Origin of the sequence: Sphingobium sp. EM0848, from assembly GCF_013375555.1 — a bacterium.
Lineage (GTDB): Bacteria > Pseudomonadota > Alphaproteobacteria > Sphingomonadales > Sphingomonadaceae > Sphingobium.
Map to the genome: position 1 here is coordinate 2,144,598 of NZ_JABXWB010000001.1, position 54,650 is coordinate 2,199,247.

Consider the following 54,650-nt stretch of genomic DNA (forward strand, 5'->3'; position numbering starts at 1 on the left):
GGACCGTCGCCTGGAATGGCAACAGCCTCTTTCCGCAGCAGAGCGTGTCGAAGCTCTGGGTGTCGATGACCTTCCTCGACGCGGTCGACCGGGGCAAGATCCGCCTCAGCGACAGCACCACCATCACGAAGAAGGACCTGACCCTCTTCCACCAGCCGAGCGCGGCGATGGTCGGCGCCAATGGCTGGACCACCACCTATTCCGACCTGATGCGCCGCGCCATGACGCAAAGCGACAATACCGCCAACGACACGCTGCTCCGCGCGGTCGGTGGGCCGGATGCGGTGCGCGGCTATCTGGCGCGACGCTATATCAAGGACATCCGCTTCGGTCCGGGCGAACGCCTGCTGCAATCGGCGACGGCGGGCCTCGACTGGCGGCAGGATTATTCGATCGGCCGCAATTTCTACGCCGCCCGGGCCAAGCTGCCCATGTCGGTGCGGGAAAAGGCGCTCGACAATTATCTCGCCAGCCCGCCGGACGGCGCCGCGCCCTCCTCCATCGTGGAGGCGCTGGCCAAGCTCAAGCAGAACGACATGCTGTCGCCCGCGTCGAGCCAACTCCTGATGTCGATCATGAGCGAGGCCAAGACCGGACCGCAGCGGATCAAGGGTGGCGTCCCGGCGGGATGGCACTATCTGCACAAGACCGGCACCGGGCAGGAACTTGGCGGGCGGTCGACCGGCTTCAACGACATCGGCATCATGACGGCCCCGGACGGCACCAGCTACGCAGTCGCGGTGATGATCGGCAGCACGACCGAGCCGATCCCGACACGGTGGCAGCTGATGCAGGCGGTGGCGAAGGCGGTCGCGGCGAACCACGAGGAACGGTAAGATTCCATTCGTCATTCCCGCGCAGGCGGGAATGACGAGGCTCAATCCAGATTCGGCCGCAACCAGCGCTCCGCCGTGTCCAGATCGACCCCGCGCCGCCCGGCATAATCTTCCAGCTGATCGCGACCCACCCGCGCCACGCCGAAATATTCGGCCTGCGGATGCCCGAAATAGAATCCGCTGACCGCCGCCGTCGGCAGCATCGCAAAGCTCTCCGTCAGCGTGATCCCGGTCGCATGATGCGCGTCCAGCATATCGAACAGCAGCGGCTTCAGGCTATGCTCCGGGCAAGCCGGATAGCCCGGCGCCGGGCGGATGCCGCGATATTGCTCCTTGATCAGCGCCTCGTTGGTGAGCTGCTCGCCTTCGGCATAGCCCCAGAGCGCGGTGCGGACATAATGGTGCAGCCGCTCGGCAAAGGCTTCCGCCAGACGGTCCGCCAATGCCTTCAGAAGAATGTCCGAATAGTCATCGATCGCATTTTTGAACCGCGCCAGATGCGGCTCGATGCCGTGGATCGACACCGCAAAGCCGCCCATCCAATCGCCGTCATGGCTGATGAAGTCGGCAAGGCACATATTCGCCCGGCCCTCACGCTTCGCGATCTGCTGGCGCAACATCGGCAGGGTGATGTGTTTTTCGTCCTCTACATGGACGATGATGTCGTCGCCCTCGCGGCGGCAAGGCCACAGACCGCACACGCCGCGCGCCGTCAGCCATTTCTCGTTGACGATGCGGTCGAGCATCTTCTGCGCGTCGTTGAACAGGCTGGTCGCGCTTTCCCCGACCACCTCGTCTTCGAGGATCGCGGGATAATTACCCGCCAGCTCCCAGGCGCGGAAAAATGGCGTCCAGTCGATATAGTTGCGCAGGTCCTTGAGGTCCCAGTCCGGGAAGCGATGCACGCCGGGCAGGCGCGGCTTGCCGGGCTTCAGGCTCTCATCGATCTCGAAGGCATTGTCGCGCGCTTCCTCGATGGACAGCAGCTTGCTCTGCCCCTTGCCCTCGCGGGCGGCACGGACATGGGCGTAATCATCCTTGGTCTTGGCGACGAAATCGTCCTTCTGCGTTTCCGACACCAGAGCCGTCGCCACGCCGACCGCCCGGCTTGCGTCCAGCACATGCACCACCGGGCCGTCATAGGCTGGATCGATGCGCAGCGCCGTATGCACCTTGGAGGTCGTCGCGCCGCCGATCAGCAGCGGCATGGTCATGTCGGCGCGCTGCATCTCGACCGCCACCGTCACCATCTCGTCCAGCGAGGGGGTGATGAGGCCCGACAGCCCGATCATATCGGCGTCATGATCGTTAGCCGCCTTGATGATGTCCTGCCAGGGCACCATCACGCCCATGTCGATCACCTCGAAGCCGTTGCACTGAAGCACGACGCCGACGATATTCTTGCCGATATCATGGACGTCGCCCTTGACCGTCGCCATGATGATCTTGCCCTTGCCCTTGGCGCCGGGTTCCTTTGCCGCTTCGATGAAGGGCAGCAGATGCGCCACCGCCTTCTTCATGACGCGCGCAGATTTGACGACCTGCGGCAGGAACATCTTGCCCGCGCCGAACAGGTCGCCGACCACGTTCATGCCGTCCATCAGCGGTCCTTCGATCACCTCGATCGGCTTGGCGGCGGCAAGGCGGGCTTCCTCGGTATCCTCGACCACATACATGTCGATGCCCTTGACCAGCGCATGCTCCAGCCGCTTGGCGACGGGCCAGCCGCGCCATTCCTGCGAGGCCTTTTCGGCGGCGGCATCCTTGCCCTTGAAGCTCTCGGCCAGCGCGACCAGCCGCTCTCCGGCTTCGGGATCGCTGTTCAGCAGCACATCCTCGCATGCCTTGCGCAGCGCGGGGTCGATGGCGTCATAGACGTCAAGCTGACCCGCATTGACGATCGCCATGTCCAGCCCCGCCGGAATGGCGTGGTAGAGGAACACCGAGTGCATCGCCCGCCGCACTGGCTCATTGCCGCGGAAAGAGAAGGAGAAGTTCGACAGCCCGCCCGAAATATGGACATGCGGGCAGCGCGCCTTGATCTCCCGGCAGGCCTCGATGAAGTCGACGCCGTAGTTGTTGTGCTCCTCGATCCCGGTCGCGACGGCGAAGATATTGGGGTCGAAGATGATGTCCTCGGGCGGGAAGCCGATGGTCATCAGCAGCTTATAGGCGCGCTCGCAAATCTCGACCTTGCGGGCCTTGGTGTCGGCCTGCCCGGTTTCGTCAAAGGCCATGACGACCACCGCCGCGCCATAGGCCATGCAGAGCCGGGCGTGATGCAGGAAAGCCTCTTCGCCCTCCTTCATGCTGATGGAATTGACGACCGGCTTGCCGCTGACACACTTCAGGCCCGCCTCGATCACTTCCCACTTCGAACTGTCGATCATCACCGGAACGCGGCTGATATCCGGTTCCGAGGTCATGAGCTTGAGGAAAGTCGTCATCGCCTCGACCGCGTCGAGCAGGCCCTCGTCCATGTTGACGTCCACGATCTGCGCGCCGTTCTCCACCTGATCGCGGGCGATGTCGATCGCGGCGGCATAGTCGCCCGCCATGATCAGCTTCTTGAACTTGGCCGAACCGGTGACGTTGGTGCGCTCACCGATGTTGACGAAAGTGGCGGTGGAGGTCTGGGTCATTTCAATTCTCACTCCCCTCCCGCAAGCGGGAGGGGTTGGGGGTGGGCCTTCTTGGGGCAGCGCCTAGACCGGCCCACCCCCTAGCCCCCTCCCGCCTGCGGGAGGGGGAACAATCTTACGCCGCGATATGCATCGGTTCGAGGCCAGCCAAGCGCGTCACCACCGGTAGTTCCGGTACGACGCGAGGCTTATGCCCCGCCAGCGCCTTCGCCACCGCACCGATATGCGCAGGCGTCGTGCCACAGCAGCCGCCGACCATATTGACCAGCCCCTCATCCACCCACTGGCGGATCAGCGAAGCCGTCGTTTCCGGCAACTCATCATATTGCCCCAATTCATTGGGCAACCCCGCATTGGGATAAGCCAGGATCAGCGTATCGGCATTCTTCGCCAGTTCGGAGAGATAGGGCCGCAGCAAATCCGCCCCGAAGGCGCAGTTCACCCCGATGGTGAGCGGCTTCAAATGCCGCAGCGAATACCAGAAGGCATTGATCGTATGCCCCGACAGGTTCCGCCCCGACATATCGGTGATGGTGAAGCTCAGCATCAACGGCACAGGCCGTCCCGCCGCCGCCTCGGCCTCGCGCGCGGCCATGCCCGCCGCCTTGGCGTTCAGCGTATCAAAGCAGGTCTCGACCAGCAAAAAGTCCACCCCACCCTCGATCAGCGCATCGCACTGCTCGCGATAGTCCGCCTTCAGCGTATCATAATCGACCTCGCGATAAGCCGGATCGTTGACGTCCGGAGAGATCGACAAAGTCTTGTTCGTCGGCCCGATCGACCCCGCCACGAAACGCGGCCGCCCATCCTTCGCCGTCGCCGCCTCGCACGCCTTGCGCGCGATCTGGGCAGCGGCGACGTTGATCTCCCGCACCAGATGCTCGCAGCCATAGTCGGCCATGGCGATCTTGGTGGACGAGAAGGTGTTCGTCTCGATCATGTCCGCCCCGGCATTGAGATAGGCGGTGTGAATGCCCTCGACGATATCCGGCCGCGTCAGGCAGAGCAGGTCATTATTGCCCTTCTGATCCTTCGCCAGATCGAGCGACCCGCGATAATCCGCCTCGGTCAGCCCATGTTTCTGGATCGACGTGCCGTAGCCGCCGTCGAAAATCATGATCTTTTCCGCCGCCACGGCGCGGAAGCGTTCCTCGGCGGTCATGCCGTCTTCTCCAATGTCGCCGGCCGCAGCCCGAGCAGATGACAGATCGCATAGCTCAGTTCCGCCCGGTTGAGCGTATAGAAATGAAAGTCGCGGACCCCGCCCGCATAAAGCTTGCGGCACAGCTCCGCCGCCAGCGTCGCGGACACGAGCTGCCGCGCGGCGGGCAGGTCGTCCAGCCCCTCGAACAGCTTGCCCATCCAGCCGGGCACATCGGTGTTGCACATGGCGGACATGCGCTGGACCGCCGCGAAATTGCTGACCGGCATGATGCCCGGAATGATGTCCGCGTCGATCCCCGCCGCCGCCACCGTATCGCGGAAACGGAAGAAGGTATCCGGCTCGAAGAAGAATTGCGTGATCGCCCGCGTCGCGCCCGCATCCAGCTTGCGCTTCAAATTGTCGATATCGCTCTGCGCGCTCAAGGCATCCGGATGGGTCTCGGGATAAGCCGCCACCGAAATCTCGAACGGATGGCGCTTGACCAGCCCCGCGACCAGCTCCGCCGCGCCCTTGTAGCCCTCAGGATGTGGCTCGAACTTCGCGCCCATTTCCGGCGGATCGCCCCGCAGCGCCACGATATGCCGCACGCCCGCTTCCCAATAGGCGTCGACCACCTCGTCAATCTCGGCCTTGCTAGCCGCCACGCAGGTCAGATGCGCCGCCGCCGACAGCGGCGTTTCCTTCGCGATCCGCGCCACCGTATTGTGCGTCCGCTCCCGCGTCGAACCGCCCGCACCATAGGTCACCGACACGAATTTCGGCGCCAGCGGCGTCAGCGTCTGGATCGCGGACCAGAGCTGCTCCTCCATCTTTTCCGTCTTGGGCGGGAAGAATTCGAAGCTCACATTCAGGTCGCCCGCCAGATCGGCATAGAGCGGCGCATCCAGCGCGCGCCGGGCCTCTTCGACGGAGGGGAAGGAAAGAGTCATGCGGAAAGTCGTCCTTCGATTGGCAAGACACGGGCGCCCCGACGACGCCCCAGCCATAATTGTACCGTCAGTTCCTGGCCGGGCAGCACCTCCACCCGCTCCAGTTCCAGGCCCGCATCCGCGAACCAGCTTTCGATCTGCTCGTCGGAAAAGCCCAGACGCGCATGCTGGTCGCGCAATCTGAGTTCCTCCCGTTCATGCGCCGCGAAATCCGCGATCAGCACCCGGCCTCCGGATGCCGTGACCCGCGCTGCTTCGGCGATGACCGCCTCCGGCGCCTGCGCATAGTGCAATACCTGATGCAGCACCACCGTGTCGACGCTGCCCGGCTCCAGCGGCAGCGCGGCGAAATCGCCCAGCACCAGCGCATATTTGTCCCCCGCATCATGGGGCAGCTTGGCGCGGGCCAGCCGCAGCATATCGGGACTGCGGTCCAGCGCCGTCACCTGATCCGCCGCCGGACCGAACAGTTCGATCATCCGCCCCGTGCCGGTGCCGATATCCAGCAGATGCCCGATCGGTTCCTGCCCAAGCAGAGCCGTCATCGCGCTTTCCACATCGCCTTCCGGCACATGGAGCGACCGGATCGCGTCCCACAGCTCGGCATGTTCGGCAAAATAGCTTTCCGCCGCCTGCGCTCGATCCGCACGCACCGCCGCCAACCGGGCAAGGTCGGCCTTCTGCCACAAATCCTCGCTCTCGGACGGCGCGAGCTGATCGAAAAGCGCCCAGAAAGGAGCGATTTCCGCCCTTTTGCCGAGCCGCAGGAAAACCCAGTTGCCTTCCTTGCGCCGCTCGACCAGACCGGCTTCGGCGAGGATACGGACATGACGCGACACGCGCGGCTGGCTCTGCCCAACGACCTGGGCGATCTCGCCCACGGCCAATTCCATCGCGCGCAGAAGATAGATGATGCGCAGCCGCGTCGGGTCGCCCAATGCCCGGAAAATGTCGAGTGCCACGCTCATGAAAGGATCATATAAAGAAATCTTTATATACGTCAATGGCCGTCCCGATCAGAGGCTCAATGGCCCTTCCGTCCCCGAATCACGGGCTTAACGCATGATTGGGATTGCCATGAGTCGCCCAAAGCATTACGAATCGCGGCGCAGACGCAATGGGGGGTGAACTTTTCTCCGAGAGTGGTCTGCACGTTTTTTATTCTCAGAGAGGGGTTAACCCATGACCAAGTCGATTGCTCTTTCGCTCGTTCTCGCCGCCTCGCTCGGTCTGGCTGCTTGCTCGGGCCATGCCGACAACGCTGCCAATGCTGCTGCGAACGCTGCTGACAACGCTTCGAATGCTGCCGACAACGCCATGAACGCCGCGATGAATGCTGCCAGCAACGCCACCAACGCTGCTTCGAACGCCACCAACGCTGCTTCGAACGCCGCTTCGAACGCGATGTAATTCCCGCCTCAAGGGAATGTCTGGAATGGGCCGCGCCGGCAACGGTGCGGCCTTTTTCTTATGCACACGACAAAAAGGAAGGGCCGCCCCAGCGGAGCGACCCTCACCCTTCTGCCATCCGGTGAAACCGCCGGATCAGCAATCCCGGTCGATCGCGCGACCGGCCAGCGCACCTACACCCGCGCCAATGATGGCGCCCGTGGTGCCGTCGCCCCGACGGCCATAACGGCCGCTGCCCTTGCCGACTTCATTGCCCAACAGGCCACCGGCGATCGCACCGATGATGGTGCCGCCCGTACCATTGCTCCGGCAGCGATAGCCGCCGCGATAACCCCGATAGCCACGATAATAGCCATCGCGATAATAGCCGCCGCCCCGGTAATAACCGTCGCGATAACCCCGATAGCCCCGGTCGCCGCGATAATAATCGCCGCGCTCATAATGACGGCCCCAGCCGCCGTCCGCCATGGCCGGCGTCGTGGTGACGGCAAAGGATGCAGCACCCATGGCCAGCGCCGCCCCCAGATTGATCAAGAATTTGGTCTTCATGGCGTTGCTCCTCACTATGCCATCGATCCCCGGCGCACCTTCCAAAGAGGGACTCGCCATCGATTGAAGCCCTTTTGCCCGATTCGCGTTGAGCCGAGCCTGAATGGCGATGACAGCCATTGTTCAGCAAAGCCGGCCATGTCGCCAACGAGCCATTATCGCGCTTTCGAGACCTGAATCCAACCGTCGAAAAGGCTGCAACGGGGCGGATATTGCCCTATGGCCAGGGACGATGCGCCGAATCCTGATCGTCCTGCTGCTCGCGATCCTGCTCCTGCCAGCGCCGCACAAGAACAAGCCTGAACTGTTCGCTCCCGGCCCTCTGCTGGTGTCGGCGCGAGCCCTTCCGCTCAGTTCCGTCGATCCGGGGCTGCGCCAGCTGGGCCGCCTCACTTATCTGGGCGGCTGGCAGCTCAGCAGCCCCCAGCACGGCTTTGGAGGCATCTCCTCGCTGCTGGCCGAACCGGACGGACAGATATTGGCGCTCAGCGATTCCGGCACGCTGATGGGCTTCCACATCGGCCCAGGCAGACCCGCGCGCCATCCTTTCATCGCGCCGCTGCCCATTCGCCCGCAGGACCGCGACAAGCCCTGGTGGGCATGGGATTCGGAAAGCCTGACCCATGATCCGGCGACGGACCGCTATTGGGTCGGCTTCGAACTGCAACAGAAAATATGCCGCTATGCCCCCGGTTTCGCGCGGGTGGAGGCCTGCCGCGTCTGGCCGGAGATCGAGGCATGGCCCGAAACCGGCTCGATCGAATCGCTCGCCCGCCTGCCCGATGGACGCTTTCTGGCGATCGCTGAAATGGGCATGACCGCCGACGGCAGCCATGACACGCTGCTCTTCTCCGACGATCCGGCAGAGACCAATACGCCCGCCCCCCTACACCTGCGCTACGTGCCGCCGCGCGGCTACCGCCCGACCGACGCGGTGGCGCTGGACGACCGGCATCTGCTGGTGCTGAATCGGCGGCTGACGGTGCAGGACCTGTTCACCGCGACGCTGGCGGTCATCGAACTGCCGGAAAGGCCCCGCCCCGGCGACCGGCTGAAGGCGCAGACCCTCATCCGGCTCGCCCCGCCGCTATTGGCTGATAATTTCGAAGGGCTGGCGCTCAGCCGGGAAGGCAACCGCCGGATCGTCTGGATCGCATCCGACGACAATCACGAATTTTTCCAGCGCACCCTGCTGCTGAAGTTCGCGCTGGATTAACGCCGATGCGGTGCATTTAATCATCTATGACAAATACGCAAAAAAGCGGCCCGTCACCGGACCGCTCCTGTGCGAACGAATCGAAAGCAATCAGGCTGCGACGGCAGCCTTCTTCTTCACGATATCACGCTTCAGGCGGCGAGCCTTCAGCGAGAGCTTGTCGTCGCTGGTCTTCAGCAGCCAGTTGTCCAGGCCACCATTATGCTCGACCGAACGCAGACCATGGGTCGACACGCGCAGCTTCACGGTCGTTTCCAGCGCTTCGGAGATCAGCGACACGTTCTGCAGGTTGGGCAGGAACACACGCTTGGTCTTGTTATTGGCGTGGGAAACATTGTGACCCACCTGGCGGCCCTTGCCGGTCAGCTCGCAAATGCGCGACATAGTCAATCAACCTTGTAATTCGGGTTCGTTCGGAAAGCGGCGCCGATAACGGGATTTCCTCCCGCCGTCAACCCGCCGAGAGCCATTCCGGGCCACAACCCTTCCCGACTCATGAGTGTTGCTGTCCCATAACGGATAGGAAGCGGAAATGCGATTCATTGGTGGCCTGTTGCCGGTCGTGCCGCTGGTGCTGGCCGGCGGGCTTCATCGACCTGCAGAAAACGCAGGAAGGACGCCTGCCCGAAGTCGCGATCAAGGGCGGCCAACTGCCCAAATATGAGGCCAGCGTGGCCAGGGTCGAAGTCGGCAGGCGCAAGGAAACGGTGGAGGGGCCCACGGCAGAGGTGAAAAAGCCCTGATTTTCCCTTTCCGGGCCGATGCTGTAAGGGCGGACGCATGTCATCGCCCTTCCCCCTGCCCGATCCCATGCGACGCGCTCTGGACCTCGCCCGCGCCGCGCAGGATGCCGGTGAAGTGCCGATCGGGGCCGTCATCACGCTCGACGGCCGGATCATCGGCGAGGGAGAGAATCGCAACCGCCGCGACAACGACCCCACCGCCCATGCCGAAATGGTCGCGATTCGCGCTGCCGCCGCGCATATCGGCGATTTCCGCCTGACCGGCTGCGACCTTTGGGTAACGCTGGAGCCTTGTCCGATGTGCGCGGGCGCGATCTCGCACGCGCGTATCGCCCGGCTCTATTATGCCGCGTCTGACCCCAAGGGCGGCGCCATCGAACAGGGGCCACGGCTCTTCACCCAGCCGCAATGCCTGCACCGGCCCGAAGTCTATGGCGACCTTGCCGCTGCCGAGGCCTCAGCGTTGCTGCGGGACTTTTTCGTCGCCCGGCGCTGACCAGAGCGACGCGAAAAAGTGGGCGCGGGTTTTTGCCCAAAAGATGCTCGACAAAAATGACGGCATACCGCGATTAACGCGGCGTGCTGTAATCGATGCGGTACAGCGTATAGGGCAGCGTCAATCCGGTCTTCAGCGCCACCGGCTTCAGCCAGCCTGGCACGTCACCCCGCATCAGCCCGGCATAAAAGCCCTTGGGACTGCGCGCCTGATAGATGGTGCCTTCGGGAAAGCCGGGGCAGACCAGCAAATAGGTCGCATGATGCTTCGCCGCGATGGGCCGGAAATCTTCCGCCGAACCGTCATAGGCATGGTGCATGTCCAGAATCACCGCCCCGTTGCGATGATAGGGGCCGGCCACGGCGCTGTGATGCGTCACCGCGATCAGGCGCGGCCCCAGATCGACCATGGTGAAGATGGTGGCGGCAGGAAGCTGATCCAGCACCTGCAGCGCGGGAAGCGTCCGGCAACGGCCATTGGCCTTGTCGATCGCCGCCCGCCTTGTCTTGACCGCCGCTTTCTGCGGCTTGGGCTGGACGCCGGTCGCCTTGGCCCAAAGTTGGTTGATCTGCGGATAGAGGGGCGTGGCAAAGGCAACCACCCCCAGCAGCGCCACGCCGACCAACGCCAGCCCACGCACCAGAGGGCGCCCCGTGCCGACCATGCAGAGCAAGCGGTACGCAGCCCAGGCGGCAGGCGGAATCGCCAGTAATTGCGCCGCCGGCCCCGCCCGAAGCTGCCAGAACAGCAGAGCGGTCGAAAACAGCATCATCAGGCCTACAGTGGCCCATGCCCAGAGCCGGTCGGCATCGCGCCGCGAATCCCACAGCGCCCAGATCAGGCCGATCACCCCCGCCGCCGGGATCGCCATCAACGGTACGATCAGGCTCCAGGCCTGCACGGTGATCGGCTTGGCCTCGCGGATATTGGCGAGCCAGAGCTTCTGGAGTTCGGGCGAAATCTGATAGGCGCCGGACAGGCATTGCGGCCAGCTCAGCCAGGCAAAGGCCGCCACGCCCATTCCGACGACGATCCCCGCCCCCAGCCGCGCCGGCCAGCTTTTGAGCGGCAGCAGCGCCAGCAGCACCATCCCCGCCGAAGCCACCGCAAAAATCGCAACCCAGATGGGCGAGATCGCATCGCACACCATGTCCCGATTGGCATAGCTGGCGAACAACAGGAAGGAGAGCGACGTTGCCCCGGTCAGGCTGAGCGCATAGGGCAGCATCCGCCGCGCCGCGCCCTCCTTGAACACCCAGCGCAGGGCGATCAGCGCGCCGCCCGCCGCCAGATAGACGATCATCTCCATGCCGATGGCAATGGACAGCGCGCTGCTGACCCCCGCGACAATGCCGCCGCGCAGCCAGTTGCGATCGATCAGCCCCGCCAGCATCAGCACGGTGAAGGCAAGCTGCCAGCCATGATGGTCGATGCGCATCGGCATGAACATGCTGACGCCCATCTGCGCGGCGAAGGGCGCGATCGCCGCCAGGAACCAGCTATTCCCCCCGGCAAGCCGCCGGGCGATGAAGCCCAGCCCCAGCATCAACGGCAGCAACGGGATCATCGGCGCAATGGCGCAGGCCAGCCGATCCGCCAGTCCCTGATCGACAAAGGCGCGGAAGAACAGCATCAGGCCCGCAATCGGCAGGTCGACCAGCCGCGACCAATGGATGTTGAACCCGGCGGGCGGATCGAGCCGATATTGCCGCAGATCGTACCAGCCCTGCCCGGCCAGCCAATCCTTCACCTGCGCATAGCGGATATTGTCGTCGGTATCGCTGAGCGTCAGCCAGTGGATCTGCGGCCAGCGCGTCGCGATCAGCCCCGCCATGACCGAAATCCACAGCAGGACAGTGAGCCACTTCCAGTTACGCGATCCATAAACGGACATTTCGGTCGCGAAGGCAGCGACGCGGGCACGCAGGGCAGACCGGCTTTGCAAGTTCATGGCCCGTGGATTAGAGGCTCCGCAACAAAGCGCAACGGGGCGGCATGAAAATCCTCCAAATCCTCACACCGGAAAAGCAGGCGCTATTCTGGCAGATCGTCCGCTACGGCGTCACCGGGCTGTTCGTGACCGCCTGTCAGGCCGCAATTTACTGGACGCTGGCCGCCCCGGCCGGGCTGCACCCGCAGATCGCCAACGGCGTCGGCTATCTGGCGGCGGTGATGATCGGTTATGTCACGCATAGCAGCTTCACCTTTCGCGGCCATGGCAGCCGCGACAATCAAACGGCGCGCGGCGTCCGCTTCGTCGCGGTATCACTGATCAGCTATGCGTTGAACGCGCTCTGGGTGTGGCTCTGTGTCACCCATATGAAATGGCCGGAATGGTCGCCCATCCCGGCCATGATCTTCGTGACGCCGGCCGTGGTGTTCGGCCTCAACCGGCAATGGGTGTTTCGATAGGCGTCAGTGGACGAACCGCGCCACCACGTCGCGATAGGACCGGCTGACCTTCACCTGGGCGCCGGATTCCAGCACCAGGAAGCATTCGCCATTGGTATGCGGCTTGACCTGCCGCACCTGGCTCAGGTTCACGATGGTCGATCGATGCACCCGCTGGAAATTGCGCGGGTCCAGCCGCTTCTCCAGATCCTTCATCGTCTCGCGCAGGATGAGCGAATTGTCGGCGGTGTAGATGCACATATAGTCGCCCGCCGCGTCGATCCGCTCGATCGAATCCACATCCACGCGGAAAATCTGGCCGCGATCCTTGATGTTGATGAGCTTTTCGAAGCGATTGGCGGCCGGCGCCTCTTCATCCGCCGCCGCGAAATCGCTCATCGCGTCGGGTGCGACTTCCGCAAGCACTTCACGCAGCTTTTCCGCTTCCTGCACCTGCTTCTTTTCCGACAGACGCTGGCGCACGCGATCAAGCGCATCGGCCAGCCGCCCTTCCTCGACCGGCTTCATCAGATAATCCACCGCCTGCGCCTCGAAAGCGCGGATCGCGTGGTCGCTATAGGCGGTGCAGAAGATGAAAAGCGGCGGTTCGACCTCCATCAGCCCCTGCACGACGGAAAATCCGTCGAAACCGGGCATCTGAATGTCGAGGAACACAAGGTCGGGCTTATGCGTCTTGATGGCGCGGATCGCTTCACGGCCGTTGGAACAGGTTTCTACGATTTCGACATCCTCATGCGCTTCCAGACGCAGCTTAAGGCCCTGAATAGCCAGGCTTTCGTCGTCGACGAGGATTGTTCTGATGGTCATGCGGCCACTCTCGATGGTTCATCCAAATTCAGCGGCATTTCGATCACGACCGAAAAACCGCCTGGCGTGGAACGCGTCTCGAAGCTCTGTCGTTCCCCGAAGGCCTGAATCAGCCGGTCGCGGATGTTCGCCAGGCCAACGCCCGTTCCTTCGCTGACCAGATTGTTCGGGCGGGTGAACCCCTCATTCAATCCCGGACCCGTATCGGATACGATGATCCGGACGTTTTCACCGGCAGGCTGCGCCGTGACGGAGATTTCCGCCCCCTCCTCCTTGGGCGTGACCGCATATTTGATCGCATTCTCGACCAGCGGCTGAAGCAGCAGGGAAGGCAGGCGCGACTGCGCAACGGCCGGATCGATGTTGAAAATCGGCCGCAAACGGTCCTCAAACCGCATCTTTTCAATCTCGAGATAAAGTTTCAGTGTCTCGATCTCCTGCTCGATGGTCACCTGAGCGGTCGGTTCGTTGATCAGAGTATAGCGTAAAAAGGAGGACAGGCGCGAGAGCATTGCATTGGCCCGATCGGTCTGTTTCAGCAGCACCAGCGTCGAGATCGAGTTCAGCGTATTGAACAGGAAATGCGGATTGAGCTGGTAGCGCAGCATCGCCAACTGCGCGCTCGACGCCTGATTCTCCAACCGCAGCAGCTGGTCCGCCTGCTCCTCCACCGTCAGGTAGAAATTGATCGCGTAATAAAGTGCCGACCACGCCCCGAGCAGCGTCATCGACAGGTAGAAGGCGCCCAGGAACAGCTGCAACCCCGCCGTATCGCTACCCCGGTTCTGGGTCGAGAATACCCAGGCGTCGATAAACGCCACCAGCCCCGCTGCGGTCACCACCGTCAGGATCGACAGGCCCCAGGTGACGATCGGCCGCTGCTTCAGCAGAAAACGGAACACAACCGCGATCAGCAGCGTCACCGAATAGCCCGACACGGTCGAGATCATCACCGGGATCAGGCTGGAAAGCGGCTGTCCATTGGCGATGGTCGACGACCCGCGCAGCAGGAAGGCCCCCGCCCAGCCCACCGACTGGAGGTTCCAGAAAGCGCGGTTCTTGTCCGCGAAGAAGGGTTGGGGCTGGAAACGATGCACAGACATTGGGTTCAGCCTAATGCATCAGGCAAAAAAGTGGGAACCGGTTTTTTCAAAAAGCGACCCAACCAGAAGCGCAGCCGCATGCCGGCCTCACGATCAGGCGGCTGCGGCGGGTTCCTGCGTCACCGGCGTCACTTCATCGACGCACACCCAGACCATATCGCTCGGCTCCAGCGCACGGCCGTCATGCGCCTGCACCGTCATCTGGCGGATCGGCTGGCGGTCGCGCCGGTCGGCCAGCACCTGGCAGGAGATGGGACCGCAGCCCCATTTTTCGCCCCATTGCCGCAGCGCGATCATGGCCGGCGCCAGGTCCTGTCCCTTTTCGGTCAGCCGATATTCGACCTTGCGCCGGTCGCACTGCATCGGCTGGCGTATCATGATGCCGTTTTCCACCAGCCGCGCGAGCCGGTTGGCCAGGATGTTGCGGGCAATGCCCAGGGTCGACTGGAACTCCTCAAAATGCCGGATGCCCGACAGGGCGCCCCGCAAGATGAGGAACGACCAGCGTTCACCCATAGCCTCCAGCGCGCTAGGCAGCGCGCATTGTTCCAGATCCTGCGCCAGATTATGCTTCATCGTCTTCACTTGATAGCTCAAAGCCACCCGCGTTGCAAAAGTGCAGCGTTATTGTCTTTAAATGGGATTTTTTTGTTGCACAGCAAGGGGCATCGCGGACAATCGACAAACGATGTTACGCCAGTACGAACTTGTTGAACGGGTAAAGCGCTACGATCCGGATGCGGACGAAGCGATGATCAACCGCGCCTATGTGTTTTCGGTCCAGAAGCATGGCAGCCAGAAGCGCGCCAGCGGCGACCCCTATTTCAGCCATCCGATTGAAGTCGCCGGTATTTTGACCGATTTCAATCTGGACGACCAGACCATCGTGACCGCGCTGCTGCACGATACGATAGAAGATACGCTCGTCACCTATGAGGAGATTGAGCACGCCTTCGGCAAGGATGTCGCCAGGATGGTCGACGGCGTCACCAAGCTGTCGAAGATCGAGGCCATGTCCGAAAATGAGCGGGCGGCGGAGAATCTGCGCAAATTCCTGCTCGCCATGTCGGACGATATCCGGGTGCTGCTGGTGAAGCTGGCCGACCGGCTGCACAATATGCGCACGCTGCACTTCATCAAGAATGAGCAGAAGCGCCGCCGCATCGCCCGCGAGACGATGGACATCTATGCCCCGCTGGCCGAGCGGATCGGCATGTACGACTTCATGCGCGAGATGCAGCTGCTGGCCTTCCGCGAGCTGGAGCCGGAAGCCTATGACAGCATCACCAAGCGGCTGGAGCAGCTGAAGGAAGGCGGCCATGACAAGGTCGACCGGATCGGCGCGGAACTGCAACTGCTGCTGGGCGGCAAGGGGCTGTCGGTCACGGTGTCGGGCCGCGAAAAGCATCCTTACTCCATCTGGAAGAAAATGCAGGAGCGCCATATCAGCTTCGAACAGCTGACCGACGTCATGGCCTTCCGCGTGATCACCGAAACGACGGAGGATTGCTACCGCGCGCTGGGCGTCATCCACCAGACCTATAAAATGGTGCCGGGCCGCTTCAAGGACTATATCTCCACGCCCAAGCGCAACGGCTACCGATCGCTGCACACCACCGTCATCCATCAGGACAATGCCCGGATCGAGGTGCAGATCCGCAGCCGCGACATGCATCATGACGCCGAACTCGGCCTCGCGGCGCACTGGGCCTATAAGCAGAAGGGCGACGCCGGCGACCATCAGGCGGCGTGGCTGCGCGATCTGGTCGAAATCCTGGAACAAAGCCAGGACGCGGATGAGCTGCTCGAACATACCCGCATGGCGATGTATCAGGACCGCATCTTCGCCTTCTCTCCCAAGGGCGAGCTGCACCAGTTGCCCAAGGGGTCGACGCCGGTCGACTTCGCCTATGCGGTGCACACCTCGCTCGGCAACCAGACGGTCGGCGCCAAGGTCAACGGCCGAGTCGTGCCGCTGCGCACCACGCTCGAAAATGGCGATCAGGTCGAAATCCTGAAGTCGGAAGGGCAGGAGCCGCAGCCCGGCTGGCTGACCTTCGCCATCACCGGCAAGGCCCGCGCCGCCATCCGCCGCTATATCCGCCAGAAGCAGCGCGGCGAGGAAGTGGCGCTGGGCGAAAAGCTCTATGAGGAAATCATTGGCCGCTTCTCGCCTGAACTGGCGAGCGAACTAGGCGACAAGGCGCTGAAGGCAGCACTCAAGCGCCTGAAGCTGGACGATCGCGGTTCGCTGATGGTCGCCATCGCCACCCACCGGCTGCTCGATTCGGAAGTGATGGAGGCGCTGATCCCCGGCTCCACCAGCGCCGAAGGAATGGAGGAAGCCCACCCGCGCCAGCACGCCCCGGTGTCGATCCGTGGCCTGACGCCGGGCATTGCCTATAATCTGGGCGATTGCTGCCACCCCGTCCCCGGCGACCGCATCGTCGGCGTCCGCCGCACCGGCGAGCCGATCGAGGTCCACACCATCGACTGCCGCTCGCTGGAGGCGGGCCAAGATGACGACTGGGTGGATTTGAGCTGGGACAGCAAGTCCAAGGGGGGCACCGCGCGGCTTCAGGTCATCGTCAAGAATCAGCCAGGCGCTCTGGCCGCCGTCACCAATGTCTTCGGCGCGACCAAGGCGAACATCCTCAACCTGCAACTGGTGAACCGCGAAGGCCCCTTCCACACCGACATCATCGACCTGGAAGTGGCCGACGCCCAGCACCTGAACCGCATCCTCTCCGCCCTGCGCGGGCTGGACACGGTGGTGCAGGCGGATCGGGTATGAGGCGCGCCCTCCACGCCCTTCACATGTCCTCAGGGCGTTTTGGGAGGCGCCTTGACACCTGCTTCCGATGCCAAATCTCTCCATCTTTTCTCATCAAGATGTTCTGACAAGCCTGCCATATAAGCGCTGGTGCCCTCATCCCGCATCAGGTCTGACATGGCTATCTGTCCAAGGGTACTGAACGCCTGTTCGATAGCGCCCCCATTTTCATATTTGAGTGCGTCAACCGTTTGCTTTCGGCAGTCTTCCAATAGCAGCCTTTGCATCAGCCTTGCCGCGTTGCCGGTCAAATCTTTCGATTGTTCCGCTGAAACACGCGCCATGTCCTGAATCTTCGGATTGGTTGCCATGGCCGCGAATACCCAACGCACAAAAACGGTTCGATCCTCCGGCCTCGCCGCCGCAACGAGACAACGACTAAGATCGTCCTGATACAAGCCAGCCTGTGCGGCATCCAGTGAGAGCGCCGGAACAAATGCCGCCGATGCCGCAATAACGATACGCAAATGCCATAGCTTCATGTTATTCCCCGTTAAAGTTCGCACATCGATGCAACCCTCATGGGTGACTGACAAGGCCTAAACCTGTTCCCAATACCAATGCACTTCCATGAGTACAAAGATTCAACGTGACAGCCCGTCCCCATCTCTGTAAGGGGCCGGCAGCAGACCCCTTCGGGGGTCTTCCGTCCGAGACAGTTGGTGAAGGGAATTGGCCCTTCTTAATTTCCAGCCTAGACGGGGAAAAGTTCTTTACCGGCGGGGCTTTGGCCTGTCCGGGTCTGCCTGTTCCCATGAGGATACGGGCCAGTCGATCTCTCCCCTTCGGACTCAATGCCCCGCGATTCGTCGCGGGTTTTTGCCGTTCGTTCGGATTTTCCGGGCGGACATGAAGTGGAGAATGGCATGGATCGTAATCAGAAAGCTGAGGTCGTTTCCGCGCTGAACGCACATCTGGCAGAGGTCGGTGTGGTCGTCGTGACCCGCAACCTCGGCATGACGGTCGCCCAGTCGACCCAATTGCGTCAGAAGATGCGCGAAGCCGGTGGCACCTACAAGGTTACGAAGAACCGCCTCGCCAAGATCGCCCTTGAAGGCACCAGCTACACCGGCATCAGCGACCTGCTGACCGGCCCGGTTGGCCTCGCCTCCTCGGCCGATCCGGTTGCCGCCGCCAAGGTTGCAGTCGAATTCGCCAAGACCAACGACAAGCTTGAGATCGTTGGCGGCGCGATGGGCGATGTGATGCTGAACGCGGAGGGCGTCAAGGCGCTCGCCTCGATGCCGTCGCTGGATGAACTGCGTGCGAAGATCGTTGGGCTGCTCGTTGCACCCGCGACCAAGCTCGCAACCGTCACCCAGGCACCGGCTGCCCAGCTCGCGCGGGTCTTCAACGCCTATGCGGAAAAGAACGCGGCCTAAGGGCTGCGTTTTTTCCGAAAGTACGTTTTCAACTCAATTTTTAGGGAATGATTTAACATGGCAGATATCAATGCTCTGGTCGACCAGCTGTCGGCCCTGACCGTCCTCGAAGCCGCTGAGCTGTCGAAGGCTCTGGAAGAAAAGTGGGGCGTTTCGGCCGCTGCTGCTGTCGCTGTTGCTGGCCCCGCCGCTGGCGCCCCGGCTGCTGCCGCTGCTGAAGAGCAGACCGAATTCGACGTGATCCTGACCGGCGACGGCGGCAAGAAGATCAACGTCATCAAGGAAGTCCGCGCCATCACCGGCCTGGGCCTGACCGAAGCCAAGGCGCTCGTCGAAGGCGCGCCGAAGGCCGTCAAGGAAGGCGCCAGCAAGGACGAAGCCGAGAAGATCAAGAAGCAGCTGGAAGAAGCCGGCGCGACCGTCGAACTCAAGTAAGTTCGGGTCGGGCCTCGCGCAAGCGGGGCCTAGCTTCCCGGTTTCGACCGGAAGAAATCAGGGCGGCACCTTCGGGTACCGCCCTTTTTCTTTGGAAATATTGGATAGCCGCCGCGAAGCTGACGGCTCTGGGGAAGGCGTTTGTCCTATTCCGCCGCCAGCGCATAACCCGAGCGCGGCAATTCCTGCCCCAGCGCATCGACGATCGCCGCCACAACCCCCTGCATCCGGTCCAACCCCTCCCCCGGCTGCTCCAGCGCGGCATCGAGGTAGAGGCTGCGGTCGAACTCCAACTGCATGGCATAAAGGTCCTCATCCGGACGACCATGGCGCTCGATCATATGCCCTCCGGCATAGGGATGGTTCTGGGCTGCGACCACGCCATGAAGCGCGGCCACATCCGCCGCCAGCGTCATCAGCCGGGCCGATGCGCTGCGCCCGAAGCGATCACCCAGCACCAGTCCCGGCGGGTCCTGCCCCGCAGCCGGCGGCGGCAAGGGCGGCATGGAATGAAGATCGATCAGGATCGCATGGCCATGCGAATCTCGCGCTGCCCGCATCATCCGCGCCAGCGCAGCGTGATAGGGCCGGTGAACCGCCTCGATTCGCCGTTGCACTTCCGCCCAGGCCAGCGGACGCAACCACAATTCATGCGCGCCCGGCAAGCGCCGGGGGATCAGGCCCAATCCGCCGCGCAGTTTCGCGCTGCTATGCAGGGCCACGTCGCGCGGAAGTCCCATCACCATGCCGGGATCGACTTCCCGCTCATGACGATTGAGGTCGATCATCGCCCGCGGCGCCCGCGCGACCAACACGCGATGGCCGCGTTCGATCAACCTGTGGGCCAGCAGATCCGCCCAGCGATCCTCCAGCCGCCAAAGCATGTCGGGCCGGACCCGTGCCTGTGCCAGCAGGGACTCGTCATAATCGCGGCCGGCATGGGGAACCGAAATGACGACCGGGCTGATCGGCGTTTCCGGCCCGAAAAGATCATAAGCGGCGCAGGATTCGACCGGAACGGATGGCGCCCTGTGATTCAAACCATGCCCTTTCGCACGCGGCCGCCCAAAAATGGTTACTCGGCTGGATAATATTTACACCTTGTCGCATATAAGGAGCCTACATGCCATCCGCGAAGGGCGGCAATCATGGGGTCGGCCGTAACGGGCCAGGGGCGAGAAAAACGGGGCGATGGTTCGAATATTGCTAGCCGAAGATGATGACAGCATGCGCGCTTATCTGGCCCGCGCTCTGGAACGGTCCGGCTATGAGGTCATCTCTGTCGCCACCGGAGCGGAAGCGCTGCCGCATATCGCGAGCGACCGGTTCGACCTGCTGCTGACCGACATCGTCATGCCCGAAATGGACGGCATCGAACTGGCCCAGCATGCCGCCGCCGTAGCGCCCGACATGCGCATCATGTTCATCACCGGCTTTGCCGCCGTCACGCTGAAAGCCGGCAAGGCGGTGCCGCAGGCGAAGGTCCTGTCCAAGCCCTTCCACCTGCGCGAACTGGTGCTGGAGGTCGAACGGATGTTCGGCAGCGAAAGCCTGACCGGCCTCAACTAAACGGCTCTAACCAGCCGCGACTTCTTCCATATCCGGCAAGAGCGGCAACGGCTTGCCCGCCATGGCGGCCGCGAAACGCTCGCGGTCCAGTCCCTTTTCCCAGACCGACACCACGACCGTCGCCACCGCATTGCCGACGAAATTGGTGAGGCTGCGGCATTCGCTCATGAAACGATCGACGCCCAGGATCAGCGTCATGCCCGCCACGGGCACCGACGGCACGATGGACAGCGTCGCCGCCAGCGTGATGAAGCCCGCCCCCGTCACGCCCGCCGCCCCCTTGCTCGACAGCATGGCGACCAGCAGCAGCAGCAACTGCTCCTCCAGGCTCAGATGCACATTGGTCGCCTGCGCGATGAACAGGGCGGCCAGCGTCATGTAGATATTGGTGCCGTCCAGGTTGAAGCTGTAGCCGGTCGGCACCACCAGCCCGACCACCGACTTGCGGCATCCGGCCCGCTCCATCTTCTCGATCAGGCTCGGCAAGGCGGCCTCGGAGGAAGAGGTGCCGAGAACCAGAAGCAACTCCGCCTTCAGATAGCGGATCAGATGCAGGATGTTGAACCCCACCGCCCAGGCCACAATGCCCAGCACCCCCAGCACGAACAGCAACGACGTCAGATAGAAGGTCGCGACCAGCCCGACCAGATTGGCCAGCGTCCCCAGACCATATTTGCCGATGGTGAAGGCCATGGCGCCGAAGGCCCCCAACGGCGCGACCTTCATCAGCAGCGACACCAGTTTGAAAATGGCATGGCTGGCGGATTCGAGCACCGTTATCAGCGGCTCCGCCCTTTCCCCGATCATGGTCAGCGATATGCCGAACAGGATCGCGACGAACAGCACCTGCAGGATATTATGCCCATCCGCCACGGCGGAGATCAGCGTGCCGGGGATGATGTCCATCAGGAAACCCGTCAGGGTGCGATCATGCGCCTGCTGCTGATATTGGGCGACCTTGCCAGCATCCAGCGTCGCGGGATCGATGTTCAGCCCCGCGCCGGGATGCACAACATTGGCGACGATCAGGCCCACGACCAGCGCCAGAGTCGAGAAGGTGAGGAAATAGGCAAAGGCCTTTGCCGCGACGCGGCCGATCGCGCCCAGTTCCTTCATCCCCGCCACGCCGGTGACGATGGTCAGGAAGATGACCGGCGCGATGATCATCTTCACCAGCTTGATGAAGGCTTCGCCCAGCGGCTGCAACGCCACGCCGGTTTCGGGGAAAAAATGGCCGATCGCCACACCCAGGGCGATGGCGATCAACACCTGAACATAAAGCTGGCGCCAGATCGGCAGCCGCGCAGAGGTTTGATCGGACGGCATTGTCGATGGCAGCATGGTATCCGGCCCCCTTCTCGCACCGCAGCATATGGGCTGACAGCCGCCTGTCCAGAAGAATAGCAAAAAGGTGAATTTCCCGCTTGCGCTCCCTGCCGCCCCCCGCTATTGGCCGCCTCCACAGTGGGCGTGTAGCTCAGTGGTAGAGCACTGTGTTGACATCGCAGGGGTCGCAAGTTCAATCCTTGCCACGCCCACCATCGAAAACCCCGTAAAACCAACGGTTTTGCGGGGTTTTTGTTTGCCTGGGGCAGACCGCTGGTCGAGCCCGACCACCGGCATTTTCGGCAAATTTTGGGCAAATCACCCCCCTCATTTGGCAAATTCTGGGCATGCAAATGCCGGGCCGTCGCAGCCAATTCCCGAGTCGCACACGCTGCTGAAACCACTTCCGGCGAAGGCGAATCATCGCCCTTCGCCGATGCCGAACAGGGCCAGCGGGACAGCCTTTCAGAAGCGGTCGACGCTCAGCCTGCCAAGCACTCTCACTGGCAGGCCATGCGCTGGCGCGAAGCGGAACGCCTGTCGCTCAATCCAGGCTCGGGCACCACCGCACCCTCACGGACACCCCCGTCCTCTCCAACGGAACCCTAGGCGCACAACGCGCCAGGCCTTCAAGAAACAGGTCGCGCTCTCGTCACGCATGCCGAGCAAATCCGCTCGGCATAGGCGCGCGATCAAACGCTAAGGAAACCAAGATGCTCTCCATCCGTACCCGTGGGAAGCACGGCATCTATTACATTCGAGGCTCGGTCGGACTCGGCGAAAAGAAGATCATCGTCAAGGAGTTCAGCACAGGCACGAACGACCGTGATGCGGCAGCCCATCTGATGGCTGAACATGAAACGAAGCTGCGACACCAACTGATGTTCGGTCCGGCAGCCCTTGTTGCTCAAGGAACCATCGCTCAGGCTTTTGACACCTACCTGACAAAGGCGAGGACGCCTGGCGCGTCGGACGTCCTGCGCATTGGCAAGCTCAACGGTCTGATCGGAGACTTCAGCCTGCGCGAGCCGAAACAGGCCTGGGAACACTTCCGCCGCGCCTATCTAACCGGCCATGACCCGGCTGGTCAGGACCGCTACCGCGCCGTGTTTCAGGCGGCGATCAACGTCCATCACGACCTGCATGACCTTCCGCCCCTGCGGATCAAGGCCATTCCGTTCAACAATGAACGGGTGCGCTTTCTCAGCAAGGAAGATCGCGACCGGCTGATGGCCGCCTATGCGCCTCACATACAGCCGATCATCACCATGCTTGCTTTCCACGGCCCGCGCATCCAAACGGCACTGCAAATCCCCTGGGGCGTCGAGGGCGTCGACATGCACGAAGCGTCGATCCGGCTCAACCACAGCAAGAATGCCGTCATCCGATCCGTGCCGATGCACCCTCGCGTCATGGACGTGCTACGTCCGATCTGGGAGAAGCGGGGGCAGCCGACAAAGGGGCATGTCTTCCTCAACCGGTTCGGCCAACCTTATCAGGATACGCGCCAGGCCAAGATCCCCGGCGGCAATCCGATCAAGAACCAGCACGCCACCGCCTGCCAGCGCGCGGGAATAGAGGATTTCACTGTGCATGACTGGCGCCATCATTGGGCGTCGCACTGCGTGATGGCGGGGATCGACCTCATCACCATCATGAACATGGGCGGCTGGAAATCGCTACGCATGGTCCAGCGCTATTCCAGCGTCAGCGTGGATCATATGCGAGCGGCAATCAACAAGCTGGACTGAAGCGGCGGTCTGGCGTGCAATGTGGAGCAGGCAACGAAGACCGGCTCCACATATTTTTCCTGAAACCGGCCAAAACATCGGCCAAATGATCGGCCAAAAGGACACCTCCCAAGCCTTGAGGCCAAGAGATAGAGCCAATTGCTTTGATACCAAGAGCGGCCAGATGATTGCTGAGCAGCCTGATGAAAGCCCCATCCTGCGGAGATTGGCATTCTTTATCTCCGCGCAAAATGCGGAGATAAAATCTTTCACGTGCGGAAAAAGCATGTCATATTATCCGCATTAGGTGCGGAGAATATGGCGACATACATTTACCAACGGGACGGCTGGCCCCAGTTCCACTGGATACAAGATGAGCTTGTCGATCAGCTCGCCGCCGTCAGCCGTCACCAGGGACGGCTGATTGGTCGGATGGAAGCGCTCGGGCTGCATCTGCGGGCTGAAGCGGTGTTAGAAACGCTCACCGAGGAAGTCACCAAGTCGAGCGACATCGAGGGTGAGACGCTCGACCGCGAGCAGGTTCGCTCGTCGCTCGCCCGGCGGCTCGGTATGGATGCCGCTGGCCTCAAGACACCTGACCGGCACGTCGAAGGCGTTGTTGAGATGATGCTCGACGCCACGCAGAACTACGCGGCGCCGCTGACAGCTGAACGCCTATTTGGCTGGCATGCTGCGCTGTTCCCTACTGGACGCAGCGGTATGAGCCGCATTGTTGTCGGTACTTGGCGCATCGAGGAATCAGGTCCGATGCAGGTCATCTCCGGTCCCTTCGGTAGGGAAAAAGTGCATTACGAAGCGCCGACCTTCGACCGGCTCGACGGCGAGATGGCCGTCTTCCTCGAGTGGATTGAGAATGGACCGGCGATCGATCCCGTGTTGAAGGCCGCGATCGCGCATTTGTGGTTCGTCACCATCCACCCGTTCGACGACGGCAACGGCCGCATTGCACGTGCCATTGCCGACATGGCGCTGGCGCGGTCGGAAAACAGTCCGCAACGCTTTTACAGCATGTCGGCCCAAATCAGGACTGAGCGCAAAGCCTATTACGATATCCTGGAAAAGACTCAGAAGGGCGACATGGACATCACCGGCTGGCTGCGCTGGTTCCTGGCTTGCCTCGACCATGCTTTCGACGGCGCGGAAGTCGTCTTGGAGAACGTCATCAGGAAGGCGCGCTTCTGGGAAGCGCTTGCCGGCGAAAAGCTGAACCACCGCCAGCAGGCGATGCTCAATCGCTTGCTCGATGGCTTCGAAGGAAAGCTCACCTCCTCCAAATGGGCGGTCATCATGAAGACTTCACAGGATACTGCCTCACGCGACATCAATGATCTGGTTGCGCGCGACATCCTGCGGAAGGACGAAGCTGGCGGACGCAGTACAAGTTATTCGCTAGTCGAAATCGCCGCATGACCCGTTCGAGCGAAATTAAGCAGAAGAGGTAGCGATACAGGGATTTCTATAGATCATGACTTGCGTGATGTGTGATTTATAGAAGTATGGCTATCGATCACGGATCTGGTCGCGGCCGCCTTGCGGTGATGCCGACAGCCTGTCATCCGACCGTCGAGAGATAGGCCGACGGCGCGCATTGCGCAGCCTCGCTCTCCATCCGGCCTACCCGATAGAGCGTCAAGTCTATATTCTTAAACCGCAATCGGCTACGCAACTTCGATGGATAGGAAAGCGCCCGACATCGACAGGCCCTTGCTCATCCTTGATCTGGATGAAACACTGATCCATGCACGGGAGGAAGAGCTGAATCGGACGGCGGACTTCCAAATCTTCGGCTACCATGTCTATCGACGGCCATATCTCGCCGATTTCCTCAGAAGGGTTCGGGCGGATTTCGACCTCGCTGTCTGGTCGTCCGCCTCTGACGACTATGTCGCCGCCGTCGTCGGCCATATTTTCAGCGCCGACTGTCCTCTGCGTTTCGTATGGGGACGGAGCCGTGCGACGTTGATGCGGCTCGTCCGCGATGAATATGGCTACACCTATGATCCCTGGGACCACCGCCGTTATCTGAAACCACTCAAGAAGGTAAAGCGGATGGGATGGCGTCTGGAGCGGATGCTGATCGTCGACGATACACCAGAGAAATGCGTCAGGAACTATGGGAATGCGATCTATCCGCTTCCCTTCGAGGGCGACGAGGCCGATGCTGAACTCTTGTCGTTAGCGGCCTATCTCTCGTCTCTCAAAGACGAACCAGACATGCGTCGGATTGAAAAGCGGCGCTGGCGCGAGTTGATGGCCGCCTCTGAGGATTAAGAAAGCTGGGTTGGTGCCCAGCCAGTTAGATCTTGCGGATCGGACCCGGATATTGACCGACAAGGCTGTCCGCAGTGAGCAAGACGATCCCTTCGACCATCGACTGAGCGATCAGCAGCCGGTCAAAGGGATCCTTGTGAATGGGCGGCAGCCCGTCGATCGCGACAGCATGTTCGCTAGCCACAGACAGTTCGCCATAGCCATTGTCCAGTAGCCCGCGCCGCAACAACCGCGCATCGACAGCGAAATCCTCCCGCCCCAATGCGCTCTTGATCGCGACCTCCCACAAGCTGGCCGCGCTGAAGAAAAGGTCGTTGTTCTTGTCCTCGATCAGTTCGCGCGCTTCCACCGACAAGCGCTCCGGAAATCCCGCGGCCCAGATCAACAAATGCGTATCCAGCAACAGCTTCACGACTGTCCGCCAAACAGCGCCTCTATCTCCTGTTCGCCCATGCGGTCGAAGTCAGCGGGCACGCGCAACTGGCCCGCCATGAAGCCGAGCCTTTTCGCCTTGTCGCTATCGGGAGCGCTGAGCGGCACGATCTTGGCCACTGGCTTGCCAGCCTTGGCAATGATGAAGCCGCCACTGCTGGCGACCCGATCGATCAACCGGGACAAATGGGTCTTGGCTTCGTGGATGTTGACCGTATCCATAAATGCACTTCTCAAACTTAGTTTGCTAGACTTAGTCTAACCTTTGTCCTTCTGAGGCGCAATGGCCCTGAACAAGTCGCTTCATCATAGTTTCTAGCCCCGCTCGCCAATCGGGTAAGGTTTTCCCATGCGCCCGCACGACCCTTATATGTGTGATAATGTCCTTTATCACACATTATCGGAGATTCGTTGGAGCCGTTTAAACGGCTCCGAGAGTTACCGCGAAAGAGGGTGCCCCATGACCGACGACAAGCTGCCCGATGACAACCCCGCCGAGCGTGCCCAGGCCGAGGCCCTGCGCGACCAAGCCCGCACGAGCGGTCTGCGCTTCGAGGCGTATCTACCCCCAGCGCTGGCCGACTGGATACTTGAGCGCATCGAGCGCGGCATATTTGCCGATCCTTCCGAAGCGGTATTCGCGATCGTGCGAACCTATAGTGAACTGGAGCCACACCGCGATCTTCGCGACGAGCTGCTAAGCCGGATGCTGGACTCATCGGCAGCCGAACTGGAATCGGCCCGCCCCGCCGACGAGGTGTTCGCCGAGCTGCGTCGGAAACTGGCGCAGCCCCTTCCAGAGCCAGTCCGGTGGGAGAAGATGGCGCGATGAATTGCCCCCTACCCAGACCCTCCCAGCCTGGCGCTGCCCGCGCTGGTCGCGGCGGCCGACGATGCCACGCGGCAGCGCTTCCTTGAGTTCTTCGCGGTGATGGTCGGCCAACTTTAAAACCTCGTCGAGGCGGTGACATTGGCGGCGCTTAACGTCCGCTAATTATATCATGCCCAAAAGTGGGCGAAAATTGCTGGTTGATGATATGATGGGCAGCCGGACTCGATGGAGGTGGAACATGGATACCGGAACCGAGCTTGCGATCCGTGCCATCATCCGTGCCCTATATAATACGGAAGCGATCAATGCGCGGCAGGTCAGGGGCATTATGAGCGCCATCAAGGACGCCGCAGGCGCAGCGCTGGATCGCCGTGAGCCGGAGACAGCAAAAATGCTGGCCTCCCTTTGCAAAGGCGTTCATCTCGACACAGCTGTCACCCCGCCCGAAAATACGTAGCAGAAATTATGCGCTTCAGCTGGACTTGAGCCCATTTCTACGTTTGGCGAACATGCGATCTCCGTCGAGAAATGCCTCCAGCATCGCTGGTACAAGTTCAGTGACCGGTTCCTGCTTCCCATAAGTCTGGCTGTATAGCGTAGCATAGTCGAGGAGCGCTTGGTGGAGATTAGGAAGAACGGTAATCGTTATCTTCACCGGCGTTCGATCTGGGATACGCGGCAATTTCAGATCAGTCATGTTCCACTCCTATTCTTTCCATGGCGGAAGGACGAGATCGCGATGAACAAGCAATCGTACCGGCGTTCCCGGACGAATGATGATCGTCGGCTGCACCTGAAGATTGTGCGAGGTGATCTGATCGCCAGCCCGGGACACATTCTGCTGGGCCGCCTCGCGGACAGCCCGCACCAGATCGCTCTGCCCGGCAATGGAGAGATTGGCGCCAACACCCAGCAAGGTCGAGATCGCCACGCCCTGCAGCAATCGCAGACTATGATGATCGACCTTGTCCGCCAGCCCCGCATAGCCCGATGTGTCGGTCGCCGGCGCATTATCCAGCCGGATCGAACTGCCGTCGGGCATGATGATGCGCTGCCAGATGACCAGGGCGCGGTTCTGCCCATAGCTGATGGCGCTGTCGTATCGGCCGATCAGTCGTGCTCCCTGCGGAACGAGCAAGGTGCGACCGCTTGGGCTGTCGTAAACACGTTCCGAGACCTGGGCGGTTACTAGGCCGGGGAGGTCCGATCGCAGACCTGTGATCAGGCTTGCCGCGATCACGCTGCCTGCTGACAATATATTCGGTGCCACGGGCGGCTCCCGGCTGTGCAAATTGATGTCGCCCTCCCCCTGAGACGACATCATGAACCGCTGCTTCCTCTCCTGCCCGTTTGGATCGAAATCCTTATCGGGGGCTGCCCCCTCTGGCATGTTGGCCATCGGTGTGACCTGCGCCACCGATGCTATTCCGGTGCTGGCCGCTGTTCCACCCTTTTGCGCGGCGATGGCCAGCAAGGAAGACTGACGGGCGGCTTGCAGATCGGCCGCAGCTTTCTCGCGTGCAGCAGCCGCAGTTCGTGCATCAGCGTCATCTGGCCGTGCACCGGCCAAATCATCTCCTTCTCGTTGCCGCTTCAGGATCGGGCGTCCCAGATCACCCGGCAATGGCGGTCCCAGCTGTGGTACCGCATCATAGCTTTTGGGCAATCCAGCCAACTGATCCGATGGCAGGTGCGAAACCTCGGCATCATTTATCGACATACCGATAGCCACGGGTCGATGCGGCGCCAGCGCCCACCACATCGTGGCTGCGATGCCAATGGAGAAAATGGCGACACCGCCCACCAGAATATTGCGCTTAAACCTTAGGGCTCTCACCGGCTGAGCCCGCATCTGCAGCGTTGCCGGATTTTCCTTTGGTCGGACTTCTTCCGTCGGTGGGTGAGCAGTGCCGTTTTCCGGCAGTTCGCCGCTTGGTGGGGTTTCCGCCCGTGACTCCTGTCCGCTCATGAGGACCTCCGCCGGCGAGTTGCACCCATCCGTTTGACCCGCACGACCTGCTGCTTCCTGGTGCCAAAACGCAGCTCAGCCTGGTCAAAAATCCGGTCGACAATATAGAAGTGATCCTTCAGCCGATAATTGACGAGCTGCGCTGCACCCTTGCCATCGACCAGAAAGAGTGGCGGCGCATCGCCAACGACGATCGATGCCGGAAACTCGATATAGGTCTGCCGCCCGTCATCAAAAGCGCGGAGCGGACGCCATGCCGGCGCATCGCCTGAAATCTCATAATTGAAATGCAGTTGTTCGACCTGAATTCCTACCGCGATGGGTTCGGCGGCAAGGGCTGCGTCGCTCGCGCGGTGTAGAGCCAGCAAGGCATCTTCAGGATAGCTCCACGAAATGCCCGTCAGCGCAGTCCGACCGGTGCTGACCAGCGCCAGATGATAGGCACGGCGATCGGTCGTAATGAGCAGATTGGTCGACAGGCCCGCCAGGCTGGGTTTGATCAATATATGGGTCCGCTTCGCAGCTCCGCTTCCGCTGGACGTATCGCCTATGACCCAGCGAACGGTATCCCCGCTTGCGACGGAGACGAGCATTTCCCCCTGCTCCAGCGCGATGTCCGTTATCCGTTCGGGCGCGGTGATCAGCTTGTAGATCGTTCCCGCCGAATAGGGATAGACCTGCACTGCATTGAGGAACGCATCGGCTTTGGGCGCCAAGGTGGCATTGCGATTGGCAAGCTCGACATTCGCCGGGCCACGATTCTGCACGTGCGCTGACATGTTTCCTCCATCGGCGATAGCGGGCGATGCAATCATGGTCAGCATGGTGATCGACGTGGTTGATATACGGATCATGGCTGCGCCTCCATCCTGTCGGCCGATGGGTTGGAAATGGCTGTTGGCGCTGCCGCTGCCCGTTGCGCCTGGGAGGCGTCGCCCTCGATCTCCCGGCTCCAGTCAATCGCATCGACATAGATGCCGAGCGGATTGCGGCGGAGGTCATCGGCAGTTCGCGGAACCTTGGTGACGAAGGTCAATATGGCCGTCCAGCGCGACGAACCCGCCTGGCTCCCCCGCTCATATTCTGTCTCGGCCCATTTCACCTGAAAGGATTTATTCGACGCGCGCAGGACGCTCGTCACCTGCACCGAAGCCGTCTGTTCACCGATCCGGGCGAAGGGTTGCCGCACCCGCGCATATTCCCCGAGGAAAATGGCGCCCCGTTCACTGGCAAAATCATAAGCCTGCAACCAGTTGCGGCGCATGAGGACAGGATCGAGCGACACACCACGCACATTCTCGATGAACCGTGCCAGCTGATATGCGATCTGCGGATCGGTAGGCTGATAGTCGGCCTCGGCCTGCGACACCGCCCTCGCCTCACCCAGTCGATCCACCTCGACAACATAGGGCACGACGCGGCTTTGCAGCGATTGCCAGATCAGGCCCGATGCCATTGCGCTCGACAAGGCCAATGTGCCGAAAGCCATCAATCGCCAGTTCCGCGCCTGCACGCGCGCGCTCCCGATCCGTTCGTCCCAGAGCTGACCCGCACGCTGATAGGGCGTTTCGGGCGCTGGAGTCTGACCATAGCGCTGGACTGCTCGTCGAAAGATCATCTCAGTCGTCCTTTTCGTGAATGTCGGGGGTGACGGACGCGCCGCCACGATCGCCTTCCTTCAAGGTCTGCGCGGCAAGGTGACGGTGATGACGCCCCTCCTGACGGCGTTGCATCGCCTGCGCCCAGTCCGGTATATCGCCCCGCTGCGCCGCAGATGATTTTTCACCGCCAGTGCCCAGCGCCGACCAGGCCGCCTCCCGCCCCCGCTCGGCGGCGGCGGCGATACCCAAACTGCTTGCCGCCTTGTTGCGAACGGCATGGCCGGCTGCCTTGGCGACGCCGCCCAATCCGGCGGCCATGCCCGAAGAGCCAGACGTCTCCTGGCCTAGCTTGTAGGATGCCTGCGCTGCCGACCCCATCATGGTGCCGGCCCGGATCGCGGACAGTGCCCCACCGGCAAGCGCACGGCCACCACCGATCGCTGCGGCACCGCCGAGAGCCGCGACCCCGGCAGCACCAGCCACGCTCCCGACGGCGGCTCCAGCTCCCAATTGCGGCGCGCCGGCGGCGAGACCTGATGCCATGGCCGGCGCAAAGATACCCAGGCCGAACAGGGCAAGCGCTGCAAGCACCAGGCTCATGGCCACGCCGATGTCGGGGTCCTGGCCTTTGAGGGCGCCCACCATCTGGGCGAAGAAGCTGGAACCGATCCCGACAATCACGCCCAGCACCATGACCTTGATGCCGGAGCTCACGACATGACCCAGCACGCGTTCGGCCAGAAAACTCGTGCGGTTCCAGAGCGCGAAGGGAATGAGAATGAAGCCCGCCAGCGACACGAGCTTGAACTCGATCACGGTGACGAACATCTGCACCGCAAGGATGAAAAAGGCGAGAATGACGATCACCCAGGCGAACAGCAATATGGCGATCGTCAGGAAATTGTCGAAGAAGCTGGTAAACCCCATCAGATCGGATGCCTGGTCGAGCAGCGGCCACGCCGCCTCGAAACCGGCTCCGGCCAGCCGTCCGGGCTTCAGCAGATCGTCGGCGGACATGCCGCCGCCACCCGCCGTCAGCCCGGCCGCGGCAAAGGAACGGAAGATGATTTCGGAAAGAGAGGAGAAGCTGTTGATGATGAACGCAAAGGCGCCAACGAAGAGGATTTTCTTCAGAAACCGCCCGATCACATCCTGCTCGCCCCCCATTGCCCAGAACAGCCCCGCGAGGGTCATGTCGATGCCGATCAGTGTCGCCGTCAAAAACCGCACATCGCCGCCCAGCAGGCCGAAGCCGCTGTCGATATAGGCGATGAATGTCGCGAGAAATCGGTCGATGACATTGAGATCATTCATGAGACAGGGTCCTCATGGGCTTTGGTGTCGCGGAGCCCCGCTGCGAAAGGGGCTGTTGATGAGCGAGACTCCGCGACGAGGCAGCGTCCGGCCGTGGGGGAGCGGCGGGACCGGCGCTGCCTCATCTCAATTTCGGTTATAGGCAGAGCCGGACCCAAGAAATTGCCTGGTCGCGGCGCGCGCGTCAGCCTCGGCCTGGATCCGGCGCGCCTCTTCGACCGTCTGGGCACGGAAATGCGCGGCCATCATATTCTGGATCTGGAGCTGCTGCTTGGCAGCCAATGCCAACAACTGGTTGGTCGCCTGAGCTGCCTGCAACGCACCCTCGGCGCCCTGGCTCTTCCCTACCAGCGTTTCGATGGTGGCAGCATCCTGGGCAACATTGCCGACGACCTGTGACTGGATGCGCATGGACTGCTGATAGGCATCCTTGGCAGCGTCGAAACGTTCCCGTGCCGATGCCAGACGTTCATCGCTCCGCATCGCCATATCATAATTGTTTGGAAAGAGGTGCTTGAACTGACTGTCGAGCGTGTCGATCCGAAAATCGATGCCTTGGGCGCTGGCCATGAGCTGGTCGACGGCGCGCAGTTTTTCGGTCAGTTGCTGTAGCTCAGGAAAGCTGATGCGGCCGAGATTCTTCGCCATGTTGGTCAGCATTGACGCTTCATTCTGGAGCGACTGGATCTGCTGGAGGGTCCGGGCAGCGGTCAGCAGGTTCTGTGCATAATTGGCGCTGTCAAATACGGGGATGGCATGGGCTGGCCGGCTCTGGAGGATGAGACCCGTTGCCATGGCGCCGGCAGCACCCAGGGCAAGGGCAGAAGCGACAAGATATTTCTTTAGGGGAATGCGCGCTTTCATCTCATTTCTCCTTGGACCGGCAGGAAGCGGGGGACGCAAAAAGCGCAAGATCGTCCGCTGCGGCGGGGAGGCCCCATCCGCGCAGGAAGGGACCCGTAAATTCGTCCGGGCCGTGTTCGATGACGATCGCATCGATCCGGCTCTGGCTATCAGGGTCGGACGCACCGCACAGCGCCAGGGCGACCGGTCCCAGATCCAGTTCGAACAGGCGGTTGCCCCGCCGGGACTGGAGATAATAATGGCGCTTGGGGGTTGCGCGGCTGATGAGCTCGATCTGCCGTGCATTGAGGCCGAAGCGCTCATAGGCGGCCCTCGACTGCGGTTCGACCGCCCGATCGTTGGGGAGCAGGATGCGCTGCGGACAGCTTTCGATGATCGCGGGTGCGATGCTGCTTTCGCTGATATCGGCAAGGCTCTGGGTCGCGAACAGCACCGACACATTCTTCTTGCGGAGGGTCTTCAGCCATTCCCGGATGCGCGCGGCGAAGAGCGGATCGTCGAACAGGCTCCAGGCCTCGTCCAGGATCATCAGTGTCGGCCGGCCGTCAAAACGCTGCTCGATCCGATGGAAAAGATAGGTAAGGACCGGAGCGACCAGGCCCTTGCGCCCCATCAGCGCCTCGGTTTCGAAACATTGGACATCGCGCTGCGCGAGCCGCTCCTCCGCGGCGTCCAGATATCCGCCATGACTGCCATCCAGCATATAGGGCGCGAGCGCCAGCCGCAGCGCATTGGACTGGAGGAGAAGCGACAGGCCGGTCAGCGTCCGCTGTTCGACAGGCGCGGTCGCAAGGCTGGAGAGCGCGGACCAGAGTGCATCCTTGATTTCGGGGGTCAGCAGCACGCGTTCCTGGGCGAAGATATCACCCAGCCATTCGGCCGCCCAGCTACGCTCGTTTTCCCTGTCGATATCGCGTAATGGCTGGAAGGAAAGCGGATCGTCTTCCCCCTCGCCAACGCCCAGTGCATGGTGGCTTCCACCCATGGCAAGCACCGCCGCGCGAGCCGACCGTCCCATGTCGAACATGATGACGCGGGAACCGGCATAGCGGCGGAACTGGAGCGCGATGAAGGACAGGAGAACCGATTTTCCCGCGCCGGTTGGCCCCACGACCATCATATGCCCGACATCACCGACATGGGTCGACAGGCGGAACGGTGTCGATCCGCTGGTCTTTGCCTGGAGCAAGGGCGGCCCGGCGAGGTGGCGATTGCCATGAGGTCCGGCCCAGACGGCGGAAAGCGGCATCAGATGGGCGAGATTGAGGCTGTGCACCAGCGGCTGTCTCACATTGGCGTAGACTTGCCCCGGCAGGCCCGACAACCATGCTTCGACCGCATTGACGGTTTCGCGGATGCAGGTGAAGCCAAGGCCGTTCACAACCCGCTCGACGGCGCGGACCTTTGCGTCGACGGCGGCTATGTCGCGATCCATCACCGTGATCGTCGTGGTCAGATAGCCGAAGGCGACATGATCGCCGCCCAGCGCCTGCAAGGCGAGGTCCGCATCGACTACCTTGTTTTCGGCATCGCTGTCCAGCAGCTGGGCCGGTTGATTATACATCACCTCGCGCAACAGTGCCGTGACCGATTTGCGCTTGTTGAACCATTGCCGCCGGAGCTTCGTCAAAGCGCGGGTGGCATCGCTCTTGTCGAGCGCGATGTAGCGCGTGACCCAGCGATAACCGAAATTCTGGTTATTGAGGGCGTCGAGCAGGCCCGGCCTACTCATATTGGGGAAACCGAGCAACGTCAGCGTGCGGATATGCTGCTCGCCAAGGCGCGGTTCGAGCCCGCCGACAAGCGGCGTGTCCGCCAGCAGGCCGTCGAGATAGAAGGGCGTATCGAGGACATGCACGCCATGATCCCGGTCCGACACGGTCGCATGAAGAAATGTCAGGGTCGCGGCATCGTCCAGCGGCTGGATTTCAGGCATGAAAGTGCTGAACAGATCGATGATCCGCCCCGTCTCGGCCACAAAGCCGCCGAGCGCCTGACGCCAATCGCGCCGCAAATCCTTACCCTCGCGCTCGACAAGATGCCGCCCCGCCGCATCGCTGCTGTCAGCGGGCGGCAACCACAGGAGAGTTGCGTGATAAGCACTTTCGAAATGCTGCTCGTGAGACGCGAATTGCGCGCGCCGTTCCTGATCCACGAGCCAGGAAGCGGGATCGACAAAAGCGCCATCGGGATAACCCTGCGCTTCCCGTCTGTGCACGTCGAAGAAGATCGCCCAGCCTGAACCGAGCCGTTTCAATACATTATTGGTGCGCGCGCAGGTGGCAATCAGTTCCGCTTCCGTCGCGCTCTCGATGTCTGGACCCCGGAAACGGAATGTGCGCTGGAAACTGCCATCCTTGTTGAGGACCACGCCGGACGCCACGAGTGCGGCCCAGGGCAGATGGTCGGCAATGCGATCGGCCCGGGACCGATATTCGGAAAGGTTCAGCACGTCCAATATCCCTTCTGCCGGAGATGGCGAAGCAGGACCGGCGCGAAATCGGGATCGCGACGGGTCGCTATGACCGCGATGCTGTGCCCGATCGCCCATGCCGCAATGCCGACCAGCCATTGTTGAAGGCCAAGGCCAATCGCAGCGGCCAGCGTCCCGTTGACAATCGAAAGGCCACGAGGCGCCCCGCCCAGCAAGATGGGTGAGGCGAGGCTCGCATGGATGGGCACCTCGAAGCCTTCGATCGCGCTCATGCCACGAGCGCCCCGCCGCCGAAGCTGAAGAAGGAGAGGAAGAAGGACGATGCGGCAAAAGCGATGGAAAGGCCGAAGACGATCTGGATCAGGCGGCGAAAACCGCCCGATGTTTCGCCAAAGGCGAGCGTGAGGCCGGTCGAGATGATGATGATCACGGCGACGATCTTCGCCACCGGTCCCTGCACCGATTCCAGCACCTGTTCGAGCGGCTGTTCCCAGGGCATGCCGGAGCCGGCGGCATGCGCAGCGGCCGAAGCCATGGCAAAGCTGACGGCAAGCATGATGGCAACGGACCCGGCGCCGCGAAAGGCAGCTGGCTGGGACAATGATATTTTGATCATGGATGGTCTCCTGTGGGGAATGGGGGGACGAGGAGTTCGGTGAGCCGGTAGCCGCCCTGCGGGTCGAGACCATCGACGCGCGCGAGGCTGGTGACCCGCCGCGAGGCGCCTCGCCCGGAGAGAAAGACGATGAGGTCGATGGCCTCTGCGATGAGGGCGCGCGGAACCGTCGCCACGGCCTCCTGCACCAGGCTTTCGATACGGCCGAGCGCAGCGGCTGACCCATTGGCGTGGACGGTCGCAATCCCGCCGGGGTGACCTGTATTCCAGGCCTTGAGCATGTCGAGGGCTTCGGGTCCCCTTACCTCACCGACGATGATCCGGTCGGGCCGCAAGCGGAGCGTGGAACGCACAAGGTCGGTCATGGTGACGATGCCCGCCCGCGTGCGCAGCGCCACGGTATCGACCGATGGGCTTTGCAATTCGCGCGTGTCTTCGATGAGGATCAGGCGTTCCTCGGTCGCCCCAATCTCGCCCAGCAGGGCATTGGCAAGCGTCGTCTTGCCCGAGCTGGTGCCGCCGGCGACAAGGATGTTCCACCGCTCATGCACCGCGCGACGTAGGAGTGCTGCGGCGGTATCGCTGATGATGCCATCGCTGACATAATCGTCCATGCTATAGGGACGAGATGCCGGCTTGCGGATCGCGAAGCAGGGGCCGACCGCAACCGGCGGCAGGATCGCCTCAAAACGCTCGCCGGCCCTTCCTTCGGCCTGCGGCGGCAGTTCCGCTGATAATATGGGCGCGCCGGCATGGACCTCGGCACGGACATGCGAGGCAACCAGGCGGATAATCCGTTCGACTTCGCTGGGCCCAAGGACAATATCGGTGTCGACGCGTCCCTCGCCCAGCAGATCGAGCCGCAGGGCACCATCGGGATTGACCATGATCTCGATCACGCGGGGATCATCGAGCGCCGCAGCGATGGCCGGCCCCATCGCGCTGTGCAGCATGGCCTTGCGCCGTCCGGCTGCCGTTTCATCGCGCACGGTCGTCGTGGATGTCTCATGCCTGCTCACCCCTCGCCTCCCTCGGCCGATGGGACCGCGATCATCCGCTTGCCGGTCGCAAGCTGGCGGCCAACCTGGCTGATGAATGCCTCGAAGCGCTGGCGGCCCTGGGCACGTCCAACCTCGTCATTGTCCCCGAGCGGGGGCGTCACCATGAGCTGATAGCGGATGAAGAGAGCGAGGCTCTCGACCAATATGTCAATGTCGCGGCGGGCAGCTGTCAGTTCCTTCGACAGTTCATTGAGGCGCATGCGCAGCGCCGCTTCCGCCTCGCTCGCGCCGCGATGACGCAGCCATGTCCGCAACGCATCATTGACCAATCGGCTCTTATTCCCTGCATAGCCGGTAGCCATGGCATCGAGCGCATCGCCGATCTCGCGGTCGATGTAGAGATTCTGGCGGATCTTGGGTGCGCGCTTCATAGCCCCAGCACCTTTTCATGGGTTGACGCGACATCGATGGCATGGCCACGGATGACCGGCGCCATGCGCTGCGCCTGCTCCATGGCGCGCTTGTCGGAAACGACGTCCTCATCCTCGACGATGGAGCGATCCATCTCCGGCTCGGAATCCTGCCTATCCGGCTGAACCTCATTTTCAAGCGCCGGATGCCGATGCTGCTCGCGCCCACCTTCGTCGGCCGCCTGCCTAGTCTCGGCGGTGGCGGGGACCATTTTGCGTCCCGCATCGGCGGTCGCACCCCAATCATCCTTCCGGGACGGAGGAATGTCGGGATAGGCCTTGTCGCTTAGCAGCGGCGGCGCTCCGACACGATCTGCAAAATTGGGGTCGTTATAATAGCGCAGCTTCTTCGCGCGGATCGGCGCCATGCCGGCGACGAGGACCAGTTCCTCGTCGGCCGAAAGCTGCATGACTTCGCCGGGCGTCAGGAGCTGGCGTGCGGTCTCCTGACGGCTGACCATGACATGGGCGAGCCACGGGGCCAGACGGTGGCCGGCATAGTTGCGCATGGCGCGTTGTTCGGTCGCCGTTCCCAACGCGTCCGATATCCGCTTCGCGGTCCTCTCGTCATTGGTCGCAAAGGCGATACGGACATGGCAATTGTCGAGAATGGCATTGTGCTCGCCATAGGCCTTCTCGATCTGGTTGAGGCTCTGCGCAATCAGGAAGGCGCGGATGCCGTAACCGGCCATGAAGGCAAGGCTGGTTTCGAAGAAATCCAGGCGGCCAAGCGCGGGGAACTCATCCAGCATCATGAGGAGTTGGTGCCGGCTTGTCGTCCCGGCCTGCTGATCGAGCCGTTCGGTAAGGCGCCGTCCGATCTGGTTCAGGATGAGCCGGATCAGCGGCTTGGTGCGGCTGATATCGGACGGCGGCACCACCAGATAGAGGGAACAGGGCTCTGCACCCTCCATCAGATCGGCGATCCGCCAGTCGCAGCGCGACGTCACTTGCGCAAGGGTCGGGTCGCGATAGAGGCCAAGGAACGACATGGCGGTCGAGAGCACGCCCGAGCGTTCATTCTCGCTCTTGTTCAGCAATTCCCGGGCAGCGGATGCGACGACCGGATGGACCTGCGGATGCTCGTTCGTCCCCAGATGGTTGGCGGTCATCATGCGATGGAGCGTTGCCGCAAAGCTCTGCCGGGGATCGGACAAAAAGGTCGCCACATGGGCGAGCGTCTTTTCTTCCTCGGCATAGAGAATATGGAGAATGACGCCAACCAGCAGCGAATGGCTGGTCTTTTCCCAGTGATTCCGGGTGGTCAGCGCGCCCTCGGGGTCAACCAGGATATCGGCGATATTCTGGACGTCCCGGACCTCATCGGCGCCGCGGCGGACCTCAAGCAGGGGATTGTAGCGGGCCGAGCGCGCGTCCGTCGGATTGAACAGCAGGCAGTGCGAGAAGCGAGCGCGCCAGCCTGCCGTCAGGATCCAGTTTTCCCCCTTGATGTCGTGAATGACCGCGGACCCGGTCCAGGACAGCAGGGTCGGCACGACCAGCCCGACACCCTTACCCGAGCGCGTGGGCGCAAAGGCCATGACATGCTCAGGCCCCTCATGACGCGAATAATGGTGGCCATGGCGGCCGAGCATGACGCCGGCCGGCCGATACAGTCCCGCCCGCCGAACATCTCTGGAACTCGCCCAGCGCGCCGAGCCATAGGTCGTCACCTGCCGGGATTGGCGGGCGCGCCATAGCGAACCGAAGATCGCGGCGCCGCAGCCGACGAACCCGCTGGCCGCGGCCAGCGCGCCTGCCTTGTCGAAGACGATCGGCGCATAAGCGTCGAAATGATACCACCAGGGAAAGAGCGACCAGGGGCGATAGACCGGAATGTCGCCGAGCATGAACCAGGCGGGCCCGAGCTGGGACTGATAGGCGAGCATGGCTGCCGCCCATTGGGTGGCTGCCCATAGGCCTGCAAGGACGATAGCCAGCACAATGAGAATCTGGCCGATCAGCAATTTGGTCGGGGTCACGGTTTTGCTCCCGCCCGCCGGACTGGTCCGGTTCGAGCGGGTTCAAGAATCCGTCACAGCGCTTCAGAAGGACATGGTGCAGATCGGCGCAGATCGGCTCATTCCGGACGCCATCTGCGGGTCTACACAATCATCGCCCGATCGATCAGGCCCCGGCATCCACCCGCAGCTGTTCGATTCGCTCGCATGCCGATGTTTCGACAGCATCCCGCAACATGCAGACGGACCGGGCAATCGCCTCCAGATCCTCGATACTGATGTCGTACTGGGCCGAGTAACGCGACTCGACATAGGCGCGCTTCAACAGTTCGAACAGGCGACGCTCCACCCTTGTGCCCCGCGGCCAGGCTGAGATGAGACGTGCCTCGATGTTTTCGGCAAGGGATCGAAGAAATTTGATGTTATGAGAGCGTGGAAAATACAGTGTTCGAACGAGCAGAAAACAGGCATATGCAGTTTCAGCCGCCTGATGAAAGTTGAAAGCCGCTTTACGCTTCCAATCAAGATCCTCTTTCGCTTTCGATCCAGCATATCCAGCCAGATCGATCCAGTTATCGAGTGATTTTATCTGCTCCCTATAATATTTGTTTGCCATCTCGAAAGCGTCTCGAGGCGTCAGTGGCTGTGGTGCTACCAAACTCGATCCGGGGAGTTCGTACAGAACGATCCCGTCGCGAGCGATATCGACCCAGAAATATTCGCCTTTCCGCAGCCCCTGATTCACCTCATCCAGTGTGTGAACGATGATGTTGACCGGCCGGCCCACATCATCATCGTGCAGGATCTTGTCCTCGGCGACATACCAATAATCTGCAATGTCGGTGAGATCGGCATGGCTGACGATGATCAGCAGATCGAAATCGGACTGGTAGCCATTTTCAGGTTCGTCGACCCAATCCGTACGCGAATAGCTCCCGAAAAGGATGATCTTCAGGATTCGCCCGTTGCGCTTCCAGGACTGGCTTGCGCGCGACGTCGCCTCGACAAATTCCGCAAGCAGAATTTTCTGGACCAGCTCCAACTCGCCGCGCTGGACATCCGGCAGGTGATCAAGATCCGCTTTCATGGCCGGATTCTCGCGGGATTTCCTTCCCTTGGCAAGCGCCTATGAACTTGTCCTGTATGGAGGGGCGAAGCGTAACCCATCATGGCACGCAGGGGCGAGAGCAGCCCTCCAGGTCACGGGTGTTGCATTTGCTTGCCAAGCCAACAGCTTTTGATTAATTTTTAATCATATCGATTTGGAGTTATGAGGATGGCAACGGGAACCAGGGTTTTGACGGCCCATGTGCCGGAGGGGCTGGCCGATAAAGTCGATGCCTTGGCCGCTCGCATCGAACGTTCGCGAGGGTGGATCATGAAACAGGCTCTGGCGGCATGGATCGACCAGGAGGAAGAGCGGCACAAGATGACGCTTGAGGCCCTGGCGGATGTAGACGCGGGCCGGGTGATCGATCATCAGAGCATTCAGGCCTGGGCTGACAGCCTTTCGACCGACAGCCCGCTACCCTCGCCGACCGCATGAAGCTTCAGTGGACCAGCAAGGCGTCATCTGATCTTTTGCGCTTGCATGAGCATCTGCGGCCGGTCGCACCTGAGGCAGCCGCGCGCGTCGTGCAGCAGCTTGCGCATGCGCCTGACCGCCTGCTCGACTATCCGCGCCTTGGCGAAAAGCTGGAGGCCTTCGAACTGCGTGAGGTCCGGCGAATCATCGTGGGCAACTATGAGATGCGATACGAGATCGTAAGCGGCACCATCTTCATTCTCCGCCTTTGGCATTGCCGGGAGAACCGGAGCTTCGCAGCAGAGCAATGAACGACGAAGCCCGATCTTATGGACAGAATGGCGAAAATGATGCCCAGCCAGACGATGTGACAACCTCCGCATAACTGACGACCGTTTTTCCAAGCTCAACTGATCGTCGATCCGCCTCGGCCACGCCCGAAGGACCAGCTCACGCCATCTTCGCGCATCAGGCCGGACACGCTTTGCCCGACACGCCGCTCCAGCACCGGCCGCCAGGGCAAGAGCGCAAAATCCCGCGACCGTTCGAGCACCGCAAAGCGCCCGGAAATGAGGTCGACCCGGCGCCTGTATATACCCTCGAGCTTCTCGCCCTCGACGGTCTCAGCAAATGGCAAAGCCAGTTCGCGCGATAACTGGCCCGCCACGCGCAAAAGCTCACGTCGCCGCAGGACTGCGAGGAAATCCTTGCGATAGCGTATCTCGCCTTCGCCCTGCTCGGCCAGCCCTTCCTCCACCAGCCATTGCCGCCGACGCGCCAGCGCATCCGTCATATCTCGGCCGAACCCTGCATTGCGCAACTGGGGAGGATCACCGTCGACCAGCGTGCGATCGAGCCAGGTTGCCGCATGGGCGGTCGCCAGTTCTGCGACACCCACCGGCGAGAGCATCGCGATCATAACGGGCTCGGCCTTGAGTTGTCGCTGCTCGAACGCCGCGACGCGCTCAAGATGGTCGGGGGCAATGCTCCAGCTCCCATCGCCCAAGCGCACGGCAATATCCCCGGCACGCGCAAGCGCTTCGAGCCTGCGGGCATGTGCTTCCACATAGTCCGAACGCGCATCGGGGTCATGGAGGCGATGCGCTTCGCCATCATAGCGCCCGCCATTGCCTGCCGCGACGGCAGCGATCGTCCGATCGACCTCGCGGACGGCCGCTTCCCTTGGCCTGATGGCAACGACCGGGCCGCCCGGCTGAGGACTATCGCCCTCCACCTTCGATGGCGGGAACCAATCACCGGTCTCGCCCTTGCCGATCGGCACATAATGGGTGCGTCCGTCGACACCGTCGACCAGCAGAAAATGTCGATCCTCCAGCTCGTCGGCAAGCCCACGCATGAGCAGGCGCCCGATGAGCGGCTGTGCACCCGGCGCGGCCGGATCATAGATCAGCTGGTCAGCGCTCGCCCGCTCCAGCCGCAGCCGCGAAAATTCGCGCTGCATCGTGCGGATGATGTCCCCCCTTTCCCCCATGGTGTGAAGGACGGTTTCAAGATCGGGATCAAGCCGATAACGGCCGGTGGGCAAGGGCTCGGCCAGCCCCATGCGCGCAAGATGCCCAAGTCTGCTCGCCTGCAGGTCATGTTCAAGGGGATCGCGGGCCACGGGTTTGACGACATGGTCATCGGCCATGCGGAGCAGCGAACGGTCGATCGAAGTGAACCTGTCCTGCGTGATTTCGGCGCGGCGCGAGACGAGAATTTCGCGATCGCTTCTGGGGCCAAGATCAAGTTCAACCAACTCAGCCGCACGCTCGCGCAATCCCCTGCCGATATAGTCGCGCGCGATGACAAGATTGTCGCCATCCTCATCGACGCCCCGCAGCAGGATATGGCTGTGCGGATGGCCTGTATTATAGTGATCGACCGCGACCCATTCGAGTCGCGTGCCGAGATCTTCTTCCATCTGCCTCATGAGACGGCGAACAAGGGGTTCCAGATCCTCGTAGCGGTTCCCATCCTCCGGCGCGACGATGAACCGGAACTGATGCCTGTCTCTATTGCCCTTCTCCAGAAAGGCCTTGCCGTCGGCATGGTCTTCCCCGGGACCGTATAGCGTGCTGCGCTCACCCGCCCTATTGGTCCCGTCCCGCTGAAGATAACGCAGATGGGCGACCGCCTGGTTCCCACTCTTGCCACCCAGCCTGACGAGCCGCGCCTTGACGATGACGCGCCGGCGCCGGAAGAGCGTATTGCTCCCCCCAACGCTAAGCAACCGGCCGATGCCGGCACCACGCCCATAGCGATGGCCGGAAAAACCGGCACGTCCCTTTCGTCCAGGCCCTGCGCCCCGCGCCAGATTGGCCGCCGCGATCACTCTTCCAGCATAGCGCCGCGCCTTGGGTCCAGGCGACGCACGCTGCCGTCCAAGCCGGGGCGTCAAATCCTCATCATCGGCCATCGCATGGTTCCTGCTCTGGCCCCTCTCGTCGCCAGAGTGCGACATCTCTTGCGCCATGGAAAGCGGTGCCGCCAGAAAGCGCGGAAATCCGTGGCTTTCAGCGAGAAATGGCACTGGACGCGCGCTCATCCCGAACCATGGCACCACGAAAAAAGATGTGCAGACAAAGGGTTAGACGGCATAAGGTGCCGGCTCTTTTATCTTGCCTTACGCGCCCTATCCGCCCCCGTTGCCCCCTCCCTCCTGCTCGCCGCCCCTCGCCCACCTCCTTTCCGCCGCGCAAAAGCCGCAGCCGCCTCGAAGGAAATTCCCCGCCGCTCGTCGTTTCGCGACGCCCCGCCGGTGCCACTGATGGCGATGTCCGGTTCTGAAAAAGGGGACGCTTCCTGCACGGAAGCGTCCCCTTTGCCGATCAGGACAATAGCCCCATGCGATTGCTTGCCGTGCGAAAATGCCCGCTGTCCAATTCAACGCCGAGGAAGGCGCGTCCGCAACTTTGCGCTGCTTCCAGCGTCGATCCCGAACCGCAAAAAGGGTCGAGCACAATGTCGTCTGGCACGCTGAAAGTCTCGATCAGGGGGCGCAAAATCTCCACCGGCTTCTCGGTCGGATGGCGCCTGTTCCCGGTATAGAGGGGCCAGTCGATCACGTCCGGCAGGGGATGCGCGGGCTGCTCCGGGCGTCCTTTTGCCAACAGGAAAGCCTGCTCATGCTCGTAGCGAAGGAAGCGCGTCGCCGAAGCATAATGTTTGCGAAAGACGATATGGCCGACTGGCAGCAGCCCGACGGAACGCCAGGCCATCATGAACTTTTCAACAGCACTCCAGCCGTAGAAACTGACGGCGAAACTGCCCGGCTTCATCACCCGCGCGACTTCTGCGAAAGCGGGGAGGACCCAACGTGCATTATCGTCATTGGCCACGCTGCGCCCGTCGCGCGACCGGTATCGGCAAATATAGGGCGGATCGGTAACAACGAGATCGATTGCCCCATCGGGTAGCATTTTCAATTTTTCAATGCAGTCGCCATGGGCAATGCGGTTTCGGGGAACGGACTTTGCCCGTGGTTGAAAATGGGACGAACGCGCCTCCTCAAGCGGTGTCTTTTCCATGTCTATATGCTCCTGGTGCTGGGGTCGGCACCGTCATCGGCGCCTGCCCCCTGCCTCACGGCGAGCAGCGGGAGAGAGGGGGGCAGCGGGAATCTGCCGGGGTGGTGCGGGCGCAGGCGCAGCCGAGCCACGGCCCGGTCGATTGCCGTTGCGGGGGAGAGAGGGCGGAGTTCTCTTTCCCCTTCCCTGCATAAGGAAACGGCTTGGACCCCGGCGTCAAAGAAGCGCGATTTCACCGCTGCCAATGCCGTCAAGGACAGGCTGAACGGCCAAGTGCCCAGCCGATTTTCAGCATGAATGACCCTATGGGGCGTCAATCCGGCGTGCCCCACAGGAAGCGGGCGCTCCCGCTCAACCCGCCTCCCAGCGTGCCCGCGCGATGTTCTCCCCCACCGCATCATGCCGCGCGAGCAGGCCTTGCGCCCTGCCCTCGCCATCGACCAATATGATGGCGTTGAACCATGTGCCGCCCAGGCTGCCGATGATTGCGATCCGATCGAGTTCTTCCTCCTCATCGCAACCTTCCCAGCCGCCCAGCCAGCGTTCCGCTCGCCGCGCGTCCCAGAGAAAATCAGCCTCCTCCGCAGCGATCAGCTGAGCCAGATCCCCAGCGATGTCCTTGTCCATCATGCCCATGATGTGCCTCCATCATTCGATCCGTCCTCCTCATCGAGGACAGACCTTCCGGGGCGGGCGGCGGCGCGGCTGTCAGGGCCGCGAAGCGCCGCGTCAGCGGCGGCGGAGGAACCGATTTTGTCGGGTCGGCAACAAACAAAATGCGCGCATCGCGCGCTCCATCTCCCGGCAAAATTGGAGGGGCCGCCGGCCTTGCACAGCCGCGTCGCCGCCCGCCATGCTGGGCCTTGCCGAGACGAGCCCTTCCGCCCTCCCGATGATGAGCGACCATCGAACCGGACGCCGGAGTGTTCCCGCACCGTCCTCCATGTTCAGAAGGTTCGACGCACGGCGAAAAGCGAATCCGTTTTCGCTACCCCATCGCGTCCTGATTCTTCGGTGGCAAGTTCCGGTTTTTCCACGCGATAGAGGAACAGGGACGGAGGATTCTTCGCCGGCGGGCGTGTTTGCGGCGCAGCCCATTCCATCCCCAGCGATGCGGTAATGCCGGTCATATAGGCGCGCGTTTCCGGCGGCAGTGGCCGACCTTCTAAGAGAAATTGCCGATAGCGCGCCGGGCCGGCATGATAGGCTCCGAACAGTCCCGGATAGCCGAAACGCCGGTTCATGGCGGCCAGATAGGCCGTGCCCGCGACGATATTGTCATGAGGATCATGCGGGTTCTGTCCAAGACCATGAAGCCTGCGCATGTCCGCCCAGGTGCCGGGCATGAGTTGCATCAGGCCCATGGCCCCGGCAGCACTGGTGATCGGCCTGCCCCGCCAGACCGTGCGGCCGCCACTCTCCGCGCGCATGACCGCTTCGACCCATTGTCGGTCGATCCCGAAACGGGCCGATGCCGCGGCGATATCTTCGGCCCTAGCCGCCACGGGATCAGCGTGCAGTGGCGCAGCCAAAGGGATGAGCCCGATCGCTACTGCCAGCACCAAGTCCCTTAGCGTAGCCATAGCGGGCTCGCTTTGCCGATGATGTCGCCCTCGCTGACCGGCCCGAAATAGCGGCCGTCAAAGGAGGCCGGAACCTTGTCCATGAGCAGGAAATAGCGGCCGGGAAGCAGGCCCTCGCAGCCCTCCCACCAGGGCAATGTCCGGCCCATGCTGTCGTGCGACAGACGTCGCGCGACCGGCTCACCGTCCAGCGTCACCCGGTCGCCACGGGCGCAGATGATGTCGCCCGGCACGCCTACGACCCGCTTCATCAGCGGCACGTTCATGGGGAGATAATGCCGCCGCGCGGCGAGCAGGCGAGCTGGATAGGGCGCACGCGCCACCACCATGTCGCCGCGCGCGAGCCGCGCGCCGGGCGAGACCAGATAGAAGCCGGCGGGCGCGCTGGCGGTCGCGTTCCAGAGCAGGCGCGGCGGCGGCGGAAAGACGATGGTCGCTCCGAGCGCGAACCCGCCGAGGCCCAGCCAGACAAGCTGGCGGCGCAGATGGTGCCGCCGCGCACGAGCGGCACGCAATGCCTCGCCCCAGGCGAAAAGCGGCAGGTCGCGGGGCCGGTTCATGCGCCTTCTCCCGACTTGCGGGCGGCCGACCAGGCATCGAGATCGTCCACATGATAGCGCCAGTTCCCACCATGCATGCGGCAGAGCGGACCGCGTCCCTGATGGCGCAGGCGCTTTAAGGTGTTGGCGGCGATACCCAGATGAAAGGCCGCCTGCTTGGCGGTCAGATAAGGGCAGGTTTCGCGCGCAATCCGCGCGCGCTCGGCCAGTTCCCGCGAAACGGCGCCGCGCCGCTCCTTCGCATTGTCGTCCATGGCTGTTTTCCTTGGATGCCCGGCCCCGGAAGGGGGCATTTGGGCCAGATCGGCTCATCCTGGGCCGATCCAGTCCATCCGGGCACGGTCGGAAAATGGGGGGCACGCTTTTCGACCCCCCAGCCATCATCGACCGGTCCCGGCCGCGTGGGAAGCGGCCGGGACCGAGGGCAGGCCGTCAGTCGGCGGGGTTCCAGATGATGGCGAAGGCATCGTCATCATCCTGACCGGCCGCCCGGCCGAGATTGGCGTAGAGCCGGCGGGGTCCGAATTCCGGGGCGGCGAGGCTCAAGGAAACATAGTCCTTGCCGGAGGTTTCGCTGATCCGAATCCAGCCCGCCCCGATCTCCACGCCCGACGCCATGACGCGATAATCGGGCTGGCTGTTGCCATTCTTGCGGTTGTTGGGGATGATCTCGACATCAGTGCGGATAGAGAGGGTGCGAAGCTGGCCCTTGAAGCCGTTTCCGTTGCGGGTGACATAACCGATAGCAGCCATTTCCTGTCTCCTGATGCGCGCCCGCGAACCATTTCCGGGCGACAGCAGGCCGGCATGGCCGGGACGAAAAGGCCTCGTGCACCGAAGGCCGAAGCGGCAGCGGAGGACCGGGCGGCCAGCCTTATTTGATGCGCGAGGAGCCCTGTCAGGGGCGGGGAAATAAGGCGCAGCAGCGCCGGTTGCCGGAGGACGGGACCGGCCTAAGAGCCTGCTTCCCAAGGCGCCGGAATGGATCGCGCAGCAGCGCACCCGGGAAGCGATGGCATGGATGGCCTGTCAGCCCGCCAACCGGGCAATGAGTCCAGGATGCGCCAGGCCATATCCGCGTCGACACAGCCCAGACCGCGCAAACGGCAAGGATCCGCGCCATTTTCTTAAAAAGGGGTGCGGAGAGCGGCGGGACTGCTGGCCGAAGAGAATAATCCGGCCCAATAGCCTTCGGGCGGCCCACGCGCCGCTGTCCCAATGCTCTTTCGTCAATCCCGGCCGGGTCGCTAAAGCCGAAACGCGCCCATGGTCCACCGACAGGGAGGCTGACGTCACCGGGCGAACGGCGCATCCGCCTATCGCGACGGGTCTGCGCACCGTGGCCAGCATGAATCAGAAGCTCCGCCCCTCCTGAGAACGTCCCATGGTGGGGATAGGATATGCCAACAAATCCGACATCATAAGCATATGTTCCAACTCAAAAATCTTGCAGAATTGAGTTTCCCGGCACCATCAATGCGGTTATTCCTGATCCAGGTGAATGGGGGCCTACGACATTGGGCCAGGCCCGTCCTGACCGGCAGGGACGGCCATCAACGGAGACAGTGGAAAATGCGCCTGATCATCGCCCTTATCTTTCCCTGGCTAACCTTCTTCACCATCGGCAGGCCGCTTGCGGGCATCGTCTGCTTTCTTCTCCAGATCACGCTGATCGGATGGCTGCCCGCGACGATTTGGGCCGTCTATGCGCTGAGCCAATATAAGACCGATCGCAAGATCGAGCGGGCGCTGGCGCGCAACGCGGGATCGATCCGCTAAACATTGCGTCTCGCTCCCGGCCTTTTCAGGACATTCCCGGGATGAGTTGCGATAGGCTGCACCGGCAATGGGGCAGTATGTGTTCCTGACCATCCCGTTGATCGAGTCGATCGTCAACGGCGGCGGATCACCATGCCGCCTTCATCGCACAGACTGCATGCGCCCCTGAAGCGCCCAAAGCCGTGACTGCCGGCCAGTTCATGTCCCGCCCCTCATTCCAGCGGCCCCTTGCGGGACAGGCACCATAGAGGCAAGGGGAAATAGGTTTTACCGCGCGGGCGCGCCGCCGATTTTTTTGCTCCCTCAAAGCCAAGGAACGGGACCGCCCTGCGATCCCGTTCCTCCTGTCCAGCGCTGTGTCAGGCCGCCAGCCGCTGTTCCTGCTGGGAAATCTGCTGCCCGGTTTCATCCCGCCCATCGGGGTCCGGTAGGGCCGCGCCGCCCTGCGGCGGCACCGGGTCATCCTCCCCGTCCTGCGCCGCGTTCGCGGCAGCGCAGGCCGCTTCATGCGCTCTCACCGTGCCGACGCCGCCGCGCGCCGTATAGGCGGACGGAGGGAAGGCCATCCAGCGCGGCACCCATCCGACGCGTGCCTGCCGCCCATTCTCCCCACGCAGATGATCGCCCAATATCCGGCGCTGAGTCTTGGCCTTTTCCCTGGCATTGGCCGCAGCGACTCCCTCCCCCGCCACGTCGGCCAGCAAGGCTCCCAGCAGTTCGCGGTCCCGCAGCAACTCCAGAAAGGCGTCATCGCCCTCCCACCATTGCCCCATGTCAACGCCCAGCACGAGGCCGACCGCCTCGACGGCAGCGCCACCGCTGGCGAGACATTCCCCCATGACGACCCCAACGATGTCCATCAACGCGGCATCCGGAAGGTCGAGCATCCGATGGAACAGTGTGACGAGGGCGGGCACATCATCGCCGCCGACAAGATGTGGCTCGTCGGGTTCCGCGCCCAGCAGCGCCAGCACCGCACGCCGCCGCTCGCTGAACAGGGCCTCGCCCCGGCTCGCCGCCAAACTATGCGCGACCTCCTCATTGCGCGCCGTCTGCGGTTCGGGTCGGATCGACCAGAGGGACGAGCCTGCAACGACATGGGCCAGCATCAGCCGGAGCGCCGTGTCGGGCCGGTCGAGCAGCGCCGCGCGCACGGCGGCGTGGCGATGCAGATCGACATAGATATTGAGCGCCGAGGTGAGTTCCGGGCGCACGATCTTGGGCCGCTCGGCTTCACTCTGCCCTGACGCCCTCTGCCGGGCTTCCTTGCGGCTCAAATACCCCTCATGGATGACCGCCTCGCCATTGGCGCGCAGATCGACATAGACGCGCCCGCCCTTGCGCTTGGGCGCCTTCTCATATTCCCAAACCGAGAAATGCTCGGTCACAGGCACGATCACCACATCGCTCCAGCCCGCGTCCAGCCATGCCTCGCGGCGGGTGTCGAGCTCCGCATTTTGTGCGTCCCAGAAGGCGGCGGCATCAGCAAAATAGGCGTCCTCCCCGAACAGGTCCGATATGATGACCAGCCCGCTTGCCTGTTGGTCGAACAGGGCATGGCGCACCGGGATCGACTGGCCGCCGAAAAGCCAAGCCTTCAGCTGATGCCCGACCGGTGCATAAGCATCCTCGTCATCGAACAAGGCGAGCCATGCGCGCTGCTGGCTTTTCGACGCCAAGGTCAGATGCCGCACCGTCGCGCGGTCAATCTCCTCGCGATCATAAAGCTGCCGGATACGGGGCAGGAGATTACCGAGCGCCAGCACCCGCCGCACGGCGATGTCGGGTAGGCCGAAGGTCGCCGCGATATCCTCCACACTGCGTCCTTCCTTCACCAGCCGGGTAAAGGCCTCCCATTGCGCCACTTCGGCGGGATCGCGGCGCGCGGCATTTTCGATGAGCGAGGCTTCGATGGCATCGGCATCATCGCCTTCGTCGAGAATGGCGCAGGGCAGCGCCGCGCATTCGGCGTCGGCATCGCCCGCCGTCCGCTTTTCTTGCCAAACGGCGCGGGCCGCATGGAAGCGGCGGCTTCCCGCCACGATCTCATATTCGGGCGCACCGTTTTCAGCTTCGCCCGCAGCCGTTGCGCAGAGCCGCACGATGACGGGCTGGATGACGCCGCGCTTGCGCACAGTGGGCAATATGTCGCTTATATCGGGAGCCTTTTTGCTCCAGCGCATATTGGCCTTGCTGATGCACAGCCTCTCAAGGGCGATAAATTCGAGTTTCATGGGTCTCACTCCATTTGTGCAAATGGCCGGTCCCGCCGCGAACGGACCGTCGCGGTGGATAGGTGGCGGGACCGGTCCTTAAATGGGCGGCAGGCGGCCGCCCGCGCCTTCGCCGCTCAAGGCGGCGGAAGCTCGTCGGTCGGCCGGGCCGTGAGGCTGCGGGCGAGGAAAGTCTGGGCCTGAAGGATGGACCCGGCGCGGCGGGCCATGTCGGCCCAGACCGAAAGCGGATGCAGCGAGGAAAAGGCAAGGTCGCGCTCGATACGCAGGCCAAAGGGCAATCGGATGCTCTCGATCTCGCGCAGGGAGAAATATCCCAGTTCCGGGCATCCGAAACCCAGATCGGCAAGACCGAACAAACTGTCGCCATCCTGCGCCAATTCAGTGACGAGCCACGTCGCAGCCCCAAAGGGATTGAAGAATTTGGCGACAGGGCAAGGATCATGCCCTAGGATTTCCACACTGGTCCGCGCCTGCGCGCGCAGCTTGGCGCGCAGTTCATCGGAAAGGAGGATCATGCCGCCCTCCCCTGCATGGTGTTGACCGCTGCCGCCGGATGGGCGTTTCCCTGACCATCCACTGCCTTCCGGGCAGAACGATGCCGTTCCAGCAACCAGTCGGCGGCAAGACTGGCCGCGCGCGCGGCGCGGAAAATGGCCTTGCTGTCCTCGCGCAACACCGCCAACCATGCGCCGATATAATCGGCATGGCGCACGGTGGGGACGATCCCCAGCGATGCGCAGAGGAAGGCCGATCCCATTTCCGCGATCAGTTCCTCGCGGGCATAATTTGGTGTTCCGAAAGTGTTCGTGAGGTCGCGCGCCAAGCGCGAGGCATGACCGGTCGCATGGGTCAGTTCGTGCAGGCAGGTCCGGTAATAGTTGATCTGCTCGAAAAAGGCGGGTTGGGGCGGCACCTGCACGATATCGAGCGAAGGCATATAATAGGCTTTGTCACCGCCGATGCGAAAATCGACGCCGCTCGCCGTGATGACTTCCTCTGCTACCGGGACAATTTCGCGTTCGGGCAGCGGCGCAGGATCGGCAATGATTTGGCCTTCCAGCCCCTCGCATTGCGCGATATTGAAGACCGTGAAGCGTTTCAGGAATGGAACCGTCCGCGCTTCTTCTCCGCTTTCCTGTGCGCGCGCCTTTTCGGCCTCGGGAATGAAGCGGTCGGCATAGACCAGCATGCAACCCTGTTCGTCCTTGCGGACATTGCCGCCTGCTTGGCTTGCCTGCCGGAAGGTCAGCCAGCTCTGACTGGGATAGCCCTTGGCAACCCCCTCGCCCCAGAGCAGAAGAATGTTGATGCCGGAATATTCGCGACCTGAGAGCGCGTTGCGGGGAAGCGCTGGACAAGCGCCAGTGCCTTCACCCGCCTTGGCCCAAGGCTGCACCCAAGGCAGCCGCCCCGCCTCCAGTTCGGCAACGATGCGGGCCGTTACCTGCTCATAGATATTGGGCGGCGCACCATCATGCGCACCGTGCGCCCGATCGCCTGCATATTTGCCGATCGAATGTGCGTGATTCCGACGCCGGTCATGGGCGCGGGATGAAGAACGGGACGTCATGCCTAGCCTCCAAGGACCACCCCAAAACCCCAAATGGTCCCCCGCAGGGCGGGGGTGGGCGGCAAGGCGCACGGCAAGGCACGCGGCCAAGCGCCGAGCGCACCCGAAAGGGCCGAAGCGAAGCGGAGGAATGGCGGCCTGCCGCCATTTGCGAGAGGTGCGCGCGGGCCTAGCAGGGCGACAAAGCCCATCCCCGCCTGAAGGGATGGACCAGAACCAGCAACGCCGCGGCGCCCCGCGCCGCGCCCATATCGGGACGGCAAGGCCGACCCAACCGCCAGCGATCGAAACCCCGTGGCCGAGACCCGCCCGACGGGGCTCGGCAGCGAGGCCCCCAATGGCCGAACCGTGAGAGCGCGGTCGCGCCGCCTAGGGCGGCGCGAGGCGGCCTTAAGCGTCTGGCGCAATCACGGCAGTTCAAAATGCCGCGAAAGCCATTGCCGGCATTAAATAGAAAACGCACCAAGCCGGAGCCGCGGCCGGTCTCCCGTGAACGGTGAATGCGGGGTTTATCGTGGCGGCATTAGCTTTGTGTTTCGGTGGAACTCCCATCCACGAGATACAAGGACCATTCGGCGCCGTTTTTCAGATGATTGATGTTGGCAGAGAAATTCGCCTTTCGGCACCAACTCTGACCAAAAACATCTTCAAATCTAATTTCGAAGGAGCAAATCCAATCGTCTCCCGCTCTGAGAAATTCCTCGAATCTCAATTTCTCATCGCCGCTCATATCGATGATTTGAGAGAATCCATTATGAGGATCAATCAGCCCAAATTGCTCCTCTTTAGTCTGAACTGGGGCTTGGATAGATATGCACCGGAAAATCGCGGACACTTTTCGGGCAGGTGTCTTCCCCGAATTTTCGACCGTTATGGTTATATTCCCAAGCACTGCGTCATAGCTGGCGCTATCTATGCCAAGATAGGCGCGCAATTCATGCCGATCTCTTTCCAAAGCCATGCGATTCGCTTCGCCGGCGGCTTCGGCAGTCCTTTCGGCGGCCTGCAAGGCCCTGATGGTTTCGCCTTCCGAATTCCTGGCTTGCCGCCACGCCTCAAAGTTGAACCACAAGGTTACACCAAGGCCAATGATTCCAAAAAAGCTGAAAACCATTTGCCACCAGGCCCAGCGGGAGGCCCGTTCAGTGGCCTCTGCCGAGCGCCATTGGTTACACAGCTCAGATTGATCGCGCCCGGTTATATTCTCGCATGGCTGGCGGTCTTTCGCGGCCCTCGAAGCTTGTGCGAGAGAAAGGGCTGGGAGGCGGCCTTGTACTTCCTGTGGGCTTTCGCGGTATTCGGGATAACGGTTTGGACCATCGACCCATATACTTGCTCGATAGACTCCGGCCCCTATTGCCAGAACAATTAGGAATCCGACAATCGCAACGATGTAGCGCCAATAGCCTCTAGGCTTGTGATCAAGAACCATGCTGGAAACGCCCCCCGGTTTATCTTGACCGTGATGAAGCCTTCCGATTCTGGCAATCCCCGCACGCTCAGGCGCTCACCCGGTTCCTTGTCGCTGACACCAGCCCCGGGCGCAGGCCGACGAGTTGAGCGGCATTCCCGCCTCCACGCTTCTATTTCGATCGCATGAGGAGCCGATATCCTCCTTCCGCCATGGCCCGGGCGGATTTCACCATCCGCCTGACCCTCTGCCGCAGATGGTCCGACCGCCCCTCCCAACCGGTTTCGATCGCTCGCGCCCCGAAGAGCACCTCGCCTATTTCGCGATGACTGGCCCCTGACGTACGGGCATCATGGACACGCAACAGCGCAAGGCCGCGCCCGACCGCTGGGTCGATGGGATAGAGCAGCGCGCGAAAGCGGCCGGTCCTCACTAAATCGAGGAAACGCTCCAGGGTTCGCAAGCGCCGGGCGGCGGTTCTCGCGCCCCACAACTCATAACGTAGCAATATCTCGCTCTCGGATCGGACAAGGCTGCCCTCCATGATGTCGAGCCGTAAATGCCGGCGGCCATCGGTCAGCGCCGCATATTCGCGGCCTGCGGCGTCAGTGGCCACGCGCAGCCATGGCGCCAGTCGCGCAACATCGATGCCGTCTTGCGACGGAACGGCGCAGGGCACAATGAAGACGGGCAAAGCCGCAGGATCGAAATCGGCGCGCCAGATGATCCGCGCCTCCGGGGCCGGGAGGTCGGGATGCTCAGCGAAAGTGCAGCCCCCAATGTGCTGGATCGGCCGTGCCGCGGGTCATCCTGCTCGCCTGCGCATACCAGGCGACATAATCCTGATCGCGGCGCAACCATTCCCACATCAGTCCTGCCCGGTCGATCCCGTGCAAGGCGGCATAGGGTCCAGGATCCCGCCAATTTTCAGGCGCAGGATCGATCGAACCCCTTGTCACCGCCCGCCTTCAGCCCGAGCGGTTAAGCTCCAGGCCATCCGTTTGCCGGGTTTTTCCAACGCTTTGCTGCACGGCAGCAGATAAAACCCCACCCGGGAGAAATTTTGATATGACGGTTTCATGACAA

59 protein-coding genes, 1 tRNA gene and 1 pseudogene (1 of these 61 only partly in view) are annotated in these 54,650 nt (G+C 62.3%); 20 read left to right on the top strand and 41 right to left on the bottom strand.

Going from position 1 to position 54,650, the window contains the following annotated elements:
- Window positions 1–836 carry the 3' portion of a serine hydrolase gene (locus HUK73_RS10325; RefSeq protein ID WP_176592915.1) on the top strand. Its footprint begins 310 nt before the window's first position, so the window shows 836 of its 1,146 coding nt (coding positions 311–1,146); its start codon lies off the left edge, out of view; it ends in the stop codon at window positions 834–836.
- A 41-nt stretch (window positions 837–877) separates the two neighbouring features.
- On the opposite strand, the gene metH is transcribed toward HUK73_RS10325, so the two are convergent.
- From metH to HUK73_RS10345, 4 genes are all read right to left on the bottom strand, one after another.
- Window positions 878–3,478, bottom strand: coding sequence for a methionine synthase (gene metH / locus HUK73_RS10330; protein WP_176591821.1), 2,601 nt, complete (start codon window positions 3,476–3,478; stop codon window positions 878–880).
- 115 nt (window positions 3,479–3,593) lie between these two features.
- Window positions 3,594–4,640 (bottom strand): homocysteine S-methyltransferase family protein, encoded by a 1,047-nt coding sequence (locus HUK73_RS10335; RefSeq protein ID WP_176591822.1) that lies wholly within the window; start codon window positions 4,638–4,640, stop codon window positions 3,594–3,596.
- Entirely contained in the window at window positions 4,637–5,572 is a 936-nt protein-coding gene (metF, locus tag HUK73_RS10340; RefSeq protein ID WP_176591823.1) for a methylenetetrahydrofolate reductase, read from the bottom strand. Before metF ends, HUK73_RS10335 begins: the two co-directional genes overlap by 4 nt.
- Window positions 5,569–6,540, bottom strand: coding sequence for a metalloregulator ArsR/SmtB family transcription factor (locus HUK73_RS10345; protein WP_176591824.1), 972 nt, complete (start codon window positions 6,538–6,540; stop codon window positions 5,569–5,571). Before HUK73_RS10345 ends, metF begins: the two co-directional genes overlap by 4 nt.
- 214 nt (window positions 6,541–6,754) lie before the next feature.
- Here HUK73_RS10345 and HUK73_RS10350 point away from each other — a divergent pair, with 214 nt between their 5' ends.
- On the top strand, window positions 6,755–6,982 hold the full coding sequence (locus HUK73_RS10350) for a circumsporozoite protein (protein ID WP_176591825.1): 228 nt from the start codon (window positions 6,755–6,757) through the stop codon (window positions 6,980–6,982).
- A gap of 135 nt (window positions 6,983–7,117) precedes the next feature.
- Here HUK73_RS10350 and HUK73_RS10355 read toward each other — a convergent pair whose 3' ends face one another.
- Window positions 7,118–7,531 carry a glycine zipper 2TM domain-containing protein gene (locus HUK73_RS10355; RefSeq protein ID WP_176591826.1) on the bottom strand — a complete coding sequence of 138 codons (414 nt, stop codon included), beginning with the start codon at window positions 7,529–7,531 and terminating at the stop codon, window positions 7,118–7,120.
- 232 nt (window positions 7,532–7,763) lie between these two features.
- On the opposite strand from HUK73_RS10355, the gene HUK73_RS10360 reads away from it, so the two are divergent.
- Complete coding sequence (locus HUK73_RS10360; RefSeq protein WP_176591827.1) at window positions 7,764–8,747, top strand: esterase-like activity of phytase family protein; 984 nt, start codon at window positions 7,764–7,766, stop codon at window positions 8,745–8,747.
- Window positions 8,748–8,837: 90 nt separating this feature from the next.
- On the opposite strand, the gene rpmB is transcribed toward HUK73_RS10360, so the two are convergent.
- Window positions 8,838–9,131: a 50S ribosomal protein L28 gene (gene rpmB, locus HUK73_RS10365; RefSeq protein ID WP_133653601.1), complete on the bottom strand. Its 294-nt coding sequence runs from the start codon at window positions 9,129–9,131 to the stop codon at window positions 8,838–8,840.
- A gap of 148 nt (window positions 9,132–9,279) precedes the next feature.
- On the opposite strand from rpmB, the pseudogene HUK73_RS10370 reads away from it, so the two are divergent.
- Window positions 9,280–9,490: pseudogene (locus HUK73_RS10370) on the top strand (hypothetical protein).
- Between the two features lie 37 nt (window positions 9,491–9,527).
- On the top strand, window positions 9,528–9,986 hold the full coding sequence (locus HUK73_RS10375) for a nucleoside deaminase (RefSeq protein WP_176591828.1): 459 nt from the start codon (window positions 9,528–9,530) through the stop codon (window positions 9,984–9,986).
- 73 nt (window positions 9,987–10,059) lie between these two features.
- On the opposite strand, the gene HUK73_RS10380 is transcribed toward HUK73_RS10375, so the two are convergent.
- Entirely contained in the window at window positions 10,060–11,937 is a 1,878-nt protein-coding gene (locus HUK73_RS10380) for a hypothetical protein (RefSeq protein ID WP_176591829.1), read from the bottom strand.
- Between the two features lie 44 nt (window positions 11,938–11,981).
- On the opposite strand from HUK73_RS10380, the gene HUK73_RS10385 reads away from it, so the two are divergent.
- Entirely contained in the window at window positions 11,982–12,398 is a 417-nt protein-coding gene (locus HUK73_RS10385; protein ID WP_176591830.1) for a GtrA family protein, read from the top strand.
- A gap of 3 nt (window positions 12,399–12,401) precedes the next feature.
- Here HUK73_RS10385 and HUK73_RS10390 read toward each other — a convergent pair whose 3' ends face one another.
- The 3 genes from HUK73_RS10390 to HUK73_RS10400 all read right to left on the bottom strand — a co-directional run bounded on the left by HUK73_RS10390 (window position 12,402) and on the right by HUK73_RS10400 (window position 14,884).
- On the bottom strand, window positions 12,402–13,205 hold the full coding sequence (locus HUK73_RS10390) for a LytTR family DNA-binding domain-containing protein (protein WP_176591831.1): 804 nt from the start codon (window positions 13,203–13,205) through the stop codon (window positions 12,402–12,404).
- A complete protein-coding gene (locus HUK73_RS10395) occupies window positions 13,202–14,308 on the bottom strand; it encodes a sensor histidine kinase (RefSeq protein WP_176591832.1) in 1,107 nt (368 codons plus the stop codon). The genes HUK73_RS10390 and HUK73_RS10395 overlap by 4 nt, the downstream gene beginning before the upstream one ends.
- A gap of 93 nt (window positions 14,309–14,401) precedes the next feature.
- On the bottom strand, window positions 14,402–14,884 hold the full coding sequence (locus tag HUK73_RS10400) for a helix-turn-helix domain-containing protein (RefSeq protein WP_176592916.1): 483 nt from the start codon (window positions 14,882–14,884) through the stop codon (window positions 14,402–14,404).
- A gap of 112 nt (window positions 14,885–14,996) precedes the next feature.
- On the opposite strand from HUK73_RS10400, the gene HUK73_RS10405 reads away from it, so the two are divergent.
- Entirely contained in the window at window positions 14,997–17,102 is a 2,106-nt protein-coding gene (locus tag HUK73_RS10405) for a bifunctional (p)ppGpp synthetase/guanosine-3',5'-bis(diphosphate) 3'-pyrophosphohydrolase (RefSeq protein WP_176591833.1), read from the top strand.
- Window positions 17,103–17,131: 29 nt separating this feature from the next.
- On the opposite strand, the gene HUK73_RS10410 is transcribed toward HUK73_RS10405, so the two are convergent.
- A complete protein-coding gene (locus HUK73_RS10410) occupies window positions 17,132–17,623 on the bottom strand; it encodes a hypothetical protein (protein WP_176591834.1) in 492 nt (163 codons plus the stop codon).
- Between the two features lie 384 nt (window positions 17,624–18,007).
- Between HUK73_RS10410 and rplJ the strand changes: the two genes are divergently transcribed.
- Together rplJ and rplL are read left to right on the top strand one after the other, a co-directional pair.
- A complete protein-coding gene (rplJ, locus tag HUK73_RS10415) occupies window positions 18,008–18,523 on the top strand; it encodes a 50S ribosomal protein L10 (protein ID WP_176591835.1) in 516 nt (171 codons plus the stop codon).
- Window positions 18,524–18,580: 57 nt separating this feature from the next.
- On the top strand, window positions 18,581–18,958 hold the full coding sequence (gene rplL, locus HUK73_RS10420) for a 50S ribosomal protein L7/L12 (protein ID WP_176591836.1): 378 nt from the start codon (window positions 18,581–18,583) through the stop codon (window positions 18,956–18,958).
- Between the two features lie 146 nt (window positions 18,959–19,104).
- On the opposite strand, the gene HUK73_RS10425 is transcribed toward rplL, so the two are convergent.
- On the bottom strand, window positions 19,105–19,998 hold the full coding sequence (locus HUK73_RS10425) for an N-formylglutamate amidohydrolase (protein WP_176591837.1): 894 nt from the start codon (window positions 19,996–19,998) through the stop codon (window positions 19,105–19,107).
- 151 nt (window positions 19,999–20,149) lie between these two features.
- Here HUK73_RS10425 and cpdR point away from each other — a divergent pair, with 151 nt between their 5' ends.
- Window positions 20,150–20,527 (top strand): cell cycle two-component system response regulator CpdR, encoded by a 378-nt coding sequence (gene cpdR, locus HUK73_RS10430; protein WP_176591838.1) that lies wholly within the window; start codon window positions 20,150–20,152, stop codon window positions 20,525–20,527.
- Window positions 20,528–20,533: 6 nt separating this feature from the next.
- Here the strand turns inward: cpdR and HUK73_RS10435 are convergent, their stop codons facing one another.
- A complete protein-coding gene (locus HUK73_RS10435; protein ID WP_176591839.1) occupies window positions 20,534–21,868 on the bottom strand; it encodes a dicarboxylate/amino acid:cation symporter in 1,335 nt (444 codons plus the stop codon).
- Window positions 21,869–21,993: 125 nt separating this feature from the next.
- Between HUK73_RS10435 and HUK73_RS10440 the strand changes: the two genes are divergently transcribed.
- The 4 genes from HUK73_RS10440 to HUK73_RS10455 all read left to right on the top strand — a co-directional run bounded on the left by HUK73_RS10440 (window position 21,994) and on the right by HUK73_RS10455 (window position 25,875).
- Window positions 21,994–22,068: transfer RNA gene (locus HUK73_RS10440), tRNA-Val, on the top strand.
- 498 nt (window positions 22,069–22,566) lie between these two features.
- Window positions 22,567–23,604: a site-specific integrase gene (locus tag HUK73_RS10445; protein WP_176591840.1), complete on the top strand. Its 1,038-nt coding sequence runs from the start codon at window positions 22,567–22,569 to the stop codon at window positions 23,602–23,604.
- Between the two features lie 297 nt (window positions 23,605–23,901).
- Entirely contained in the window at window positions 23,902–25,014 is a 1,113-nt protein-coding gene (locus HUK73_RS10450) for a Fic family protein (protein ID WP_176591841.1), read from the top strand.
- Window positions 25,015–25,275: 261 nt separating this feature from the next.
- Complete coding sequence (locus HUK73_RS10455) at window positions 25,276–25,875, top strand: NIF family HAD-type phosphatase (protein WP_176591842.1); 600 nt, start codon at window positions 25,276–25,278, stop codon at window positions 25,873–25,875.
- 25 nt (window positions 25,876–25,900) lie between these two features.
- On the opposite strand, the gene HUK73_RS10460 is transcribed toward HUK73_RS10455, so the two are convergent.
- Both HUK73_RS10460 and HUK73_RS10465 read right to left on the bottom strand, forming a co-directional pair.
- Window positions 25,901–26,287, bottom strand: a complete 387-nt coding sequence (locus tag HUK73_RS10460) for a type II toxin-antitoxin system VapC family toxin (protein WP_176591843.1) — start codon at window positions 26,285–26,287, stop codon at window positions 25,901–25,903.
- Complete coding sequence (locus HUK73_RS10465) at window positions 26,284–26,529, bottom strand: type II toxin-antitoxin system Phd/YefM family antitoxin (RefSeq protein ID WP_176591844.1); 246 nt, start codon at window positions 26,527–26,529, stop codon at window positions 26,284–26,286. Before HUK73_RS10465 ends, HUK73_RS10460 begins: the two co-directional genes overlap by 4 nt.
- Window positions 26,530–26,767: 238 nt before the next feature.
- Between HUK73_RS10465 and HUK73_RS10470 the strand changes: the two genes are divergently transcribed.
- Window positions 26,768–27,139, top strand: a complete 372-nt coding sequence (locus tag HUK73_RS10470; RefSeq protein ID WP_176591845.1) for a CopG family transcriptional regulator — start codon at window positions 26,768–26,770, stop codon at window positions 27,137–27,139.
- Window positions 27,140–27,377: 238 nt separating this feature from the next.
- Window positions 27,378–27,596: a hypothetical protein gene (locus HUK73_RS10475; RefSeq protein WP_176591846.1), complete on the top strand. Its 219-nt coding sequence runs from the start codon at window positions 27,378–27,380 to the stop codon at window positions 27,594–27,596.
- 15 nt (window positions 27,597–27,611) lie between these two features.
- On the opposite strand, the gene HUK73_RS10480 is transcribed toward HUK73_RS10475, so the two are convergent.
- The 13 genes from HUK73_RS10480 to HUK73_RS10540 form a co-directional block, all read right to left on the bottom strand.
- Window positions 27,612–27,836, bottom strand: a complete 225-nt coding sequence (locus tag HUK73_RS10480) for a DUF2274 domain-containing protein (RefSeq protein ID WP_176591847.1) — start codon at window positions 27,834–27,836, stop codon at window positions 27,612–27,614.
- Window positions 27,837–27,845: 9 nt separating this feature from the next.
- The gene (locus HUK73_RS10485) at window positions 27,846–29,108 is read right to left on the bottom strand and encodes a TrbI/VirB10 family protein (protein ID WP_176591848.1); all 1,263 of its coding nucleotides are present in this window, start codon (window positions 29,106–29,108) and stop codon (window positions 27,846–27,848) included.
- On the bottom strand, window positions 29,105–29,962 hold the full coding sequence (gene trbG, locus HUK73_RS10490; protein WP_176591849.1) for a P-type conjugative transfer protein TrbG: 858 nt from the start codon (window positions 29,960–29,962) through the stop codon (window positions 29,105–29,107). The genes HUK73_RS10485 and trbG overlap by 4 nt, the downstream gene beginning before the upstream one ends.
- The gene (gene trbF, locus HUK73_RS10495) at window positions 29,959–30,726 is read right to left on the bottom strand and encodes a conjugal transfer protein TrbF (RefSeq protein WP_176591850.1); all 768 of its coding nucleotides are present in this window, start codon (window positions 30,724–30,726) and stop codon (window positions 29,959–29,961) included. Before trbF ends, trbG begins: the two co-directional genes overlap by 4 nt.
- A gap of 1 nt (window position 30,727) precedes the next feature.
- Complete coding sequence (gene trbL / locus HUK73_RS10500; RefSeq protein ID WP_176591851.1) at window positions 30,728–32,023, bottom strand: P-type conjugative transfer protein TrbL; 1,296 nt, start codon at window positions 32,021–32,023, stop codon at window positions 30,728–30,730.
- A gap of 126 nt (window positions 32,024–32,149) precedes the next feature.
- Entirely contained in the window at window positions 32,150–32,887 is a 738-nt protein-coding gene (trbJ, locus tag HUK73_RS10505) for a P-type conjugative transfer protein TrbJ (RefSeq protein WP_176591852.1), read from the bottom strand.
- 1 nt (window position 32,888) lies between these two features.
- Entirely contained in the window at window positions 32,889–35,339 is a 2,451-nt protein-coding gene (gene trbE / locus HUK73_RS10510) for a conjugal transfer protein TrbE (RefSeq protein ID WP_176591853.1), read from the bottom strand.
- Window positions 35,333–35,593: a VirB3 family type IV secretion system protein gene (locus tag HUK73_RS10515; RefSeq protein WP_176591854.1), complete on the bottom strand. Its 261-nt coding sequence runs from the start codon at window positions 35,591–35,593 to the stop codon at window positions 35,333–35,335. Before HUK73_RS10515 ends, trbE begins: the two co-directional genes overlap by 7 nt.
- A complete protein-coding gene (locus HUK73_RS10520; RefSeq protein WP_218036446.1) occupies window positions 35,590–35,937 on the bottom strand; it encodes a TrbC/VirB2 family protein in 348 nt (115 codons plus the stop codon). The genes HUK73_RS10515 and HUK73_RS10520 overlap by 4 nt, the downstream gene beginning before the upstream one ends.
- Entirely contained in the window at window positions 35,934–36,890 is a 957-nt protein-coding gene (gene trbB, locus HUK73_RS10525; protein ID WP_176592917.1) for a P-type conjugative transfer ATPase TrbB, read from the bottom strand. The genes HUK73_RS10520 and trbB overlap by 4 nt, the downstream gene beginning before the upstream one ends.
- A 62-nt stretch (window positions 36,891–36,952) precedes the next feature.
- Window positions 36,953–37,369: a CopG family transcriptional regulator gene (locus HUK73_RS10530; protein ID WP_176591855.1), complete on the bottom strand. Its 417-nt coding sequence runs from the start codon at window positions 37,367–37,369 to the stop codon at window positions 36,953–36,955.
- Entirely contained in the window at window positions 37,366–39,390 is a 2,025-nt protein-coding gene (locus HUK73_RS10535; protein ID WP_176591856.1) for a conjugal transfer protein TraG, read from the bottom strand. Before HUK73_RS10535 ends, HUK73_RS10530 begins: the two co-directional genes overlap by 4 nt.
- A 145-nt stretch (window positions 39,391–39,535) precedes the next feature.
- The gene (locus HUK73_RS10540; protein ID WP_176591857.1) at window positions 39,536–40,456 is read right to left on the bottom strand and encodes a HEPN domain-containing protein; all 921 of its coding nucleotides are present in this window, start codon (window positions 40,454–40,456) and stop codon (window positions 39,536–39,538) included.
- Window positions 40,457–40,645: 189 nt separating this feature from the next.
- On the opposite strand from HUK73_RS10540, the gene HUK73_RS10545 reads away from it, so the two are divergent.
- Both HUK73_RS10545 and HUK73_RS10550 read left to right on the top strand, forming a co-directional pair.
- Window positions 40,646–40,915, top strand: coding sequence for a CopG family ribbon-helix-helix protein (locus HUK73_RS10545; protein WP_176591858.1), 270 nt, complete (start codon window positions 40,646–40,648; stop codon window positions 40,913–40,915).
- Window positions 40,912–41,205, top strand: coding sequence for a type II toxin-antitoxin system RelE/ParE family toxin (locus HUK73_RS10550; RefSeq protein WP_176591859.1), 294 nt, complete (start codon window positions 40,912–40,914; stop codon window positions 41,203–41,205). Before HUK73_RS10545 ends, HUK73_RS10550 begins: the two co-directional genes overlap by 4 nt.
- Window positions 41,206–41,300: 95 nt before the next feature.
- Here HUK73_RS10550 and rlxS read toward each other — a convergent pair whose 3' ends face one another.
- The 7 genes from rlxS to HUK73_RS10585 form a co-directional block, all read right to left on the bottom strand.
- A complete protein-coding gene (gene rlxS, locus HUK73_RS10555; RefSeq protein WP_176591860.1) occupies window positions 41,301–43,313 on the bottom strand; it encodes a relaxase/mobilization nuclease RlxS in 2,013 nt (670 codons plus the stop codon).
- Between the two features lie 412 nt (window positions 43,314–43,725).
- Window positions 43,726–44,424, bottom strand: coding sequence for a DNA methyltransferase (locus HUK73_RS10560; RefSeq protein WP_176591861.1), 699 nt, complete (start codon window positions 44,422–44,424; stop codon window positions 43,726–43,728).
- Between the two features lie 351 nt (window positions 44,425–44,775).
- Window positions 44,776–45,060, bottom strand: a complete 285-nt coding sequence (locus HUK73_RS10565) for a hypothetical protein (protein WP_176591862.1) — start codon at window positions 45,058–45,060, stop codon at window positions 44,776–44,778.
- Window positions 45,061–45,371: 311 nt separating this feature from the next.
- Window positions 45,372–46,007, bottom strand: a complete 636-nt coding sequence (locus tag HUK73_RS10570; RefSeq protein WP_176591863.1) for a lytic transglycosylase domain-containing protein — start codon at window positions 46,005–46,007, stop codon at window positions 45,372–45,374.
- Window positions 45,995–46,567 carry a S26 family signal peptidase gene (locus HUK73_RS10575; protein WP_176591864.1) on the bottom strand — a complete coding sequence of 191 codons (573 nt, stop codon included), beginning with the start codon at window positions 46,565–46,567 and terminating at the stop codon, window positions 45,995–45,997. The genes HUK73_RS10570 and HUK73_RS10575 overlap by 13 nt, the downstream gene beginning before the upstream one ends.
- Window positions 46,564–46,821 (bottom strand): helix-turn-helix domain-containing protein, encoded by a 258-nt coding sequence (locus HUK73_RS10580; protein WP_176591865.1) that lies wholly within the window; start codon window positions 46,819–46,821, stop codon window positions 46,564–46,566. The genes HUK73_RS10575 and HUK73_RS10580 overlap by 4 nt, the downstream gene beginning before the upstream one ends.
- 178 nt (window positions 46,822–46,999) lie before the next feature.
- Window positions 47,000–47,320 carry a DUF736 domain-containing protein gene (locus HUK73_RS10585; RefSeq protein WP_176591866.1) on the bottom strand — a complete coding sequence of 107 codons (321 nt, stop codon included), beginning with the start codon at window positions 47,318–47,320 and terminating at the stop codon, window positions 47,000–47,002.
- Window positions 47,321–48,139: 819 nt separating this feature from the next.
- On the opposite strand from HUK73_RS10585, the gene HUK73_RS10590 reads away from it, so the two are divergent.
- A complete protein-coding gene (locus tag HUK73_RS10590) occupies window positions 48,140–48,346 on the top strand; it encodes a YqaE/Pmp3 family membrane protein (RefSeq protein ID WP_176591867.1) in 207 nt (68 codons plus the stop codon).
- Window positions 48,347–48,705: 359 nt separating this feature from the next.
- On the opposite strand, the gene HUK73_RS10595 is transcribed toward HUK73_RS10590, so the two are convergent.
- The 3 genes from HUK73_RS10595 to HUK73_RS10605 form a co-directional block, all read right to left on the bottom strand.
- The gene (locus tag HUK73_RS10595; protein ID WP_176591868.1) at window positions 48,706–50,580 is read right to left on the bottom strand and encodes a ParB N-terminal domain-containing protein; all 1,875 of its coding nucleotides are present in this window, start codon (window positions 50,578–50,580) and stop codon (window positions 48,706–48,708) included.
- A 116-nt stretch (window positions 50,581–50,696) separates the two neighbouring features.
- Window positions 50,697–51,098, bottom strand: coding sequence for a DUF2958 domain-containing protein (locus HUK73_RS10600; protein ID WP_176591869.1), 402 nt, complete (start codon window positions 51,096–51,098; stop codon window positions 50,697–50,699).
- A complete protein-coding gene (locus HUK73_RS10605) occupies window positions 51,095–52,153 on the bottom strand; it encodes an ArdC family protein (RefSeq protein ID WP_176591870.1) in 1,059 nt (352 codons plus the stop codon). The genes HUK73_RS10600 and HUK73_RS10605 overlap by 4 nt, the downstream gene beginning before the upstream one ends.
- Window positions 52,154–52,667: 514 nt before the next feature.
- Between HUK73_RS10605 and HUK73_RS10610 the strand changes: the two genes are divergently transcribed.
- Entirely contained in the window at window positions 52,668–53,525 is an 858-nt protein-coding gene (locus HUK73_RS10610) for a hypothetical protein (RefSeq protein WP_176591871.1), read from the top strand.
- Here HUK73_RS10610 and HUK73_RS27145 read toward each other — a convergent pair.
- The 3 genes from HUK73_RS27145 to HUK73_RS10620 all read right to left on the bottom strand — a co-directional run bounded on the left by HUK73_RS27145 (window position 53,522) and on the right by HUK73_RS10620 (window position 54,523).
- A complete protein-coding gene (locus tag HUK73_RS27145; protein ID WP_369805477.1) occupies window positions 53,522–53,842 on the bottom strand; it encodes a DUF6471 domain-containing protein in 321 nt (106 codons plus the stop codon). The two genes, HUK73_RS10610 and HUK73_RS27145, sit on opposite strands and share 4 nt — an antisense overlap.
- Window positions 53,737–54,258, bottom strand: coding sequence for a DUF2285 domain-containing protein (locus tag HUK73_RS10615; RefSeq protein WP_176591872.1), 522 nt, complete (start codon window positions 54,256–54,258; stop codon window positions 53,737–53,739). The genes HUK73_RS27145 and HUK73_RS10615 overlap by 106 nt, the downstream gene beginning before the upstream one ends.
- Before the next feature lie 64 nt (window positions 54,259–54,322).
- On the bottom strand, window positions 54,323–54,523 hold the full coding sequence (locus HUK73_RS10620; protein WP_176591873.1) for a transcriptional regulator domain-containing protein: 201 nt from the start codon (window positions 54,521–54,523) through the stop codon (window positions 54,323–54,325).
- Window positions 54,524–54,650 lie beyond the last annotated feature (127 nt).

Coding starts and splice junctions, on each gene's coding strand:
- HUK73_RS10575 (WP_176591864.1), bottom strand. CDS start 46,567: ATGAACCGGCCCCGCGACCTGCCGCTTTTCGCCTGGGGCGAGGCATTG.
- HUK73_RS10375 (WP_176591828.1), top strand. CDS start 9,528: ATGTCATCGCCCTTCCCCCTGCCCGATCCCATGCGACGCGCTCTGGAC.
- HUK73_RS10545 (WP_176591858.1), top strand. CDS start 40,646: ATGGCAACGGGAACCAGGGTTTTGACGGCCCATGTGCCGGAGGGGCTG.
- HUK73_RS10540 (WP_176591857.1), bottom strand. CDS start 40,456: ATGAAAGCGGATCTTGATCACCTGCCGGATGTCCAGCGCGGCGAGTTG.
- HUK73_RS10565 (WP_176591862.1), bottom strand. CDS start 45,060: ATGGGCATGATGGACAAGGACATCGCTGGGGATCTGGCTCAGCTGATC.
- HUK73_RS10445 (WP_176591840.1), top strand. CDS start 22,567: ATGCTCTCCATCCGTACCCGTGGGAAGCACGGCATCTATTACATTCGA.
- HUK73_RS10580 (WP_176591865.1), bottom strand. CDS start 46,821: ATGGACGACAATGCGAAGGAGCGGCGCGGCGCCGTTTCGCGGGAACTG.
- HUK73_RS10475 (WP_176591846.1), top strand. CDS start 27,378: ATGGATACCGGAACCGAGCTTGCGATCCGTGCCATCATCCGTGCCCTA.
- HUK73_RS10355 (WP_176591826.1), bottom strand. CDS start 7,531: ATGAAGACCAAATTCTTGATCAATCTGGGGGCGGCGCTGGCCATGGGT.
- HUK73_RS10515 (WP_176591854.1), bottom strand. CDS start 35,593: ATGAGCGCGATCGAAGGCTTCGAGGTGCCCATCCATGCGAGCCTCGCC.
- HUK73_RS10450 (WP_176591841.1), top strand. CDS start 23,902: ATGGCGACATACATTTACCAACGGGACGGCTGGCCCCAGTTCCACTGG.
- HUK73_RS10455 (WP_176591842.1), top strand. CDS start 25,276: ATGGATAGGAAAGCGCCCGACATCGACAGGCCCTTGCTCATCCTTGAT.
- HUK73_RS10590 (WP_176591867.1), top strand. CDS start 48,140: ATGCGCCTGATCATCGCCCTTATCTTTCCCTGGCTAACCTTCTTCACC.
- HUK73_RS10600 (WP_176591869.1), bottom strand. CDS start 51,098: ATGATCCTCCTTTCCGATGAACTGCGCGCCAAGCTGCGCGCGCAGGCG.
- HUK73_RS10410 (WP_176591834.1), bottom strand. CDS start 17,623: ATGAAGCTATGGCATTTGCGTATCGTTATTGCGGCATCGGCGGCATTT.
- HUK73_RS10605 (WP_176591870.1), bottom strand. CDS start 52,153: ATGACGTCCCGTTCTTCATCCCGCGCCCATGACCGGCGTCGGAATCAC.
- rpmB (WP_133653601.1), bottom strand. CDS start 9,131: ATGTCGCGCATTTGCGAGCTGACCGGCAAGGGCCGCCAGGTGGGTCAC.
- metH (WP_176591821.1), bottom strand. CDS start 3,478: ATGACCCAGACCTCCACCGCCACTTTCGTCAACATCGGTGAGCGCACC.
- metF (WP_176591823.1), bottom strand. CDS start 5,572: ATGACTCTTTCCTTCCCCTCCGTCGAAGAGGCCCGGCGCGCGCTGGAT.
- HUK73_RS10435 (WP_176591839.1), bottom strand. CDS start 21,868: ATGCTGCCATCGACAATGCCGTCCGATCAAACCTCTGCGCGGCTGCCG.
- HUK73_RS10480 (WP_176591847.1), bottom strand. CDS start 27,836: ATGACTGATCTGAAATTGCCGCGTATCCCAGATCGAACGCCGGTGAAG.
- HUK73_RS10380 (WP_176591829.1), bottom strand. CDS start 11,937: ATGAACTTGCAAAGCCGGTCTGCCCTGCGTGCCCGCGTCGCTGCCTTC.
- cpdR (WP_176591838.1), top strand. CDS start 20,150: ATGGTTCGAATATTGCTAGCCGAAGATGATGACAGCATGCGCGCTTAT.
- HUK73_RS10465 (WP_176591844.1), bottom strand. CDS start 26,529: ATGGATACGGTCAACATCCACGAAGCCAAGACCCATTTGTCCCGGTTG.
- HUK73_RS10395 (WP_176591832.1), bottom strand. CDS start 14,308: ATGTCTGTGCATCGTTTCCAGCCCCAACCCTTCTTCGCGGACAAGAAC.
- trbL (WP_176591851.1), bottom strand. CDS start 32,023: ATGAATGATCTCAATGTCATCGACCGATTTCTCGCGACATTCATCGCC.
- HUK73_RS10560 (WP_176591861.1), bottom strand. CDS start 44,424: ATGGAAAAGACACCGCTTGAGGAGGCGCGTTCGTCCCATTTTCAACCA.
- HUK73_RS10530 (WP_176591855.1), bottom strand. CDS start 37,369: ATGAAGCGCGCACCCAAGATCCGCCAGAATCTCTACATCGACCGCGAG.
- HUK73_RS10520 (WP_218036446.1), bottom strand. CDS start 35,937: ATGATCAAAATATCATTGTCCCAGCCAGCTGCCTTTCGCGGCGCCGGG.
- HUK73_RS10390 (WP_176591831.1), bottom strand. CDS start 13,205: ATGACCATCAGAACAATCCTCGTCGACGACGAAAGCCTGGCTATTCAG.
- HUK73_RS10385 (WP_176591830.1), top strand. CDS start 11,982: ATGAAAATCCTCCAAATCCTCACACCGGAAAAGCAGGCGCTATTCTGG.
- HUK73_RS10570 (WP_176591863.1), bottom strand. CDS start 46,007: ATGGCTACGCTAAGGGACTTGGTGCTGGCAGTAGCGATCGGGCTCATC.
- HUK73_RS10470 (WP_176591845.1), top strand. CDS start 26,768: ATGACCGACGACAAGCTGCCCGATGACAACCCCGCCGAGCGTGCCCAG.
- trbG (WP_176591849.1), bottom strand. CDS start 29,962: ATGATCCGTATATCAACCACGTCGATCACCATGCTGACCATGATTGCA.
- HUK73_RS10550 (WP_176591859.1), top strand. CDS start 40,912: ATGAAGCTTCAGTGGACCAGCAAGGCGTCATCTGATCTTTTGCGCTTG.
- HUK73_RS10400 (WP_176592916.1), bottom strand. CDS start 14,884: ATGAAGCATAATCTGGCGCAGGATCTGGAACAATGCGCGCTGCCTAGC.
- HUK73_RS10335 (WP_176591822.1), bottom strand. CDS start 4,640: ATGACCGCCGAGGAACGCTTCCGCGCCGTGGCGGCGGAAAAGATCATG.
- HUK73_RS10360 (WP_176591827.1), top strand. CDS start 7,764: ATGCGCCGAATCCTGATCGTCCTGCTGCTCGCGATCCTGCTCCTGCCA.
- HUK73_RS10595 (WP_176591868.1), bottom strand. CDS start 50,580: ATGAAACTCGAATTTATCGCCCTTGAGAGGCTGTGCATCAGCAAGGCC.
- rlxS (WP_176591860.1), bottom strand. CDS start 43,313: ATGGCCGATGATGAGGATTTGACGCCCCGGCTTGGACGGCAGCGTGCG.
- trbF (WP_176591850.1), bottom strand. CDS start 30,726: ATGATCTTTCGACGAGCAGTCCAGCGCTATGGTCAGACTCCAGCGCCC.
- rplL (WP_176591836.1), top strand. CDS start 18,581: ATGGCAGATATCAATGCTCTGGTCGACCAGCTGTCGGCCCTGACCGTC.
- trbJ (WP_176591852.1), bottom strand. CDS start 32,887: ATGAAAGCGCGCATTCCCCTAAAGAAATATCTTGTCGCTTCTGCCCTT.
- trbB (WP_176592917.1), bottom strand. CDS start 36,890: ATGCTGCACAGCGCGATGGGGCCGGCCATCGCTGCGGCGCTCGATGAT.
- HUK73_RS10585 (WP_176591866.1), bottom strand. CDS start 47,320: ATGGCTGCTATCGGTTATGTCACCCGCAACGGAAACGGCTTCAAGGGC.
- HUK73_RS10350 (WP_176591825.1), top strand. CDS start 6,755: ATGACCAAGTCGATTGCTCTTTCGCTCGTTCTCGCCGCCTCGCTCGGT.
- HUK73_RS10345 (WP_176591824.1), bottom strand. CDS start 6,540: ATGAGCGTGGCACTCGACATTTTCCGGGCATTGGGCGACCCGACGCGG.
- HUK73_RS10405 (WP_176591833.1), top strand. CDS start 14,997: ATGTTACGCCAGTACGAACTTGTTGAACGGGTAAAGCGCTACGATCCG.
- rplJ (WP_176591835.1), top strand. CDS start 18,008: ATGGATCGTAATCAGAAAGCTGAGGTCGTTTCCGCGCTGAACGCACAT.
- HUK73_RS10485 (WP_176591848.1), bottom strand. CDS start 29,108: ATGAGCGGACAGGAGTCACGGGCGGAAACCCCACCAAGCGGCGAACTG.